Below are 57,671 nucleotides of genomic sequence, written 5' to 3' on the forward strand. Positions count from 1 at the left end.
TTTCTCCAAAGAAACACCTTAGCAAAAACTGATATCACGGAACAACTATGGGATACGCTAACCAGACTTTCAGAAAAAAAAAGCGCATTAATGTCATCCTTTGGCAAGAAACAGGAAAGTCACGCCACGCTAAAGCGATATATTCGTGGCTGATTCGTTCAGAATCCGTCACGAATAAATTATAATTCCATTTTTGGCATGCTAAAAATTTCACAGACCCTACTAGGCTTGTTTGCAATCTCCGCTTTGGTGGGTTGCAGCAAATACAAGCCCTCTCAAACTTCCGATCTCGCCGAGCTGACTGATTATTTCTCTTCAGAAGGCATCGTCTCTGACAGTATAGGAGCCGATAGCACCGAATTGCTCATTACCAATTTTGCGGGCCCGGATTTAGTTCCGAGTCCTTCTTGTCTGGCCGTAGCGGCTACAGGCGAGGTATTTGTCGGTGTCGATATGATTGGTTCGCTGGGCAAAACTCCCGGCAAAGGCAGCATCATGAAGCTCGTGGACAGCGATCACGATGGCACGATGGATTCCCACACGGAATTTGCCAAGGTGGATAACCCTCGAGGGATCATCGCGATGGGTGATCAGGTGTTTGTGCTTCACACGACTTTTGGCACAGATAGCCTCGCTACCGGCATGGACTTGGTAGTATTTGAGGACAAAAACAAAGACGGCGTTGCCGACGGCCCATCCAAACCGCTGATCACCGGGATCAGCACACAAAATCAACTCAGAAGCCGAGGTACTGACCACTCCACCAACGGCATCCGCATGGGAATCGACGGTTGGATTTATATCGCTGTCGGTGATTTCGGCTTTGTCGACGCAGAAGATCGCGAAGGCACCAAACTCACCATGCTCGGCGGCGGGATCGTGCGGGTAAGACCTGACGGCACCGAAATGGAAGTCTATACCCACGGAACGAGAAACATCTACGATGTGGCGATTGACCCCTTTATGAACGTCTACACCCGCGGCAACACCAACGACGGCGGAGGCTGGAACATCCGTTTTATCCACCACCTCCAAAGCGGTGAATATGGCTATCCAAGCCTTTTCAAGCACTTCACTGACGAAATTCTTCCGGCTTTGGTCGATGTCGGCGGGGGGTCTGGTACCGGTTCGTACTTCATGGATGACGAGCGTTGGCCGGCCAAATACAACCGTGTACCGATGATGGCTGACTGGGGTAAAAGCCAGCTGTACATTCATAGAGTAAGCATGGACGGTCCGAGTTTTACCCAACAGGATGAGAACTTTATAAAACTTTCGCAGATCACTGATGTGGATCTGGACGGCTCTGGCCAGATGTACCTCGCCGCATGGGACGGGGCCGGTTTCCGCGGAAATCCTGACAAAGGCTATGTGGTTCGGGTGGTACCCGTAGGCTACAAATACGAAGCGTATCCTGACTTGAAAGCAGCATCCGTTGCTGAGTTGGCGGAACTTCTCAAAGCCAGAAACTCCGTCACCCGACTAGATGCCCAGCAGGAAATGCTGACGAGATCAAAAGTGGAAGCTGCCGCGGCCGCATTGCTGATCGCACAGGACACTTCTCTTCCACTTGATTCCCGAGTTGCCGGGATTTTCACTTACGCGCAAGCGGCTTGCGCTTCTGGAGTTGAGGAACTGTTGAAACTAGCTGAAGAAGATAAAATCCGTGAGTTTGCCTTGCGTGCTTTGGCGGACAGAAAAGGCTGCTTGACAGGCGTGCCGGTGGATCTTTTCATCGCCGCTGCTGAGGATGCCAACCCACGGGTACAGGTTGCAGCGATTGTAGGCTTGGGAAGATTGGGCGATCCGAAAGCTGCCGAGGTGCTGCTTGAGATGGCCGTTCCCGCATCTGCTAAAATCCCTGCGAAAGACACCGAAGGCCCACATGCCACTCCAAATTCTGCAATCGTTCTTCCGCATTTGGCTGTGAAGGCGCTTGTAGACCTGAACGCCGTCGATGCAACGGTTGAGGCTATTGATTCTGACAACTACAAGTTGGCACTTTGGGCACTTCGCTACATGCACGACCCGAAAGTGGTGGATGGGTTGATTTCGGCTTTCGCAGAGACTGAAAACAACGAGAAAAAATCAGAGATCCTCACCGACCTTTCCAGACTTTATCAAAAAGAAGCCCCCTATGACGGCAGCTGGTGGTGGGGAACCCGTCCGGATACCCACGGTCCATACTACAAAGCCGAGAATTGGTCTGAGTCCGAAAAAATCAAAACCTTCCTTGTAGCAGAAGCAAACAAAGCTGATGCATCGCAAAAGGTATTTTTCGCGGCGCTCAATGACAGACACCGACTGGGTATTGTCGAACTCGGTACAGAGTCTGCCCCGCCTGCGGTAGAGGAGGCAGCAATCGATCTCGAATCCATCAAAAACAAAAAAGGCCAGGTAGGTGCAGCTTCTATCGAGGACGTAATCTTGGCCGTGGGCGATATCAAGGGCGATCCCGCACTTGGCAAAACAATCTTTACCAATCAGGGTTGCATTGCCTGCCATAGCATCGAGGCAGGTCAGGTGATGAAAGGCCCATTCATGGGTCAGATCGGTTCGATCATGAATCGTGACCAAATCGTGGAATCGATCTTGAAACCAAATGCTTCGATCTCCCAGGGCTTTGCTTCTGTACAGATCACGACTAACGACGGCAAGTTCTACATGGGCTTTGTCACTGCGGAATCTGCGCAGGAATTGACCATTCGCGACATCACTGGTACCGCTACCAAACTGGAAAAGAAGAACATCAAGGAGCGTAAGGAACTGGAAAACTCGATGATGCCCGCTGGCTTGGCCAATTCACTTTCCTACGAGGAACTCGCTTCGCTGGTAAACTTCCTTTCGCAGCAGAAGTAGGAATGTCCGATGTCCGGTGACCGATGCCATTGGAAAAATGAAAGGCCGGAAGGGACAATCCCCTCCGGCTTTTTCGATTTTTTTAAACAAGGTCAATCCAAACTCAGGATCTTGAGCGCTTCCGTTATTGAACTAATTTATATTTTCGGCTAAGGTTTTATTCTTTAATTCCAATCCCTTAAAATAATTTTATTTTTATGATTTTTCAATAAACCAATTCACCCATAAATGATTCATTTCCAATTGATTGATATAACTTCGGTTAAAAACAAACGGAAATGGGAAATTTGGTTTTTACATTAAATGTATTCTCCGAACCTATTCTTTTCGGAGGTTCTCAAGCGGGATTTTATTTTGATTTCTTTTACATCTTAGCCTTCCTTGTTGCGACAATTTGGATGATTTGCGAAGGTCGACAAATGAAAATCCCCTTGGTGAGTTGGTTGTTGGTTTTGGCAATTTCCAGATTGTTTTTCATCATAGGAACCAAGGTCATTGCCTTCTCATTCGCTGATTGGGTTACCGCTGTCTACCAATTGGAACTCCCTCAAACCACTGAAAAGGTTATTATCGGAGGATTCGCCCTAGGTTTGGCAGCGTTTTTTGTAGCGATCCGTCTTTTCAAAATCCACACTGGAAGCTTAGACGCAATGGCAATCGCAATTCCGGTTTCCATCGCTATCCAACGAATTGGATGTTTGATTCTGGGTTGCTGCTTTGGAACCTCCACCCATATGCCCTGGGGAGTCAACTATGGATTTGGATCCCCTCCTCATTTCCACCAATTCCAAGTCGGGCTAATTGAAGCTACTGCGACAAGTACCACTCCCATTCACCCATTCCAGCTTTATGAAGCGTTAAACGGTATTTTCGTCGCCGTACTTCTCCTGATTGTTAGAAAGAAAGTGAAATCACAGGGAGGGTTGTTTCTGATATCCATCGGAGTTTGGGCTGGTATCCGAACCATAATTGAGTTTTTTCGAGATCCCTATGCCCATGCTATGGGAGGCGAAATCTGGGGCGGACTAAAAGTCATGCAGTGGATATTATTTGGGGTTTCGCTATTTGCGCTGGGATATTTTTACCTAAGAGAGAAGAAATGGAGGCTTCTCCCGGCATCAAACTATTCTGATCCGCCCAAACAAGCAGCGGTTTGGCTGGTGCTAATGATAAGCGTATGCATGACCTGGTTGTTGAGAAATTGGCTAACCGGGCCGGAATTGTTTGCTATGAATTTGATGCTGATTCCTGCGTTGTTTATTTCGGCATTCTACCTATTCAAAGAAAATACAATTCCTTCCTTTCGCTGGGCGACCTTAGCGCTGATGGTATTGCCCCTCTTACTCATGAGTCAGACACTGAAAGAAAATCTCCCTTCAGACAGTACGAGAACTCGAGGGTATGATTTTTTTAATGTTGGATTTTCATCAGGTGACTATTACTCCGAGACTTCTTTTTTACTGTCCGGCCCACCCAGCGGATGTGGATCATCCCGAACTTTTGAAACCTTCAGAAATGAGTATTGGAATGCGGGTTTCGGATATGGACGAACCAAGATCTCTGAAAAAGATGCATTTAGCTACGGTGCCAATATCTCAATGGGACAGTATGGAGAAGAAAAAATAAGTACTGCAATCACCTCAGATCGGTTTTTGTTTTCCATCAATCCCTATGTTCAATATGACGTCAAATGGTTTGGAATAGGTGGTGGATTACATATTGGTAATCTGTATTGGACGAGAGCACCAGAAAATCTCGTTGACACGCCGAGTCCCGATACAGGCACACTTAAAAGCCCCATATATCCACAGGCTTATATGAGAATTGGACCAGAGCATATCCTATTTGCTGATGGCGGGCTAGCCAACAGTTTGCCATCTCCATTTCCCAGTATGCGTGCTGAAATCGCCCTAGGATCGGGTTTTGGACTGCCAAAAGGAAATAAACTGAGAGTGGGAACCAGCAATTTTGGGGAATTTATCCAGGCGCAGGCCTTAATCACGAAGAGCTGGCAAGCCAGCGCAACCTATAGCTGGAGAAATACACATTATTATATTGGTACATCCCAAGAAGCATTAAACAGACAATTTTTTGTGAACCTCCAGTATCGATTTAATTACAAGGAGTGACTTCTGGAAATTCAGTTTTTTTGGAGGTAGACTTATTTTGGTTTTACAAAGAGGAACACCGGAAAACAGCAATGCATACACCCATCTTCTCTAGGTTTTATCGGCAAGGCAGCTGCTTGGGGGCTGGCGGATATTCAACCACAATCCCTTCGACTTTTTTATTTCTTTTCTATCTTTCCACCCCACCCATCCTTGCTTTCAATGAACTCCGGATTAATCCTGGCGACGACCTTCCTTCTTGGTTTTTTATCGGCATGCTCTTCAAAAACCCCAGAGATTAGGCCATTTTCCGAGCCGGAGAAAAAGGAATTCTTCGTCGTCCCCGGCGAAGACGAAAAAGTTGATCTGGAAATCATCAAGCGAGGACAGGTTTTGGTTGCTTACTCCGATTGCTATCAATGCCACAAGGAAGCAGACAAAGCCAAAGGTCCATCCTTCTCAGACATCGCCAGGCGGTATCCCATGCGTGAGGCCATCATCGATATGCTAGCGCGAAAAGTTATCAGCGGAGGTTTCGGGGCTTGGGGCTATCCAGTGATGAGCGCCCATCCCAAGGTTTCTGTCGAAGATGCCCGAGCGATGGTGACTTATGTGTTGTCAGTGGAGGGAAAGTGAATCGATTGTAAGTGGTGAGGGACAAAAGTTTTCAGTGTTTAGTCCCAGTGATCAGAAGGGATCTATTCCACCTTCATACATGATACGATTTTTCTTTGCGGTCGACATGACAGCACTCGTACTTACGACTGTGACGAACCACCGCATTTAACAACTATTAGAAATCACATGAGTGACGACGTTCACTTGGGCGATAAACCAAATCGAGAGATAATCTTCAAATTTCTGCTTTACTTGAGATTCAATACCAACCTCCCATGACACCCATCTACACGTTCCTGTTTTCAATACTTTCATTTTTCACCGCGCAAACCGATCCGCCAGTCAAGGTGGAGATGGTCACAAATTTCGGCACGATCGTCCTTCAGCTTTCCGACGAAACACCGCTTCACCGCGACAATTTCATCAAGCTTGTGGAGGATGGCGTCTACGACAGTTTGCTTTTCCATCGGGTGATCGAGCACTTTATGATCCAAGGAGGTGATACCCAAAGCAAACACGCCGACACCCTGTCAAATCTTGGAAGTTCCGATTTACCCTATACCATTCCGGCCGAGATCACTCCGGATTTGTTTCACAAAAAAGGAGCTTTGGGCGCTGCCCGAACCGGCAATCCCGAGCGGGCATCGAGCAGTACCCAGCTTTATATCGTCCAGGGAAAAGTCCAAAACGACAGCCTCCTGGCACACAACGAAGGTCGAATCAACAAGATGCTTGCCCGCCATTATGGAATGAACGACCCGGCCAACAAGCCGCTGATCGATTCGCTGGAAGCTGCCCGAACAGAAAAGGACACCGTTTTATCCAAAGAACTGAACGGCCGTCTCAATTCGATTTTAGACAGCTACTGGAATTTTGACAAGTATCAGATTCCCGCACCGCATCGCCAAGTCTATCAAACCATCGGTGGCACGCCACATCTGGATCAGAATTACACGGTCTTTGGAGAAGTCATTTCAGGTTTGGAGGTGGTGGATGCGATCGCTGCCGTAGAGACAGACTCCCAAGACCGCCCTAGGTCTGAGGTAAGAATTCTCAGGATGCGTATCCTTTGAAAAATATCGATTTGGAAGGCAACAAAACGAGCGGCAAATGAGTATCTTCCTGAGTGTACAATTCAACTGTTAAACATCCCTACCCATGGCAAAGCAACCTGAAACCAAAAAGAGCGAAAAGAAAAAACCCGCCCTGTCTCTGAAAGAAAAAAGAGCAGTGAAGGCTGACAAGAAGAACAGCAAAAGTAAAGATTGATCCGACAGGAATAAATCTACAGCAGAAAGGACGGGCAGCACCTGTCCTTTTTGCATTTCTCAAAAGTCTGCGGTCGCAACACGTTCCTTTTTGGAAATCCCTATTTTTTATCGAATTTGAGCCAAACCTATACCTTCAGCAGTGGGACTAATTATTTTGCTATTGCTTGTGTTACTCAATGGTGTTTTCGCCATGTCTGAGATTTCACTCGTTTCCTCGCGAAAATTCAAACTCGAAAATGCGAAAAGGCATGGCAGCTCCAATGCCAAAGTTGCTTTGGAACTCGCCGAAAACCCAACCAAATTTCTCTCGACGGTCCAGATAGGAATTACCCTGATCGGGATTTTGCTCGGGATTTTTTCCGGAGAAAATGCCACCAAATATCTCTCGGATCTCATCTTGCAAGTCGAGATTCTAGCTCCCTATGCAAGTCCAATAGCCACCACCATCGTTGTGCTATTTATTACCTATCTCTCAATTGTTTTGGGGGAATTGTTTCCCAAGCGGCTGGGCATGACTTTTCCCGAACCCATCGCCATGGCAGTCGCCAAGCCAATGAGGATCATCTCGAAAGTCGCCGCACCTTTCGTCTGGCTTTTGTCCATCTCCAACGACTTTTTGCTGGCTGTCTTTGGCATCAAAAACATCGTCGAGTCCAAAGTGTCTGAGGAGGAAATCAAAGCTATCATCAAGGAAAGTGCACAGGGAGGAGAAATCATGGGCATCGAGCAGGACATCGTGGAGCGGGTTTTCGAACTCGGAGACAGACGGATCAACACGCTTTTCACCCATCGCACCGAGTTGGTTTATTTCAATCTGACGGATACCTGGGACGAAATTCGCACCAAGATCAACAACGAAAAACACTCCGCCTATCCGCTCTGCAATGCCGACGACTTGGACGATATTGTTGGGATGGTGATGGTCAAAGACCTCTTCGCACCTGGACTGGAGCAGGACTTTGATATCCGAAAAATTGCCAAAAAGCCGCTGTTTATCAACGAAAATTCTTTTGCCTATCAGGTGATCGAGCTTTTCAAAAAAGAAAAAATGCACTACGGCATCGTAGTCGACGAATACGGCAGTACCATGGGAGTGGTCTCGATGAATGACGTCATGGATGCGCTGATGGGAGACTACAGAGATATGGATCCGGAGGAATACCAGATCATACAGCGAGACGACTCGTCCTGGCTGGTGGATGGCCAATACGCCCTGATTGATTTTGTGAAATACTTCGGCCTAAGCAGTCTGCTGAAAGCGAAGGGCTTCACGACGGTCGCGGGTCTGATGATCCACAAAACAGCCAACATTCCAGAAGTTGGAGATACACTACAGGTGGAAAATCTCAAACTCGAAGTCATCGACAAGGATGGGCAGCGAATCGATAAGATTATGGTGACGAAGGTTTAGGAGTTGGAAATTCGACATTCAGAATCGAACGAACTATCCTTCACTTCGGCTTTAAACCGACCTTCAAAAATCATAGATCCCCTACCAGGAGAGTCGCTGATCTCAGTATTAAATCCCGTTCAAACTTTGCCGTACGGCAATTTTTACCCAATTTCCAGCCATGGAAAACGCTAGTCTGGAGGAACTCAAAACCCTGATCGAAGAAGAAATCTATCTTATTCCTGAAGACCGGGAGGCGATTCTAATCCAGCTGAATGCAAAAGCTGAGTTATCGACTGTTGAAAATCAAACCGATGCCATGCGCACCGTCGACACCGTTGCGGAGTCCGAAGCGTCTGCCAAGTATTCCCAAGCCAAGCCGGAACCGGAAAACGAACCCGAAGAATTGACTCCTGAGCCAATTCCCGTTCGAGGTAACTTCTCCAAAGGCGTGCTGATTCTCCACGAGGAAGACGATCTCAAGCCAGAGGTGATGGAGATGCTGATGAAGATGATCAAGGCCTGCGGTCACTCGATGAGTGAAGTCGGTATGGTTGCTTCGTCCGTTTTGGAAGACCGAACAATGGACGAACTTCAAAATCTAAATGCCCACATCCTCTTGAAATTTGGCCGCATCAAGCACCCGATTAACGGCATTTCTTCCTCCCGCTACGAAGTGTTTTCAGAAAATGAAACCGAATACCTATTTGCGGATTCACTCACCGAAATCTCCGAAGACAAAAACCTGAAAGTAAAACTCTGGACTTCCCTACAAGTCTTATTCAACCTTTCCCCCAAAAAATGAATACCGAACAAATCACCTGGGCCCGAAGATTTAAATGGATCAGCCTGCTAGAGGGGCTCTCTTTTTTGATCCTTTTAGGGATAGCGATGCCCCTCAAGTATGTATTTGATTGGCCGTTGGCAGTCAAGTATGTGGGCTGGGCGCACGGACTTCTTTTCATCCTCTACGTATACACCGTATTTCCGACCGCCCGCAAGTTGAAATGGGATTTTGCAAAAACGCTGTTTGCCCTCGTCGCTTCCATCCTGCCATTCGGACCGTTCATTTTTCACAGATATCTCAAGAAAAGTCAACAGGTACACTTATAAATCATGGCGCTGATCAGCAAGAAAAAGCTCATTTACCCCATTGGTCCGGTTCTGAGGCGCTATCTGATCAAGTATTCCCGTGAGGTGGATATTCCTATCCACTACCACGAGCTCCTACGCTACAACGGCTCGGTAGCTCTGTACGACACCAAAGACCAAGACACACTGTGGGAAACGGTTTTCTTTGCCGAAAGCGACCGGGAGGAAATCCACCATAATGTCAAGAAGATCTACGCCCTACTCAAGGCCGGCGGGGATATGAGCGTGATGGCCCACTTGTTCGTAGACCGGATTGATCTCTGCGTGTATGGCAATACGCAGCCATTTCGGGTGCGGATCGTCAACAGAATCAATGACAACTTCGATTACTTTTACATCAAAAACGCAGACGCGTCACGGGTCTATGGCCTTGAGCTGGAGGATCTCCTTTCCCCCAACCGAATCAGCTATCTCGTACATAAAAACACGCTGATTGAGGAGCACATCGCGGGGATTCCGGGTGAAAAGTTCATGAAACTCCACATGGAAGATCCACACCTCAACCCGATCCGTCTCGCCAAGGAATTTGTCAAATTCAACGAACGCTGCTTTGTCCGCCTCTTGGGAGACATGCACTCTTCCAATTTTGTGATTGACGTGACGCCTGACTTTGAGGAAACCCACTATCGCATTCGGGCGATCGACTTTGACCAGCAGAGCTACGAAAGCAAAAAATCGATCTACCTGCCCCAGTATTTCAAGGAAAATAACGCGCTGATCCAATTGGGGATGAAATACATCACGCCGGAGTCCATGCGACAATATCAGCGTGAAGAACGGGCGCTCATCACCACCAGACTGAAATCTTCCCATACAGAGATCGAGGATATTCTGCGCTGTATGGAGCACGATCATCTTGCCCCTGCGGAAAATGAAAACAGTCTAAAGGCCGAGTTGGCCCGGCATTACAAAAACCCTGAATTTCTCGGCTGCAAAAACATGGGCGAAATCCTTCGCCTCAGTCTCACCCAAGTAGTCAAGTAGTCTCAAGTGGCTGAGTTTTGGGAAAAACACCCGAATTCAAAAACAAAAACTATTATATTGACTAACACTTCCTTTCGGAAATTGGACTTCAAAAAGATCGAAAACCCATCCAAACCGGCCTTCTTCACATGACTCATTTCAAAAAAACCTTTGGAAAATTTCAATGGCTGGATATCGAAAAACCAAAGCAACGGGAGCTTATTGGTCTGACACATCCGTTTTCGATCGACATCAATCTCCTGGATGATGCATTGGAACACGGCCACCTTCCCAAGCTGGAAAAACACGGGGACTTTACCTTTATCATCTTCAGGGCGTTTTCGGTCGAACCGCATCACAATCATACCACGGTCGCCAAGCTGAGCAATAAGGTCGCTTTTCTGATCAAGGAAGACCATTTGATCACGATACACCAAAAGCCATTTGCTTTTCTGAACAAGTTGCAAGAAGAGGAATTTGATAATCCTGAGGCATTGATGCTCACCATCGTCTATGATATGTTGCAGACCTTCGCTGAGCCTGTGAACTGGCTGAGTGACAAGATGGATGAGAACGAAAAGGAGATTTTCCTTAAAAAACACGGAGAAGTCTCCATACAGCAGCTTTATTATCAGAAATCCAAAGCCAGAATATGCCGCAAACTTTTGCAGTTTTCTCACAATGTCCTCAACCAACTTGCCGTGAGACCTGAAAACATCTCCGATCTCCAAGACATCAAGGAATCCGTCGTCAACTACATGCTGCAGCTCGATGAGGTGATCGAGGATGCGCAGGCCATTCTCAACACCCACATCTCGCTTACCGCCCAAAAAAGCAATGATGTCATGAAGCTCCTGACGATTTTCTCCGCGTTCTTTCTGCCACTTACCTTCATCGTCGGGGTCTATGGGATGAACTTCACCTACATGCCGGAGCTGGATTGGCACCTTGGGTATTATGTGACTTGGGCCATCATGATCGGCATTTCGATAATTATTTTCTTCTGGTTTAAGCGAAAGAAATTCGTGTGACCAACGACTCTCCGTACCGGGGGGATTCGATCTTTTTTTCAGGTGACTGTAACGTCCCGACGACAGAATCGAAAATCAACTCAATAAAGCCGCCTACCATGACCTCAGTACTTGACAATCCCATCTGGAATGCGCTGACCTCTGGAACCGAAAAGTACTCGCAGGGAAATGATCGCGTGAGATACATGAACCGGAGTATGGGCTTGTTCGTTGGATTTCAGTCGTACAGTGAAGCAGCATGGAGTGATCTGGACAAGTGGTTTTCCCAGGGAGATTCGATCATTTTATTTACGACCGGAGAGCAGGCGATTCCCAAATCATGGATTATAAAACTCAAAAGACCGATCGCCCAGATGGTTTTTGAGGGTGACACTGCTCTCCCACCGGACGCCCACGGAAAAGCTGTGCCGCTTTCGAAGGCAAATGTTCCGGCTATGTTGGAGATCACAGCGCTCACCAACCCCGGCCCATTCTTCGCCAAAACCATCGAGTTGGGTTATTATGAGGGAATATTTGAAGGAGAAAAACTCGTCGCGATGACCGGTCAGCGCCTACACCCGGACCCCTACGTGGAGGTCAGCGCCGTCTGCACCCATCCGGATTTTGTGGGGAAAGGCTTGGCAGCCGAACTCCTCCGCAATCAGATCCGCTGCATCTTGGCTGAGTCTAAAATCCCATTCCTACACGTGAATAGAGATAATTACGGCGCGATCCGACTCTATGAGAAACTTGGTTTTAAGCGTCGTAGGGAGATGAGAGTATATTTTTTGGAGAAAGCCATTTAATAGACGATTCGTTTTCTCGAAAACTGAATCTTTAGATAAATGTTTTTTAAACCTCAATCTTTGGAATAGACACTAGGGATGAATTGCTGAATCACATAAACCTATCCCGTAGTAGACATTCCCCTTTGCACTCCCTAAGCTGACTACCGAGGTGAGTTTTCTTCTGTTTTTACTGCGTTGTCGGACTTCGGAAGTGAGCTCTCATCTGATTTTTTCTTGAATTGTAGTTGCTAGCTATCTGCGTTCATCAAGTCTCCTAAAGCAGGACCAAGGGATTTCTGACCAAAACCCAAAAAACCGTTCAAGAAATCCACCAGCCAGGCGACCGGTTTTTTGCAGCATTTTTTCTTTACCCGTGCAACCCTCCCCCGCTCCTTTCAATCATGTAAGAAAACCAAAATCCCTAGCCTATGATTTCTCCGATCACTTTCCCGATAAAATCATCCTCCTATTTCTGGATGCTGACAACTTTAATTTTCCTATCGTTCCAATCCTCCGGTTTCGCCCAATCCAACCCCGTCGTAGAGTCGCTACTTCAGGCGGATCGGGATTTTGCACAAATGGGTAAGGAAAAGGGACTCCAAACTGCCTTCACTTTCTTTGCAGATCAGCAAGCAATTCTCCTCAGAGATGGGGTGGAACCGATCAGAGGCCTGGAAGCCATCAGGGAATCTTTCGCACCGGGATCTTCTGGAATTGTCCTTGTTTGGGAGCCTGAGTTTGCAATAGTGGCGGAATCGGGAGATTTAGGCTACACGCTCGGTCATCATCAAACACTCGATCCGGATGGAAAAGTCCTGAGCAAAGGCACTTACACGACTTTCTGGAAGAAAAACCAGGCCGGAGAATGGAAGTGGACACTTGACACCGGCATTCAATACCCCTAAAAAACCCGACGCCAGGCAAACGACCAAGCCCATTTCCCAACATCCGACAAACCAACTTACTATCCATAATGAACAAGTTTATAATCACTATTGCCGCCCTGCTTGGGTTTTGTTGTTCCGTCTCTTCCCAAGAGCTGCAACAGCCGCTGGAGGAGGTTCCGATGTCCAACCGTGGATACGCCTTGCTCAAGTCAGGCGAAGTCATCGAGGGAAAGATCCTCACCACCAACAGTTCGCGGGGAATCACTCAGGTAAGTCTGGAGGATGCATCAGGTGCCCGCCACAAGATCAGCGCGGAGGACATGTACGAATTTGCCATCGCAATGAATGGAGCGGTCAGGCTCCAGTACTCCAATGAGGCGGGATCCTCTGTCAAAAAGCTCCTGTCGAAAAAGGAACCGAGCGCCAAGCCGACTGATTTTTTGATCTTTCGGAATACCAGCATCGACGGCAAAAAAGAGTTGCTTCTTCAACTGCTCAATCCGGATTTTGATGATTTCGTGGAAGTGTTTTTTGATCCGTTTGCACGTAAGACCACGGAGTTAGGCGGAGAGTACATCACTTGGACAGGAGACCGGCACCGCGCCTACTTCGTTTCGAAATCCGGCAGCCCACTGCTGAAAGTCAAAAAAGGCAACTACGGTCGTGCGTTTAGGAGGCTCTTTGGAGACTGTCCAGAGCTTTCCCAAATCAAGAATCCAAAGCTTGACGACTTAGGCCAGCACATTGCTCATTACACATCTTCCTGCCCATTTCAATATTAAGCCGTAATGAAAAAGATAAACTGGTGGATCTCACTCACTCGGGTATACATTGGATTTTCGATCCTAAGCCTGTTTTCGGTCAGTCTCCTGGCGCTTTTTGACCCGCAGTCGGTGATGGATCTGGTCGAAGTCAAGTTGGAAAATACAGACGCATTGAGTTCGATCCGGGGAGTTTACGGAGGAGTAGGGATTACGATTTGCCTGAGTTTGGTCTATCTACTCCTCTTCTATCCCGAAAAGGGCGCTGCATTCTTGAGCATTTTCTGGGGCGCTTATGCCTTTTCCCGACTGATTACCCTAATCTCGGACGGCCCATTAGGAGACTTTGGAAACCAATGGCTGCTGGTCGAAAGTTGTCTGTCTTTGATCGGATTAGGGATTTGGCAGTTTTTGGTTTCTGAAAGGAGAAATCAGAAGTTGTTCATCAACCGGAGAATTTGATTCTACGACTAAAAAATTTACCCGGTGGGCTCTGAATCGCGACATAATTTCAACCGAGCCTGCAATCTAGACAAACAGACCAGAAGGCTGTCTAACTCGTTAACCAAACATGGCACAAAATACCCCCACATAAACATGTGATTTATTCGATTCAGAAATTCAAATTAATGGCTAATGGATTATTTTTAGGAACCTTCCATGAAAAAAGTCCTTTTCGCCTTTTTGCTTGTTTTTCAGGTCACCATAGCCTCTGCGGAGACGAAGCGGTTTTTTGTAACCCGATTTGGAACTGCAGAAGGACTGGCCACCAACCAGGTACTGGCAATTCACAAAGACAGCCACAAGTATCTCTGGGTCGGTAGCGCCAACGGGTTGCAGCGCTTTGACGGCCGGGCATTCATGAGCTACGAAATCCGAACGCCCGGAGAACAACCCAGCAAACCCGTGTCAGAAATTCTGACAGATACCCGGGGAAAAATGTGGCTGCGCGTCGGAGAGGACTATGGGAGCTACGTGCCAGAAAACCAGTTGTTCACCAAGTTTTTCTTCGAGAAAAAAGAGGACCGGGCGCTGGGCGAATCGCTCTGGATGGACAGCAAGGGCAATCTCTTTGTCATTCTAAACAACAACAAGCTACTCTGGATCGATCAGGAACGGGGAATCATCACCGATCAAAACCTTCCTGTTAAGATCCCACCGGGCTGGAGACCCAGGGCGGTCTTCGAGGATAAATCCGGGCGCTATTGGGTGAGCAGTGTCGAAGGGCTCAGCGTTTTCGACCCGAAAACCCAAGTAATCTATACCCGCGAGCATAACCCACTCGGACTGGAAATACTCAAAAATCCCGATTTCGGCTACGTATTCAACTATAATGAGGATTCGCACGGTGTGGCCTGGATTAACTATTGGGCACCGGAGGAGAAGCTGGTTTCCTACGATCCCCAAACCAAGACGTGGAAAGATCACAAAGCCGAACTGTCTCCCTCCAACCCCAACTATCAAGAGGCATTCGGTCACCTTGAGCTTCCCGGTGGGGAACTCTGGCGGTATGGTGTACAGACATTGGCAGATTTTGACCCAAATACAAAAAAATTCACCCCCATTGTTCAGAGCGACCTCCGGTTTGACATAGTATCCAAGATGATCTGGGATGATACCGGAGGGCTTTGGCTTGCAACGGATTCCGGTTTGTATTTTTTGCATTTTGACATGCCCAGCATTTATTTTTTGGACGCGGATTCTAAGGCCGGAAACAACGAATACCAGGCAATCGAGGAAGTGATCTTCGGGGGCGACACCAGCTTATGGCTAGGTAGCTGGGGGAAAGGGCTCAACATTATCAAACTCGAACAGGGGAAACAAGACACGCAATGGGCTTACAGAGGCGCACCCAATCCCACGGAGTCGCTGCAGATTTGGGACATTCACCACGACAAAAAACGGAATTTGGTTTGGGTTGGCTTGCAGGGTGGTTTGCTTCAGATTGTGGATCTTCAGTCGAAAAAGGTCCGCTTTCTATATCCAGAGGCGATTGGCAAATCCACCATCCGAACCATCGCGGAGGATGGCCAGGGAAATTTATGGTTTGGCACCCAAAATGGTAGCATCATAAAGTACGAGGGTGAGGGCTTCGAAGACGGCAGTTTCCGCAGGATCCAAAAGTTTAGCGGTAGGATTCCGCAGATTCTTGTGAGCAAAGACCAACATCTCTGGGTGACGACCACCAACGAAGGCGTCTATGTATTGGATCTATCCGACGGCAAAATCCTGAGACAACTGGATGACTCGATTCTTGCCTCCAACAATATTCAACGAGTCCTCCAAGTCAATGACAGCATCTTCCTCTTTGGCCATGAGTTGCTCAATAAGTACAACTCCAAGTCCGGCAAAAACGAGGTTTTCTCCCACTCGGACGGCCTAGCCAGCAACACGATTCTGCACATGGAGTCCGAACCCAATGGACTTGCCTGGATCTATACTCCCAACGGGCTTAGTCGGTTTGACATCGCTACCAATACCTTTTACTCCTTTGGTAAAAACCACTTCTTTTCCACTATCCCTGCAGACGGACGCGGTGGTACCCGACTGTCTCACGGAGAACTAGCTTTCATCAGCAGCAATGCGATGATGGTATTTGACCCGAGTCAATTTGGGAGAAATCTGCCTCCGATCGTACCTGCGATCACCAACATCGCTCTCTTTGGAACCTATATCGGAGATGGCTCAGTACCTTCGACCAAGACTGAATTTTCCGCTCATGAAAACAGCCTCACCATCGCTTTCAACATTCTGAATTTCATCCTTCAGGATCGGTTCACGTATCACTATCGACTAGTAGGCGCCGATCCCGAATGGAGGGAAGCAAAGAAAAGCTTTGAGGCAGTGTATTCCCTCCTGCCTCCGGGAGATTATTCATTTGAAGTGAAAAGCGCCAATGAGTCGGGGCAGTTCTCAGATCCAGCGAGATATGATTTCATCATCAAGCCGAGCCTAGCGCAGACTTGGTGGTTTAAAGCCCTCCTTGCACTGATATTTTTGGCTGTCGTTTATGTGATCTACAGCCTTCATATCAACCGGATTTTGGCAGTCGCAAAGCTCCGCAATCAACTCGCCAGAGATCTGCACGACGACATGGGATCTACACTCAGCACGATCAATATCCTCAGCTCCATGGCCAAGACCAAGATCGGAATCGACCCAGCCAAATCAAGCGAATACATCTCCAAGATCTCCGAAAACAGCCAACGCATGATGGAAGCCATGGATGACATCGTCTGGAGCATCAAGCCTCAAAATGACACCATGGAAAAGCTCGTTGCACGAATGCGGGAGTTTGCAAACGAGGCGCTCGAAAGTAAAGATATCCTGCTCAGCATGGAAATTGGCGAGAAAGTCCTCGATATGAAGCTCAGCATGGATGCCAGGCGCGACTTGTTTTTGATCTTCAAGGAAGGAATTAACAACGCGGCAAAATACTCCAAAGCGGAACGGATATTTATCTCTTTTTCAGTGGAAAAAAACACCTTCACCCTCCGGATCAGGGACTACGGTATTGGCTTTGACCTCGATAAACTGGATGAGGGCAATGGGCTTGAAAACATGAAGAAAAGGGCAAAAAACCTCAACGGAATTCTTACTATCCAATCGACACCCAACGAAGGCACCACACTTAATCTGAGAATTGCACTGTGATTCCACATCAATATGTGATTGAGCGCTTCGGATTATTCTCCTACTTTTGAATTTGAGTAATATCCATGATCAAACTCCTGATATACGAAGACAATACCCAACTCCGGGAAGGACTGACCATGCTGATCGATGGCAGCGAGGGCTTTAGTGTACAGGCTGCCTTCAGAAACTGTAGCAACGTGGTGCATGAAGTCAAAACTTTTCGGCCCGAAGTGATCCTGATGGATATCGACATGCCCGGAGTGAATGGTTTGGATGGTCTCAAGCTGGTCAAAGCCACTGACCCGGCAGTGAGTGTATTGATGTTGACTGTATTTGACGATCATCAAAATATCTTCCAGGCACTTCTCAACGGGGCGAATGGATACATCTTGAAGAAAACTCCGCCTGCCAAATTGCTCGAATATATTCAGGAGGCCTCCACCGGTGGCGCTCCCATGACAGCATCGGTAGCCGCCCAGGTTTTGAAGATGTTTTCGCAAATTAATCTCCCTGCTGATAAGAGCTACGGCCTGTCGGATCGGGAAAAAGAAGTCCTCCAGTTCTTGGTCAATGGCTACTCTTACAAGATGATCGCCGCGGAGATGTTCATCGCGATGGACACGGTCAGAAGTCACATCAAGAAGATCTACGAAAAGTTGCACGTCAATTCAAAGAGCGAAGCAGTGGCAAAGGCATTCCGCGACAAGTTGCTCTAAGCGCAAATGACCCTATTTGCAAGTCTGGTACTTCATTTTTTTTCGTAGCCAATGATGCGGTTTTCGATCACATCATTACCTTATATATCACAAGTTAATCTACTATTTTTCACCAATTTATGCGATTTCAAAAGTCTGATATTCGGGACATTTTTGTGAAGTAAGCGTTCAAAGATAAATCCATGAAAATAACATCCCGAATTCTCTTAATTCTTTGGGGAATTACTTTCTCCAACAGCGAGTCCGAACACTTGATCACATCAAAATCCAATAGTTCAATCGCCGCTTTCTCTGAAAAAACCACCCAAACATGTGGTGTCCTGAAGGCAGCGAACTCGCCTACGACCACGTAAAATAATCATCAACCAAAAGCCCTTTTTTGAAATGAATACTGCTAAACCAACTTCTTTTAAATCTCATGAAAACCCCATTGATGACTTCCGGAGAAGCACCTCTCCTGCACATCAAAAGTATCGAACAGTTGTTTTTTGGTTGCCTGGAGCAAAACCCAAAATCCCAGCGCGAACTTTTTGACCGGCTTTCCTCCAAGATGCTGGCGCTTTGTTTGAAATACATCAAGGAAACTTCTGCTGCCGAGGATGTGCTGATTGTCGCTTTTCGCAAGATCTTTGACCGGATTGGACAGTTTCGCCAAAACGGAAGTTTCGAAGGCTGGATCCGACGCATCGTAATTAATGAATGCCTAATGCACTTGGAGAAGCAACGGAATCTCCATAAGGAAATAGGGCTTGATACAGTTTATCCGGCAGCCAATCAGGCCAGTCCTAGCGATGTCTTGGATTGGGAGGATCTTGCTAAAATGCTCCGTTTTCTCCCAAAAGGCTATCGGACAGTATTTGAGCTTTTTGTTCTGCAAGGCTTAAGCCATGAGGAAATTGCCAAACAACTGGTCATCTCCGAGAACACATCCAAATCCCAACTTAGCAGGGCCCGCGCTCAACTGCAGAAGAGATTCTATAATGTCGCTTACTGAGATCAAAACCTGCGCTATAGCATAGGGTTTTTCAGACTTAAATAGCATTTCAGTTTAATATCAGGGTATTAACCATGAGGAGCTTTTTATCTATTTTTTGTTCAAGATTTTGGCTTGCGGTCAAATGGTTCATCATGTCTGAAACAGAGATAATTATCAAATTTAATTGCTTGTATAACTATTGTTGTAGCGTCTTGTTAGCTTATCTTATTTAACGGATAATAGCCTATTTTATTCAATTAATATACAAATAATTGCAAGTCGCTCCAGATCAAGACAGGTTTTAACTATTTTCTACATCATTATTATATAAAATATTAAATAAGGAGTTTTAGAATTCAAGAAATATTTTTTTGGTTGATGATGACGCAACTTTGTGACGGTACGGAGATCCGGACAATGTAGACAAGATACTAATACTCCTCGCTATCAATATGCCGGTATTTGCCGCCTGGGATTTTTAGACGAATTCATCGAGGTAAGTTCGGATATAAAAAACATTTTTTCTGTTAAAAAGTACTACCCTCCAATGACACAAATGTGCGGGTTAAGGCGTTTTCCTACCCTGATGTTACGGACTAGGTTAGCAAACCCTTTCGGGCAAACATCCAACCGATTTCCTGACCAAGCATTGACTTTTTGCGGGCCTAATTTGGCACACAGCCACTCTTCGATCGGATGAGGACAAAAAAAACCTCTGTTACGGCAGAGGTTTTTATTCTGACTCTCAACTATCTACCAAATATGAAGATTGTTTCCAGGGATTCCTTCAAAGGTCAATTCGCTGGTTTTCAACGCACCATTGGAGGACTTAGCAACTGCTATTCCATGCTGACCTGATTTGCCGATTACAGTCTTTTCCACCGTCAGAGTACCCTGCGGAACATTATCGACCGTGATGGCAGCGGAGAAATTGTTAGCCATCGTTTTACCTCCATGGAAAATACGGGCATTACGGATCACGTTTTGGGCGTGGGTGGTGGAATAGGTGATACCATACCAAGAGCCGGCAGTTTCATCCGTCCCCTGGATCACAACCGGTGCGCCATTGCCGCCTTCAAGATGGAGATACCCCAGTCTTCCGTTCGCATCCTGCACGTCAATCCGTGAACCCGGCTGCATCTTGATCCTTACGCCTTGTTTGAGTCTCATCCCGGAGTGGATCAGGAGATTTTTGCCCAGCCCTTTGATCACGTAGGATGTACCTCCATAGAAGCCTTTCCAGATCACTTCTCTCCCATCAACGGCTATTGGAATAAGGCCATCCACCGCCACTTCAGGCTTCCCGTTATTTTCCATCGCCGTCGTGTAGTCCAAGCTTTCAACCAAATTAGTGGAAACTACAATAGGATGGCCGTCGTGATTTTGAATAGTATTGAGGTCAAAGACAAGGCTGATGCCATTGGAGGTCGCGTCGAGCCCGTTGCCTTTCCCTTGATCAAATAGTGTTTTACTAACGGTTAAGCTTCCGTTTGCCCCTATCTTCAAACTTGCCGCCTCTTGTCCGCTGGTCGCATTGCTTCCAGCGTGCCGGATTTCCGCTTTGAAAATGTTGCTTACCTTCCCCTTCGAGTTGTCCAGGTAGATTCCTCTCCAGGCTCCTCTCGCTTTGGTCATTCCCTCAATGATGACAGGTTTTCCGTCCAACCCAAACAAGATGATCTTGGATCCCTGAATGATCCGGATTGCTTTGTCATTCGCCATGTTGATATGCGCTCCATCCGAAGCTGCCCAGGTAGATCCGGCTGTCACCAGCAACTCTTCCAGCACGTCATATTGGGAAGTGAAATTTGGCCAGATGTGCTCCTGACCGTCGTCTATCCTTCCTGGCGAAACTTTTATGTTGCCGTCTCTGAGCGTGTTTATTGAAGAAATGGCCGAAATCTTTTCCGCAGGAATCGCCAAAGGACCATCGGTATTGTCATACACTTCATTCTGCTTGAATTCAAGGAAATTGGCGTTGTCCTCCAGGATTACTCCTAGTTTCGTATTGTGGTAGATCTTGGAGGAAAAGACCGTAGCCTTGGCATTTGGAGTCAATTTAAGTGCTGCTCCCAGCTGACCAGCATCCCTGATTTCTGTTCCCCAAAGCATATTTTTTTCGCTTCCGGATTCGATCAGGATACCTCCCCAGAAACCCCTGTCGGTGGTTTTCCCTTGGAAAATGATCGGAGTCTCCGCCAGCTTGTTGTCGGCTATCAAAGTGCCGTCGGTCGCAATTGTCAATTTGGAACCCGCCTCAAATGCAATCCTCACCCCGGGCTTCACGGTAAGCTTGGCTTCTACTTTGACATTCTTGGTCACCAGGTAGTCAAACAATTGACTTTTTTCAACATGAATGTTTTCCAAAATCCTATCGGCTAAGATATCCTCGGAAATCAAAATCGGATCCTGCGCGCCACCGGTTGGAGTATTTGCCGTGACTTCAACTAAGTCAAAAGACACACTTGACTGCGCCTTAACCGTAAGCTTGATCAAATATTTACCGGCTTTGTCGGGCTGAAAGTTAGCCACTGCATCATCAGTAAATCGAATCTCCGCGATGCTCCCCTCTGGTTTTTGAAGTATTTCCCAAGTGAACTGCATCGCACCACCCAGTTCGTTGACGGATTCAGAACCGTCCAATTGAACCTTATTTCCCAGGGCAACTTCCTTGTCATTGCCTGCCTTGGCTTCAAGTTTGGATGCCCCGCCGGCGATGACTTTCAGCTTTACCGTATCTGTAGCTGTCCAGCTTTGATAAGTCACTGTTAATTTGAACACGTATTCGCCTATCTTATTTGCCGAAAACTCCACAGCAACTTTGTCCATTGATGAAGTTTCCACTTCCGCTCCCTCTGGTTTTTCCATCAGCTCCCATTTATAGGAGACCGGTTTTCCAGTCGCATTGACCGATTGACTTCCGTCCAAAAGTGTGACGGAGTTCATCGTAAGTTCCTGTTCCGCACCTGCATCTGCGACCAGGGGATTTTTGGGTTCTGGTATTTTGTCATCGCAGGCGCCAAGCAGTCCCGCCGTAAACAGCAAAATCAGTCCAAGTGATTTCAAGTTTTTCATTTTTTAATTGGTTTAGTTTTTTTTTTAAAAATTCTATTCATTTCCCAGATTGAATAAGTGCGCAGCGGGTTGCACACGGTCTTGAATTTTTAAAAAATCACCAGCCGAAAAAAAAATCCCGGATAATTTAGCCGGGAGATAATTACTACTAATGAAACGAGGATTTATTTAAGGTTAGACCAGTCGAAAAAAAATACCGAAGCTCTCATTCTAATTTGACCACCTCATTTATCAAATTGAAATACATATTAATGCTATTGGTCTTGCTTCAAAAATCACATAAGATTAATGTTTATAAATCACTCTACTAATTCTATTTTGAACCCTATATATTTACAAATCAATTACAGGAGTAGCGTAAATTCTAAAAATTAAAATGGCAAATTTTCACTTTCGAGAAGTAATATTAGTTGATGATGACCTGATCGTAAGGATGGTAGCGACGAAAATTTTAAAAAGTATTGACTTCAACGGGACTATCTCAGCGTTTGAAAATGGGGCGCTGGCTATTGAAGAAATACGAAGGAGGTTCAGTTCGGAAAAAATAGATTCAAATGGCCCACCTATTCTTTTGCTCTTAGACATCAATATGCCTGTCTTGGATGCCTGGGGATTTCTCGATCAATTTTCGACGCTTGATCAGGAGTTTAAAAAGAACTTTTACATCTCAATCATAACCAGTTCAATAGATACCAACGACCGGATTAAAGCATTTTCTTGTTCGGACGTCGTGGACTACATATCCAAGCCTCTTTCAGCTAAACACCTGACAGATTTTCTCTCTAAACACAGTCTAATTGAAGTATAACCGGGTTTAAAAACCCTTTCTACAAGTTTAAAAATCGGGTAGAGGCAGGTTTGGACTCTGCTTCTCTACCCGGTTTTAGAGGTTCGATCTATTTGATCAATCTCCTCAAATATTCGCCATAGCCACTTTTACCAAGCTTCTCTGCGGTTTTCAGCAGTTGTTCCTGGCTTATATAGCCATTGCGATAGGCGATCTCTTCGATACATCCGATCTTCAATCCCTGTCGCTCTTCGATCACTTCTACAAACTGAGCGGCCTGCAAGAGCGACTGATGAGTTCCGGTATCCAGCCAGGCTGTTCCACGATTTAGGATCGCAACCTGGAGTTTTCCTCTTTTCAGGTATTCGTTGTTGATGTCCGTGATCTCCAGTTCGCCTCGTGGACTAGGCTTGATGTTTTTTGCGATTTCTACGACTTCGTTGTCGTAAAAATAAAGACCGGGCACCGCAAAATTTGACTTCGGCTCAGCAGGCTTTTCTTCAATGGAAATCGCCAGCTGATTTTCGTCAAACTCCACCACCCCATAGCGCTCAGGATCATTGACGTGGTATGCAAATACAACTCCACCTTCAGGATCTGTATTGGCAAGGAGAGTTTTGTGAAGGCCCGAACCGTAGAAAATATTATCTCCGAGCACCAGCGCAACTTTGTCGTCTCCAATGAATTCCTCACCGATAATGAAGGCCTGTGCCAATCCATCCGGACTTGGCTGCACCGCATACTCAAACCGGCAACCAAGCTGCGAACCGTCTCCCAGCAGCTTTTGGAACGCCACCGAATCCTCCGGTGTAGTAATGATCAAAATCTCGTTGATTTGGGCCATCATCAAAACCGAAAGCGGATAGTAGATCATAGGCTTGTCGTAGACCGGCATCAGTTGCTTACTGACGGCAATGGTCAACGGATAAAGTCGGGTACCGGAGCCTCCAGCTAAAATAATTCCTTTCATGTGTGTAAGATTAGGTTTTTAACGGCCAAATGGAATCTAGCATGGCAAATAATCACCCTTTTGTGTGCCATTTGCGACATGCTCGATCTCACATTTTATTTAGTTTTAAAAAAGGTCAGACAAAACTAACTGTTAAATGTTTATTTTGACATTAAATTGCATTTTCCCATCTCAGGATTTCTGAACTTTATCACGACTGTATTTCTCAAGATGCTCGCAAAAGCCAGAGAAACCCTACCCCATAGTCCATGAAAATTCTTCTTGTAGCGATCGGAACCCGTGGCGACATCGAGCCATTTCTGGCGCAGGCGGAAATGTTGAATAACGACGGCCATGTCGTTTATTGCCTTTTTCCGGAGCAGTTTCGGGAAACGGTCGAAAAGTTGGGGTACGGTTTCTTGGGTCTGGATCGGCGTTTTTTAGAAATGCTCGACTCGAAAATTGGAAAATCGGTAATGGGTGGTGCTGGAAGTGTGTTTGAGATGATCAAAAATTTCTATCAGCTGATGCGTAACTCGCTAAGCCTTCAGAAAGTCTTGATTCAGCAGCAAAAAGACGCGATCGATTCGGTGCGGCCAGATCGGGTAATCTATCATCCTAAAGCGCTCTATTGCACGCTTCCGGCGATGGCTGAACCCAAAAAGTATTTTCAGCTTTCCCCCATCCCCAACCTACTCCATCCTCATGCCGAGTATCCCCATCTGAGTCTGTCCAAATGGAAGCCGTTCTCAGCCAAGTGGAACCTCCGAACCTACGATCTGGTCAACAAAGCGAGATATATCGCATTCAATAAATTCGTAAAACCTTATTTCGGAGATTTTCAGGGGGTAGACTTTTCGACAAAATCAATCAAAAACTTTGAGCTCAATCAGCTTCAAGTCCTCTATCAGATCTCTCCGACACTGTATCCAAAACCAGCAAATTGGCCGGCTGTCGCCCATATCACCGGCTTTTTTGCCAGAAATCAAAACCAGAACTACCAGCCGGACGCTGAGCTTGAAGCGTGGCTTGCCAAATATCCCAAAGCGATCTTGCTCACCTTTGGCTCCATGTCCAATCCCAAGCCGTTGCAGATTTCTACGCAAATCATTCAAACGTTGGAAAAGCACCGAATTCCGGCGATCGTCAATCTATCCTGGGGTGGCTTGCAAAAAATTGACTCCAGCGGGAATTCCATATTTTACGTCAACCAGATTCCATACGATTGGATCTTGCCGAAGCTTTACGGAATCATCCACCACGGAGGCTCAGGCACAAGCCATTTTGCGGCCAAATCCGGAGCCGTCCAGTTGATTGTTCCGCATATCATGGATCAGTACTTTTGGAACCGATTGATTCATGCGCATGGCCTTGGCCCGAATGGCACCAGTATCCATAACTTTGACGCCAACAGGTTTGAATCTGCGCTGGGAGATTTTTGGAACAATCCAGAATACAAAATCAACGCAAAGTCCATAGCCCAAAAAATGATTCCTGAAGCGGATCGTCAACATCTCATCCAACTCATAACCCAAGTTTAACATGAAACCGATTTTGAGCATTTTGCTTTTTTTATTGTTGCCGCTTCTATTCTCCTGCGAATCAAATCCCGAGGTGAAATTTATTGCTTCGGAAAATGAGCAATACCGCCCGGACTATCATTTCACTCCTGCTAAGGGATGGATGAACGATCCGAACGGGATGTTTTACCTCGACGGGGAATATCACCTGTTTTACCAACACTATCCAGATTCGACCGTTTGGGGCCCGATGCATTGGGGACATGCCGTTTCCAGTGACCTGGTCGCTTGGGAAGAGTTGCCGATTGCGATCTATCCGGATAGTCTGGGGTATATCTTTTCGGGAAGCGCAGTAGTTGATCTCGAAAACACTTCTGGTTTGGGGTCGCCCGAAAACCCTCCCATCGTCGCCATTTACACCTATCACGACATGGCTGGAGAAAAGTCCGGAGCCACGGACTTCCAATCACAGGGCATCGCCTACTCCACCGACAAAGGACGAACTTGGACAAAATTTGACGGCAATCCCGTCCTGCCCAATCAAGGCATTCGGGACTTTCGCGACCCAAAAGTCTCTCAAATCGTCGATGCGGATGGCAAAAAAGAATGGGTGATGACGCTGGCCGTACAGGATCGTGTTCAGTTTTTCAGCTCGCCGGATTTGAAATCCTGGACTCTAAGGAGTGAATTTGGACAGGATACGGGGGCTCATGGTGGAGTCTGGGAGTGTCCCGACTTGATCAAGCTTCAGACTCCCGATGGAAAAGACAAGTGGGTATTACTGCTAAGTATCAATCCAGGTGGTCCACAGAAAGGGTCAGCTACCCAGTATTTTATCGGAGACTTCCAAGATGGGACTTTCACACCTGACGACACCATGATCCGCTGGATTGACTATGGCCCGGACAACTACGCTGGAGTGACATGGGCCAATCTTCCCCCGACAGACCATCGAACCCTGTTCATTGGTTGGATGAGCAATTGGCTTTACGGTCAGGTCGTGCCCACTGAATCCTGGAGATCGGCGATGACCGTCGCGAGGGAATTAAGTCTTATCGACGTGAACGGAGTTTTGCTCCTAAAATCTGCTCCTGCGAAGGAACTGGAAAGTCTGCGACAAGAAGGGATTGAAATCACGGCTGCCTCCAATCTCCCTTCCCAAGCGGTGGAAATTGACGCTGAGCTGGACGGATCAGATGCCTTTTCGTTGACTCTTTCCAACGAATTGGGAGAAAAACTCACGATTACGAAAGAAACCGGCTTGGTATCTATTGACAGATCCCAGGCAGGCAAAGCAGATTTTCATCCAGATTTTGCCGCCATCCATTCCGCTCCTATGAGTTGGAAAGCAGAAAACCTGCGGATATTCCTCGATGCAAGTTCTGTAGAGCTATTCGTCAATGAAGGAGAACTTGTCATGACATCTCTCCTGTTTCCAAACTCTCCTTGGAAGCAAATTGAGTTTCATCAGGGCATCGGCGGCGGTCAATTGTACGAATTAAAATAATAGCCGTCTTGAGCTTGATTTATCAGAATAATCAAGCTTAAATTTGGTCTTTATTCGAAAGTAGAAGAAATGAAAAAACAAAAAATAGCCGTTCTCCTAAGCCTAGCTTGGCTGATTGGTATGGTTGCTGTTTTTTCATTTCCTCCTTCAATTAAGAAGGAGTCACATCGCCAATCTCATCATTCCGAACTAAGCGAGATCACGGCTGTTGAGTTGGTCTTCAGATCTGCTGGTCAGTCGCCGGAAGTTCCTGCTTTCAAAGCCGAATTGAACTTCGCGGACCTGGTCTCATCGCAATCCAGCATCTCTTTTGCATCCCTTGGTTCACATTATTTCTCGCCTTCATTTTTCACTAAATCAAGGCCCCTTTTCGATGTACTGATCACATTTTTCTATTTTTTCCATACTTGGTAGCGTCCGCTTTTTTTCATTTCTGCCCATAGGCAGTCAGTCCCATTCTTAATTTTATCTACCAAATCACATGTTGTACATCGATATGCCCACTCTTGTGGTGGTCATTATATTGCTTGGCGCTCTAGCCGCCGTTTTCGTTTACCATTCTCTCAAAGGCAAGAAAGCTCAAAAGCAATTTCTTGACAAATTCAATCAATTCGTTTCAGGCTTGCAGCTTAACCCGCAAGTAAAAGAGGATTGGAGGCGCCGATTTGTATTGGGCATAGACCAGCAAAAAAACACACTCGTCTACTGCAATTTTGGAGAATCAGAGCAAAAAATCGCCGTACCTCTCGCTGAGGTAAGCAAGGTAACGGTCTTGGAGACCTTTCAAGAGAACGCTCCGACAACCAACACCAGAAAATTGATTGATCACCTCGCGTTAAACATACACTTTAAGAAACCCGGAAAAGAGGCGCTGAGTCTGTTGATATATTCGGCAGAAGAGTATTCAGATTTGCTTGGAGAGACTGTTCTCGCTGCGAACTGGGCAAATACGATTAATGAACAGTTAACTAAATAGCGAATAGGGCTCTCCTACATTGGGGGAGCCTTTTATCTTTTCTTCTACTCAATATGGACGCATCGAAAGAAACCTGGGGATCTCGAACAGGATTGATTCTCGCCATGGCTGGAAATGCCGTAGGGCTAGGCAATTTCCTCCGATTTCCTGTACAAGCCGTGCAAAATGGCGGCGGCGCTTTCATCATTCCCTACTTGATCTGCTTTCTTCTGATGGGGATTCCACTCCTGTTTACCGAGTGGTCTATCGGACGCTTCGGAGGGAAACTAGGAAACCACAGTACCCCATACATCCTGGATTCGATGAGCAAAAAGTCGATCTGGAAGTACATCGGTGTGTTCGGGATTTTCACCAATATCGCTGTGGTCGCCTACTACACGTACATCGAATCCTGGACTTTCATCTATGTTCTACACACGGTTTTTGGTACGTTCAACGGAATGGGTAAGGAGGAAGTCAGCCTATTCTTCGACAATTATGTAAATCTGACAGGCTCTGATCTGGGGATCCGCTATCTCCCTGCGATTGTATACCTACTGGTCTTGGGAGTCAATGTGTACATCCTTTCTACGGGACTCGGTGGCATCGAGAAAGTAGCCAAAATCGGCATGCCGCTCCTGATTCTATTCGGATGCGTGCTAGCCTATCAAGGTTGGACAATGGGCGCTGATTTTGCATCCAGGGAATTTCCTGATGCAAATGCCTGGGATGGGATCAACTTCCTCTGGACACCTCAGTATTCCTCATTGGCGGATCCCAAGGTTTGGTTAGCCGCTGCAGGACAGATTTTCTTTACGCTCTCAGTAGGCATGGGCTCTATCCAATGCTATGCCTCCTATGTCAAAGAGAATGAAGATATTGCGCTCAATTCAGTCACAGCGGGTTTTACTAACGAATTTGTAGAAGTACTGCTGGGGAGTGCCATTGTGATACCCATTGCAGCGGGATTTTTGGGACTAGATTGGGTCATCGAAAACGCCGGCTTTGGAATGGCGTTTCAGACCATGCCCTATCTATTCCAGCAGTGGGGAGTGGTATTTGGAGCAGTGGCAGGCGTGTGCTGGTTCGGCCTCTTGTTCTTCGCAGGGATCACCTCCTCCTTAGCTATGGGCACCCCTTGGATGGGCTTCATGCAGGATGAATTTGGTTGGGGCAAGGTCAAAGGAGCAGTCTCTTTTGGTCTGATCGCATTGATCATGGGATTGCCTACTGTGCTATTCTATCGCTACGGGTATTTTGACGAGTATGACTATTGGGGTGGCACTGTTAGCTTGGTGATCTTTGCCCTGCTAGAGACAATTCTTTTCGCTTGGGTTTTTGGGATAGACAAGGGCTGGCAAGAGCTAAACCGAGGAGCAGATATCCGTATCCCGAACATTTACAAATGGATCATGAAATATGTGACCCCAACATTGCTCCTTTTAGTGTTGATTGGAGCCATGTTCACTCCGGCAGGAAACGATTGGGCTGCTGCGGTTTCCGGTTTGCTAGATGGACAAGGATACGCGCTGGAGTCCAGCTCGCTGATCTCAAAATTGTCTCATGCGGATCTCAAAGCTCAACTGCTAGTAAACCCCGAGAAGGCCGACCTGATTGAAAAGAAAATGCGCTATTCCAGTTTGGCTCGAACTCAGCTTATACTCCTGTTTTTGGGTATCACTCTAATCGTCTGGTATTCTCACAAAAAACGAAAAACTGCTCTATCATGAACACTTCCGCGCTCATTCTTTCTATTGCAACTCAAGGCTTGATTTTGGTGGTGACGGCCTATTGTTTCTATTTGGTTTTGAAAAAGCCCGAGGCTGATAAGTAAAAACATGTATCTCCGTTTTTGTACTAGTGGTTGGCTCGTAAGCAAAACAACGCTAAACTCTGAAATTGGCGATACTTCGGTCTTCCAGCCAGAATGATGGAGGAAATTCGATTGCTGGCAAGATTGCGGATAATCATTAGTAGAAAAATACAACAGCCTGCTTCGGAAACAAGGCAGGTTTTTTCTTTTTTACCCGGTGGGGCAAAGAACTAATGGCCAGTTTTTGGTATTATTAGCTTATCCAAAACGACGTTTCTATGAGCTCCATACCCTCTAAAGAATATGACAACGGGGAAGTTGTCATCACTTGGCAACCCGAAAAATGTGCCCATTCAGGCAATTGCGTCCGAGGGCTTCCAAAAGTTTTCAATCCCAGAAAAAAGCCTTGGATAGAAATCGACAACGCGAGCTCAGAGCAGCTGGTCGAGCAAGTCAAAAAATGTCCTTCTGGTGCGCTGGGCTATTATTTCAAAGATCAATCCTCTATCTGAAAAGGCTTAGCAATACCATGCGCAAAATCCTCGTCCTCTTTGCCCACCCCAAATTCGAGCATTCTGACGCAAATCAGGCCTTGGTCGATGCTGTAAGCGGCTTGGAAAACGTTCAAATCCGGGATCTCTATGAGCTTTATCCCGACTTCAACATCAACATTCAGGCGGAACAAGAAGCGCTCTTCGAACACGAAGTGATCATCTGGCAGCACCCATTCTACTGGTATTCCTGCCCGCCGCTGCTGAAGCAATGGATAGACTTGGTTTTGGAGCATGGGTGGGCCTACGGCAAGGGCGGAATTTTCCTCAAAAACAAATACATCTTCAACACGATCACATCAGGAGGATCCAAAGACGTCTATTCTTCACTCGGACGAAATCGGTTTACGATCGAAGAATTCCTTCGACCTTTTGAGCAGACGGCGTACCTCTGCAACATGCGCTACCTGCCGCCATTTCACCTAAGTGGGACGCATAGGATTACCGACTATCAGCTCAGGGAAAAAGCCAAGGAGTACCAGGAGCTGATTTTGAGCTTACGTGACTCAGCCGAGATTTCCCTGCCCTATACCCAAAAAACCTAAGCCATGGACGGTTTTCTATTCAATGCAATTGTTTACATCCTGGCAGCGATCGTCTGCGTCCCGATTGCCAAACGCTTGGGAATGGGCTCAGTCTTGGGCTACCTGATTGCCGGAATCCTCGTCGGACCCTACGGCTTTGAGTTTATCCAAGATGAATCTCAGGGACAGGACATCATGCACAGCACGGAATTTGGCGTGGTGATGATGCTGTTTTTGATTGGACTTGAGCTAGAACCTAAAAACCTTTGGAAGATGCGCGACCTGATCTTGAAGGTTGGACTTTCTCAGGTGCTGGTGACGTCCGGGTTGATTTTTGGACTGGGATTGATGCTGGGCATTGATTGGAGAATCAGTCTTGCGGCCGCACTTTCGATGGCCCTTTCCTCGACGGCGATTGTGCTCCAATCATTGAAAGAAAAAAATCAGATGGACTCGCCTACCGGCAAGATGTCATTTGGCGTCTTGCTCCTGCAGGATATCGCGGTTATTCCCATATTGGCTATACTACCCCTACTGGCAGTAGTGAGCTCAGAGGCTTCGGGTGCCGGCCACGACAGTTTTCTGGGAAATCAGCCGGGCTGGATGCAGACCGTCCTGATCTTCGCAGCGATTGGACTTGTCGTCTTGTTGGGACGTTTTGGTTTTGGCCCGCTGTTGAATTGGGTGTCTAAGACCAAACTTCGAGAACTGTTCACCGCATCGGCGCTATTGATTGTGGTCGGAATTGCTTTCCTGATGGAATTAGTCGGCCTTAGCCCCGCTTTGGGGACCTTTCTTGCAGGGGTGATATTGGCCAACTCTCCCTACAAACATGCGCTGGAATCTGATCTCGATCCCTTCAAAGGATTGCTTTTGGGCTTGTTTTTCATGGCGGTGGGTGCCACCATCAATTTCGATTTGATCTTCTCGGACGCCCTAAGCGTTTTTTCGCTCACTCTTGGCGTGATCCTGATCAAAGCCCTCGTCCTTGGCATAATCGGCAAAACCAGGAAACTGAGTCTCGGTGATAATCTAAGGTTTTCAATCGGACTGGCCCAGGTCTCCGAATTTTCGTTTGTCACCTATGCCTTTGCGCTTCAGCTGGGAATCCTAGAGACTACTAACTCGGGGATTTTGATGGCAATTACAGCACTCAGTATGACTTTCACACCCATCTTCAGCCTCATTTTGGACAAGATCATCTTTCCTATATTGGAAAAGAAAAGCGCCAAACCGAAGCGTGAAGCCGATGAAATCGAGGAAAAAAATTCGGTAATCCTAGTGGGATTTTCTCATTTTGGCTCGACAATGGGGAGATTTTTGCGCGCAAATGGTATCGAAGCTACCGTATTGGACTACGACCCGGATCGGGTGGATTTTTTGAGAAAGATGGGATTCAAAGTCTACTTCGGAGATGCGACACGCTTAGACTTGCTGCATTCGGCCGGAGCCGATCACGCCAAAATCTTGATATCCGCAATCAGGTCAACCGAAACAAACAAAAAACTCGTGGAGCTCTGCCAGGAGAATTTCCCCCATCTGGAAGTCATGATCCGAGCCAAAAATCGATATGAAGCCTTTGAATTAATGGAAATGGGGGTGGAAAATATCTTCAGAGAACATTTGGACACCTCGATACGCATGGGACAAGAAGCCCTTCAAAAACTTGGATTCCGGGCGCATACCGTCCAAAGGCTGGCTGCGCAGTTTCGAAAATATGATGAAGATTCACTCAAAGTTCTCGTCAAATTCCGGAGCAATGAAACCGAATACATCTCCAAAATCCGAAAGCAAATCGAAATCCAGGAAAGCCTTCTCTCCGGTGAACTCTCCCGCAAATTTTCCATGAACGATTCTGCTTGGGACAGTGAGCAGTTGAAAGAGGAAAGCCAATAGCAGTCTAGAATAGTGTTCAGTCGCAGCGCTCAGTTCCCCGGACGACGATTGCATATCTTTTTCACAAGATCCGAGCAAATCATTTGGAATATTAAACAGTGTTTAACTACATTTAACCGTTCAATAGAAAAGTAATGGGAATCGCAGATCGAAAAGAGAGAGACAAAGAGGAATTGAAAGAAAGAATATTGGTCGCGGCCAAATCACTATTTCTGGAGAGAGGGATCGAAAAGACTTCCATCCGAAATATCGCGGATCAGATCGAATATAGCCCTGGAATAATCTACCACTATTTCAAGGATAAAAACGAGATTTTTCACGCACTCCACCAAGTTGGTTTCCAACAGCTGATCGAAAAAATGCAGGTATTAGGCTCCGTGAGAAATCCAATGGAGCGACTGAAAGCAATGGGAAGCATCTATGTAAATTTTGCTACAGAAAACCCTGACATGTACGACCTTATGTTCATCAAAGAGGCTCCCATTGAGCATGTTTGCAGCACGGACGATGACTGTTGGAAAGAAGGAGGAGGTACGTTTAATTTCCTGAGATTGACCATCAACGACTGTATTAGCGCAGGGCATTTCCAGGGCCATGAAGCGGAGGCCTTGTCTTTTATGATTTGGTCGATTGTCCATGGCATGGTTTCCCTCCACATCAGAAAGCGCTGCGACGTAATACTCCCAAACCGTAAGGATAAAATCGTAACAGAAGGATTGGAGGAGTTTTTCAAGATTCTAGATAGGATCTAAAAAAATTTACCTGTCCATTAAACACTGTTTAAATAATTAACATCGAATAATGAAATGAAAAAGACTACACTTATTTTTCTGGTCTATCTGTTGTTAAGCTACCCTCCGATTGCGAAAGGACAAGGCATCCTGGATCAATATGTCCTGGACGGATTGCAAAACAACCTGGTTTTGAAAGAAAAAAATATCGAGCTGGAGCGAAGCTTACTTGCACTCAAAGATGCTAAGAGTTTTTTCCTCCCTGCCCTTGATTTTGGAGCGAGCTACACACTGGCGAGCGGCGGTCGGACAATTGGCTTTCCCGTCGGCGATCTGTTAAACCCAGTCTATTCTACGCTCAACCAATTGACGGGAACGACTACTTTCCCCCAGCTAGAAAACGTCTCGGAGCAACTCTTGCCGGACAATTTCTACGATGCCCGCTTCCGCGCTTCGATGCCGATTGTCAATACCGACCTGATCTATCAGAAGCAAATCAGAGAAAAGCAGGTTTTGCTCTCGGAGTATGAGCTAAAGATCTATCAAGCGAATCTGATCCAAGACATTAAGTTGGCTTATTACAATTTCTGCACAGCTTATACCGCCATCGAAGTCATCAAAAGCAGCAAGGGCCTCGTGGAGCAAAATCTGAGAGACAACCAATCCCTTTTGAAAAATGGAAAAGGCCTTCCCTCCGCTGTGCTCCGGGCTGAAAGCGAAGTGGAAAACATCAATGCGCTGATGATAGAGGCGGAAAGCAGGAAGCAAAATGCAATTCACTACGTCAATTTTCTGCTCAACCGACCGATTTATAGCGAGGTGGTTTTTGAAGAGCACCTCGCGAATCAGACAGAACTCGCCCTACTAATGGGCGAGGAGGACCTCAGCACCCGTCCGGAGCTCCTGCAGGTCCAAACCGCCGAACTCATCCAAGAAACAGCGATCAAAGCCAGTAAGAATTTTTGGGTACCCAGAATAAGTACCTATGCCGATTTAGGTTCCCAGAGCTTTGATTGGGCCTTTGACCAAGACTCAAGGTATGCGCTTTTGGGTGTCAATTTCAATATGTCCGTATTTCAAGGTGGAAGAAACAGAACCCAGATCTACCGAAGCGAATTGGGGCTGAAGTCCGTGCAGAACCAAAAAGACCTCCTTACCGAGAAGCTTGAGCTCGATCTGCAACTCACCAAAAACGAGGTTATCGCTAATCAGGCGGCTCTACAGTCCGCTGTTAAAAAGCTCGAATCCGCTGCCGCCTATTTTCGCTTGGTGGATCGGGGTTTTCGAGAAGGAGCCAATTCACTGATCGAATTCATCGACGCAAGAAGCCAGCTGACCCAGGCCTCGCTTCAAAAAACCATCAATTCCTACAACCTCCTCAAGTCCATGGCGCAGCTTGAGCGTCAACTCATTTCACAAACCTATTAAGCTATGAGAATTCTTTCCAACCCATTCCTCTTTCTGCTCGCAGCGTTATTTTTTGCCTGCAGCAAAACAGAAACCACCACCCAGCTAGTCAGCAAAGGTGATAGGATACCGGTCAAGGTAGTCGAGCTCAAGCAGGGAAGTTTTTCGTCTTCCATCCCTGCAAGTGGAAGTTTCTCCACCAACGATGAGACACTTCTTTCCTTCAAAGTCGGCGGTATTGTGTCTCAAATCCTCGTGCAGGAGGGTGACGAAGTCAAGAAAGGTCAACTACTTGCAAGCCTCGATCTGACCGAAATTCAGGCTGGCCTAAACCAGTCAAAACTAGCGTTCGAAAAAGCACTTCGAGACCATCAGCGGGCCGAGCGACTTTACCGCGACAGCGTCGCTACTTTGGAACAATTTCAAAACAGCAAAACCGCCCTTGACATCGCTGAGCAGCAGCTTAAAACTGCCGAGTTCAACCTCTCCTTTTCCCAGATCCGCGCGACGCAAAATGGATTTGTCTTGCGCAAGTTCGTAAATGCTGGTCAACAAGTCGCCTCCGGCGCTCAAGTGTTGCAGATCAATGGAGCCAATCAAGGCCATTGGCTGCTCAAGGCTACCGTCAATGATTTGAATTGGAGCGTGATCAGTATCGGCAACCCGGCGATAATTTTCCCGTCAACCTCCGATAGCATTCCCGGCGAAGTCATTCGCAAGAGCCAGGCCGCCGATCCTGTCACGGGCGCTTACTGGGTGGAGATTTCTCCCGACGAAAGTCTGGGATTAAAGCTGGCCTCCGGCATGTTTGGCAAAGTGCTGATATATCCGACCGAAGAGACTGAAGGTTGGGAGATCCCCTATGAGGCCCTGTTGGATGCCAGCGGAGGCGAGGGGTTTGTATTTGTCACCGACGACAACCAACAGGCAAAAAAGATCAAAGTCAGCCTGGGTAAGATCTCCCCAAATACTGTTCAGGTACTTTCCGGACTGGAAAAACACGCCACACTGATCGTCTCAGGGAGCGCATACCTTACTGATGGTTCCACCATAGAAGTTAAGAATCAATGAAAATCTCTGATTTTGCAGTTAAAAACTACCAGTTCACGCTGGTGATTTTCCTCATGACGGTGGCTGTCGGCGTGACGACTTTTTTCAGCATGCCCCGAAGTGAAGATCCGGTGATCGAAGCGCCGCAATTTCCCGTGATCGTCATCTATCCAGGGGCAAGTCCCGAGGATATGGAAGAATTGGTCGTTGATCCACTGGAGGAAGTGATTTATGGGCTGGAAAACATCAAGCGGATCAAAACGGAAATCAAGGACGGCGTCGCGGTACTATTCGTGGAGTACAACTACAATGAAGACGTCAATGAAAAATACCAGGAGCTGGTGCGCGAGGTGAATACACTCCGACCCGAGCTGCCTGAGGACATTTTTTCCATCAAGATCAACAAAGTCCGGCCTTCCGATGTGAATATCCTGCAAATCGCTCTGATAAGCGAAAACGCCTCCAGGGATAACCTAAAGAAATATAGTGAGCGACTACAAGATGAACTGGAGAAAATCACCGAACTGAAGAAAGTCGAGCTGTTTGGACTGCCGGAGCAGGTCGTCCGGATAGATCTCAAGCTGGACAAGATCGCGGAAATGAACATTCCCTTGTCTGCCATTATCGGAAGCATCCAAAGCGAACTGAGCAACATTCCCGGCGGCCAAGTGGAGGCGGGAAGCAAAAGCTTTAATATCAAAACCAGCGGAAATTACACTTCTGCCGAGGAGATCGGTGAGACGATCGTCTATTCTGTTCAGGGAAAGACCATTCAGCTCAAGGACGTGGCTACTATCAGGAATGACTTCGAAGAAACCAAACACATCACCCGGTTGAATGGCTACCGATCGATCTTTGTCACGGCGGCGCTGAAGGAAGGCAACAACATCTCCAATGTCCAGGAAAAATATGTCGCTGTCCTTGAAAAAGTCAAAACCGAGCTCCCGGACAACATCGATCTCATTGTCTCTTTTGACCAGGCAAACTATGTGAATCAGCGCCTCAGCGGCTTGGGCTTTGACTTCCTGATCGCGATCTCATTGGTTTTCATCACCCTCCTTCCTCTGGGCAACCGGGCTTCAATCATCGTGATGGTCTCTATTCCGCTTTCGCTTGCGATTGGTTTGGTGCTATTGAACGCGTTGGGGTATGGTCTTAACCAGCTGAGTATTGTTGGCTTGGTAGTCGCTTTGGGGCTATTGGTGGATGATAGTATCGTAGTAGTAGAGAACATTGAGCGCTGGATCAGAGAAGGCTTTTCCAGAAAAGAGGCCGCACTCAAAGCCACGAAGCAGATTTCACTTTCGGTCGTTGGCTGCACGGTGACCTTGGTTATTGCATTTTTGCCTTTGGTTTTTCTACCGGAAGGCTCTGGCGATTTCGTGCGAAGTCTGCCGATGGCCGTCATCATGAGCGTGTTGGCGTCCATGCTCGTTTCACTCACCATCATCCCCTTCCTATCTACTTGGTTTCTCAAAGACAAAGGCACGGATCATACTAACCGTATTTTTGACCTATTTCAAAAAGGGATTCACCGAACCTACGCGCCATTGTTAGAAAAGGCTCTTGGAAAGCCGGTGCAGACGCTCCTGATCGCTGGAGTCATTTTCATCGCTGCTATGGGGCTCTTTCCTGTGATTGGATTCAGCCTTTTTCCCCCTTCTGAAAAACCCCAGTTTCTCATCAACATCACCACACCGCTTCAGTCCAATCTGACTACGACAGATGAAGTTGCCAAAAAGGTAGAAGCCGAGCTTAGCCTGATTCCAGAATTGATGAACTTTGCAACGAATGTAGGCAAGGGAAACCCGAGGATCTACTACAACGAAATCCCAGAAAACGAACGGACGGACTATTCCCAGATCTTTGTCCAGCTTGATCCAACTACATCACCACCGCGAAAGATGGAAGTCATCGAAGACCTCAAGGCAAGATTCGACGACTTTGCGGGAGCAAAAGTTGAAGTGAAAAACTTTGAGCAAGGCCCACCGGTAACCGCTCCCGTCGAAGTGAGGATTTCCGGAGAAAATCTGGATACACTCCGTAACCTGGCAGCGAAGGTGGAGCTGCTACTCAAAGAAACCGAGGGAACAATCTACATCAACAATCCGGTGGCCCACCTGAAAACCGATATCCGCGTCGCCATCCAAAAGAATAAAGCCCGGACACTCGGCGTCAATATCGCAGAAGTCGATCGAACAGTCAGATTGGCATTTGCAGGATTAAACCTGGGTACTTTCACAGACATTCAGGGATCAGAACGATCGATCCACATTACCGCACCAAGACCGGAAAAAGCGACTTTGACAAGTTTCGAGGGGCTATACATCAACAACCAACAAGGTGCTGGGATTCCCATATCCCAGATCGCCAATCTCGAATTGGAAAGCAGCACGCTCACCATCGACCACTACAACAAGATCCGTTCGGTGTCTATTTCGGCATTTGTCGACCAGAATTTCCTGACTGACCGAGTGATCTCGGATGTGATTCAAAAAATGGATCAGGTAAAGCTTCCCGAGGGGTACTCTTTTAAGATGGCCGGAGAATACGAAACCCGCCAAGAGTCTTTTGCAGGATTTAACACCGTGATAATTGTCACCGTTTTTCTCTTTGTTGCAGTTTTAATTTTGCTTTTCAAAACCTTTAAGAGCACTATCATCGTACTTTCTGTCATTCCACTTGGAATGGTCGGAGCCTTGATTGCGTTGTGGATGACGGGAAATTCGCTGTCGTTTGTAGCAATCATCGGTTTGATTGCGTTAGCGGGAATAGAAGTAAAAACATCCATCCTGCTCGTGGATTTTACCAACCAATTGAGACTGGAAGGAAAACCTTTGGAGGCTGCAATCCGTGAAGCAGGAGAAATTCGATTTTTACCGATTGTGCTGACCACGATTACAGCCATTGGAGGTTTGATCCCAATTGCACTGAGTACGAATCCGCTGATTTCGCCTTTGGCTATTGTTTTGATAGGAGGTCTGATTAGTTCCACATTGCTGTCTAGAATCGTCACTCCGGTGATGTATAAGTTATTGCCACCTAAAATTTGACCCTATGAACCAACACTACTCAATGCTGAAAAAAGCCGCCGGAGTTTTTCATTCCTATGGAATAGATCTGACTGGCCCCCGAAAAAATGCCCACCTAATCCTGCAACTGGACATGCATCCGGTTTTTATCAACGGGTTGATCTTCGAATTGGAGTATCAGCTCCAGGTGATCATCCAGGAAGAAAAACTCAGGAACGCCTCAACACCAAGGGAGATCATCGAACTACTCCTGCAGATTCCTCAGGACAATTGACAGAAAAGCGAAGGAAGGCCTTCGCTTTTTACTTTTCTGCCTATTCAATTGTTAGCGATTTTTACTTGGTCAGAGAAATCGAAGAAACGCTTCAGGGTTGTTGAGGAAGTTTTTCATAATCATAAAATGCTCCGTCTCTTCGACGCTGACGGAATGAACTTGCTCATCGAATTGAAGGATTTGGGCATCCGGCAGACTCATCAGAATCGGGGAATGAGTGGCGATGATAAACTGGCAATTTTGGTGCGTAGCTAGATTTTTGATCAGTGAAAAAAGTGCCAGTTGTCGCTGGGGTGAAAGTGCTGCTTCCGGTTCATCGATGAGGTATATACCTTCGGGCTGGATGCGGCTTTCGAGGACTTTTAGGAAACCCTCACCATGAGAAACCTGCGTCAGATCACCGTATTTCCGCTGCAAAGCCTCCTTTTGACCGAGAATTGCACCAACGGCTACTTTGAGGCCATAGCCGCTCAGATTTTTCTCAAAATCCACAATGTCACCTTTCAGTTCCTGATCGATCGTTCTAAGTCTTTTGACAAATCCAAAGTAGTCCTCTGCCCTAAAAAAGAATCCCCGATATGTTCGTGTACGACCCCACTGGGTGACGATTCCTTCACTGAAACTGCGAAAACCGGCAAGTGTATCGTCCTGCTCCAGGTCCGAGCTTCCAATGGCCGGCAGATTGAGTTTCAAGGCCAAGGCTTTGAGCAAGGTGGATTTTCCAGAGCCATTTTCTCCCACAAACACCGTAATTGGTTGGTGTAGGTCCAAAGATTTCAGCCCTTTAAACGAAGGAATGCTAAAAGGAAATTCTTCTGGACTACCGGAAGGAAGAGTGAAGCGCTGAAGGAAAATCATATCGCAAAACTTGGGGGTCAAGCTTTTTGATTCATATTAACACGACTTGTCTACGTTAATGCAGTCTTTGTACTGCTATTTTCAAAGAAAGAAAAATCGAACGGCGATTTTCGAACATAGACGATCATCAACCAGATCCGAACATTGATCCTACCATTTTTTCAGCTGCTCGTAAACCAAATGCTGCGGAAAACCCATAACCGTGAAATAGGAACCTTCGATGCTGCTCACCCCGATGAAACCTATCCATTCTTGAATTCCGTAAGCTCCGGCCTTGTCAAATGGCTTATATTTTCGGACGTAGTGCCAGATTTCTTCTTCGTCTAAAAATCGGAAGGTTACCTTGGTTTCATCCTCCAGCGTCACACTTTTTTTATAACCCCTCATAGTCACCGCTGTCATCACCCTATGGGTAGTCCCGGACAGCTTTTTGATCATATCAAAGGCTTCATGCTCCGAATTTGGCTTGCCCAAAATTTGATTTTTCAAAATCACCACCGTGTCGGCGGTGATCAGAATCTCATTTTCAGCCAGCATATCCGGATAGTTTTCGGCCTTGAGTTTGGATAGATAGGCCGCTGCATACTCCACCGGAAGATCTGTCGGCAGGGTCTCATCGACCGGATTGACATTCACTTCAAACTCCACTTCCAATCCCCTCAGGAGTTCCTGCCGCCTCGGAGAACTTGAAGCCAGTATGATGCGTTTATCTTTAAGTTTGCTCAAAAAAGGCTCCATATTCGTAATCAAATTCATCTTGTTTTATGCTTCCAAAAAGCAAACCACCGAGTGCTTTTGGATAAAAGTAAGTAGATTTTTGAGGCATCAAAGCCCCCGAACCACAAACGTCCAAAACCTGCTCCAACTCAATTTCCCGCGTGATCACGGCAAAACTAGCTTCCCCTCTCCGCACCTCTCGTACGCACCTGGAGAAGTTACGCTCAAATGCCAACTGATCTGATTGTCGCTGCTGTTCGGAATTCAAACCCAGGATTTTTTCAAATAAAACATCATGCAAAACTACCAAATCGAGATTTCGAACCGTCTCGGGTAGTTCTGGTCGAACTTCTGAAAACCGTTCTTGCTTGAATTTAATGACATAGGATTCGTCCGACAGAATCAATCCAAAAGTCCATTTCCGCTGAAAGACATAAGTTTCCAACTCCTCGGCGTCTTCAAACGGCCTCACGTCAAACCAGCTACTGATCTTATTCATCAGTTCTGATTCCGAGATCTGCAATCCAAAAAATAACCGATGTGTAGGGAGGATCTTCAGATGATTGCCGTGCGCATTGGTCAGGTACATCAGGTGGTAGTCCGAACCTTTCCACTTGGCATTTGGAAAGGCATCCTGACGCAGCTTTCGGAATTCAATCGCACTTTCCAGACGATGATGTCCATCCGCCAGGATCACTTTTTTATCCTTTAACACCGCTAAAAATCTGGATATAATAGACGCATCGTTGATGACAGCGAGCACTTCTCTCACCCCCTGATAGTCTTCCAACTCGTACATCGGCGTTGCCATAGCTGCATCCATATACGTTTCTAGTTCCTTGCTTTCGTCGGAATACAAACCATGGGTAGGGCTGGCTTGAATCTCAGTCGAACGGAGCAAATCTATCCGGTCGTTAACTGCTGAGACGATCGTACTTTCATGTCTCAGGATTTCTCTTTCGTCCCAATCATAAGCCTTGATCTGCGCGACAAAGCCCTTGCGACAACGCTCCTCGTGCTCGCCTGGCAGACGGAAATACTGGTAATAGACATAAATCCCCGGAAATAAGTCTTGTTCGATAATCCCCTCCGACTTCCATTTTTGAAGTATTTGACTGGCATTTTCTGAGGGATTTTCTCCTTGGGGAACCGACAGGTGAATGCTGTTCAGAGGATTCGCATAGAGCCGCTCCCGTTGCTTAGCTGACACCACGTCAAAAAGTGGCGCGGTCAGGTCTTCCAGGTTTTTACTCAATTGCTCGTTGTATCGCCAGGCTCTGAGCGGTAGGATCTCTGCCATCAAATCAGGCGGTTGGTCCAGTTTGTGGTCGGAGCCTTTTTCATCGGCTGAGTCGGGCTGAGTCGACTTTCTTCCTTTTGAAAAAACTCCACAGCCAGCGCCGCCAGCAGCTCTTGCTCTTCAGGACTGAAAATGGGTTCGAGTTTTTCGGGAGAAAAATGAAGCTCGACAAACTTGGTATTGAAGTCCCCAGAAACAAAAGCCTGATGCCCCAGCGCAAAGCGGCAAAAGTCCAAAGTCGTCTGAATACCGGTAATTCGATAGTCATCGATTGCCCGGATCATCCGGTTTATCGCATCCTGACGATTTTCCCCGTGAGTGATCAGCTTGGCAATCATCGGATCGTAATAGATCGGGATGTCCATTCCCTCTTCAAAGCCATCATCTACCCTTACCCCCGGTCCCTGAGGTCTTCGGTAGGTTTCCAATCTTCCGATATCGGGTAAGAAATTGTTTTTTGGATCTTCGGCGTAGACACGGATCTCAACCGAGTGTCCGTTTATTCTAAGGTCTTCTTGGGAAAAAGAAAGTGGATTTCCCTCCGCAATCAGGATTTGCTCCCGCACCAGATCTTTCCCAGTGATCATCTCTGTGACGGGATGCTCAACTTGAAGTCTTGTATTCATTTCCAAAAAATAAAAGTCCAGCTTCTCATCTACGATAAATTCGACCGTGCCTGCTCCGTAGTAATTGCAGGCTTTGGCCACTCCGACCGCTGCTTCGCCCATCGCTTTGCGCATCGTTGGGCTTACTACCGCAGAAGGCGCCTCCTCGATCACCTTTTGATGGCGCCGCTGTATAGAGCATTCCCGCTCAAAAAGGTACACGGTATTACCATGCTGATCGCCCAGCACCTGTATCTCTATATGTCGCGGTGAACCAATGTACTTTTCTATAAATACCGCTCCGTCCCCAAACGCCGATTGCGCCTCTGATACCGCACGCTGCATCTGCTCTTCAAACTCTTCCTCCGAATCTACGATGCGCATCCCCTTGCCACCTCCACCGGCCGAAGCTTTGATCAGGATGGGATAGCCGATCTCTACTGCTCTGGATTTTGCGATAGAAATATCAGAAATAGCTTCTTCAGTACCGGGAACCAAAGGAATATCGTAGGCAGCGACCGCTTGCTTGGCAGCCAATTTTGACCCCATAACTTCGATGGATTCAGGCGACGGTCCGACAAAGATCAGCCCAGCCTCTCCTACCATTCTGGCAAAATTCGCATTCTCAGACAGGAAGCCATAACCTGGGTGGATCGCATCCACACCAAGTTCTTTGCAAACATTAACGATTTTCTCTCCCAATAAATAGGACTGTTTGGACGGTGGAGGACCAAGACACACGGCTTCATCTGCATAGTTCACATGAGGAGAAAGACGATCTGCTTCGGAATATACCGCTACTGTCTCGATCCCCATCTCACGCGCTGTCCTCATGATTCTCAAGGCAATCTCTCCACGGTTGGCAACCAATAGCTTCTTAATTTTCGGCATGCGGGTGTTAGTTTCTTAATTCAGGATTTTGGGTTCCAGCGAAATAAGGAAATTATTCTGAGGTTTTGGGACTAGGTTTTTGATAAAAAGTGTTTTTTGCATCCAAGGCATAATAATCTTATTTTTGGCGGATTTTAGAGAAAAATCAACAATTCGCCTAAACACTAAATTCAAACTGCTTTGGATCTATTTGCAAAATTAAAAACGAATATGGGCCCTCTGGGCAAACACTCTGAGTTTGCGGATGGTTATTGGTCATTTCCAAAACTCGAAGGAGAGATCGCTCCCCGGATGAAATTCAAAGGAAAGGACGTTCTGACCTGGAGTCTAAACAACTACCTGGGACTTGCAAACCATCCCGAAGTAAGAAAAGCTGATGCGGACGGAGCTGCCAAGTGGGGTGCTGCTTACCCGATGGGTGCCCGGATGATGTCTGGACAGACTGACCTTCACGAACAATTGGAAGATGAACTGGCGGCGTTCGTCGGCAAGGAAAAATCCTTTTTGTTGAACTTCGGCTACCAGGGCATCATGTCGGTGATCGATGCGATTCTGGATCGTAAAGACGTCGTTGTCTATGATTCCGAGTGTCACGCCTGCATCATCGATGCGTTGAGAATGCATCTGGGCAAACGTTACGTATTCCCGCACAACGACATCGAAAACTGCGAGAAACAACTGGAAAGAGCGACCAAACTCGCTGCCGAAACTGGCGGAGGAATTCTTGTAATCACCGAGGGTGTATTCGGAATGACTGGAGACCAGGGCAAGTTGAAAGAAATAGTCGAACTCAAAAAGAAATTTGATTTCAGAATTCTGGTGGACGACGCACACGGCTTTGGTACCATGGGAAAAACCGGAGCTGGCACGGATGAAGAACAGGGCGTACAAGATCAGATTGACCTTTACTTCTCCACTTTTGCAAAATCAATGGCTTCCATCGGAGCTTTTATCGCAGGTGATGCAGATGTCATCCTGTTCCTGAGATACAATATGAGATCCCAGATTTTCGCAAAATCACTACCAATGCTGTTGGTGGAAGGTGCACTAAAAAGACTGGAATTGCTCAGAACAAAGCCAGAGTTGAAAGATAATCTATGGAAGATCGTACACGCGCTGCGCAAAGGACTCCATGAACATGGATTCAGCACCGGAAAGGCAAATTCTCCTGTGACTCCTGTAGTCCTCAACGGGACTGTAGGCGAGGCGGCAGCGCTTTCCATGGATCTGCGTGAAAATTACGGAATTTTCTGTTCAGTGGTCATTTACCCGGTAATACCTAAAGGAATGATAATCTTGCGATTAATTCCTACGGCGGTTCACACGTTGGAAGATGTCGAAGAAACAGTCACCGCATTTGCTGCTGTGAAGGACAAGTTGGCTTCTGGGATTTACAAAAATTCGGAACTCGCACTTTCATTTGGGGAGTAAAAAAAAAATCAAAAAAAAAGGCCTCTGGATTGAATTGGTAAGTATTTGGGCTATATTGGATCAAAATAAACTTATCATCAACCTATAAAATAAACTTTTACTATGAGCAGATTTAGTGAAGTCAAAAATCTTGTAATGAGCCTTGAAGGTGATTTCGAAAAGTTCTATGACAAGGGAAATCAGGCAGCTGGTACTCGGGTGCGAAAAGGTATGCAGGATTTGAAAAATCTTGCACAAGAAATTCGCACTGAAGTTCAAGACAAGAAGAACGCTGAGTGATCTTAAAAACAAAAAGGTGGTCAAAGGCCACCTTTTTGTTTTTGTATACTGTTTAAAGTGGAGCCTAAAACTCCACTTTATTTTTATCCTGCTCTATATCCGCCATTCTTTTGCTCGGATCTATTTCCACAGATTTGATAGTCTTGAAGTCCCTGGTGAGCACCAGCGTTTTGGATACATTTGTCCATGGCCATGCTTCGGTATGAATACGTGTTGGCATGTCAGTTTGCGCTTCCTTTTCCCCTCTCATGATTACCAAGGGCAGATAAATCGACTCGGCAGTACCATCTTTATAGGTAATTACCAGATCTATAGGCATCGGCATCAGTCCGATCCGCTCCAGCGTAATTTCGGTATTCTCCCCGCTTGATCTTACTTCTTTGATACTGTAGTTGATTGTCTTGGTAGTATTTGCAAAATACTCCTTATACCAATCCAGCTCCATGCCGCTTTCCATTTCCATAACTCGGATAAAATCGTTCACATTTGGATGGCGAAATTTCCAAGTACGGAAATAGCGCAACATTGCTCTATCCCTTACGTCCTCACCCATAATATAGCCCAATTGGGCCAGGAATACAGCTCCTTTGGAGTAGGATGAAGTACTGTAGGAAGAGTTGAGTTGAAAGTGATCTGCGTGAGTCGACAGGGGTTCTTCCGTACCCGATTTCGCCAGCTTATAATATCCGGCATAGGCAGCGCGTAGAGGATCTTTGCTTGGCTGGAATATTGCTGACATCGTCAGTGCACTGGCGTAGCTGGTAAACCCCTCATCCATCCAGGGATAAAGTGCTTCATTCGATGCCAATACACCATGAAACCAGCTGTGTGCCAGTTCGTGAACCATCACTCCTACCAAGCTGTTCAGGGAACGCTCACCGGTGATCAAGGTGGCCATCGCGTACTCCATTCCTCCGTCTCCTCCTTGGATTACCGAGAATTGCTTATAAGGATATTGACCGAAGTTTTTGGAAAGAAACTCAATCGCCTTTGGAGTGTATTCCTTTAGCTTCTCCCAGGATTCAGAGGTCTTTTCACCGGGAATATACAGATGATGAACCGTGATACCATTCGACATTTTAATCTTGTCATGCTTGTAGTTGGGATCTGCAGCCCACATAAAGTCATGGACCTTGGGCGCAACAAAATGCCAGGTTAGTGTATTTCCTTTTTGTTCTGCAACCTTATCCCCCCCTTCTTCATAGCCATAGCCGATCTCATTAGGATTCTTCAGATAGCCAGTACCTCCTAAAACATAGCTTTTGTCGATGGTAATTTTGACATCAAAATCTCCGAAAATTCCATAGAACTCCCGCCCGATATAGGGATTTGCATGCCAGCCCTGTTCGTCGTAATTGGCCATCTTTGGATACCATTGAGACATAGAGAGTCGCACACCTTCGGAATTGTCTCTTCCTGATCTACGTATTTGTTGCGGCACCTGACCTTCGAATTCCATCTCAAAGGTCACTGTAGCGCTTGGTAAAATCGGCTCTGCCAAATCGACCTCAAGAATGGTTTCCACTTCCTTGAACCTGACAGACTTACCGTTCATTTTCAAGTTTTTAGCGTGGATAAATCCAATCTCGTCGGGCTGCAATTTGGAAATCCGATCTCCTACTCTCCGATCAGGATCAGAAATGGTGCGTGACCTTACATCCATCATGCTGCCCGGTTGGAAGGCATTGTAATACATATGATAAAAAACCCGAGTCAGCGTATCCGGTGAGTTGTTGGTGTACTCCAGTTTTTGAGTCCCTTTGTATTGGTTAGTTTGGACATCCATCTGGACGTCTATCTTGTAGTCAACAGCCTGCTGGAAACGTCCAGTCTGTGCGGAAACCGCAAAAGTTGTCGCAAAAAGAAAAAGCCCCAGAAAAGGCTTTATCGTATTGATGAGCATAGGAATGGTTGATTTTTCTGCAAAGAAAACCAATAGCCCAACTTCGCCCAAACCAGCGGTATAAAAATCAACTGCGGATGTTTTAAAAACGGCCGCTTACCAAACTAATCCTAGCTGCGTAAAAACGAAAGAGGCCGTCCCCAGTAAAGGCAGCCTCTCTGTTATACTTTAACCCTTAATTTGATCTATCTTATAATTATGCAATATCTACTGTAATTGAACCAGCTCCTTTTTAATTCTGTAGGTAAGCCAAGGACCGAGGGCGCTGTTGGCAGGCGATCATCTTCGCTTCGCTCGCCAGATCTGCAAGCCAGCTATAGGTAAATTGCTCTGAAGTCACCCTGCAAACCATCGCATCTCTGGTCAGGCCCCAAAGCTTCTCGGCGACCTCAATGGAAGATTCCAAATAGTCACTCCAGCACGGAATCGCCGCAGCGGCAATCCGTGAATTGAAATAGTTTAAAGTCTCGTGGAATAGCTCGGTCTCTCTATTTTTCGCCAATTGAATCTGAAAAAAAAACGACTCCTTATGTTCAATCAAAAATTCAAAGTATTCGGGGTTGAAATTTCGAATTTCTCGAATCTGTTGGGTTAAGGAATCCAATCTTCCCCGGTGCTCGTTCATCAGGCATTCGACAAAACTTTCTCGGTCTTTAAAGAAGTAGTAGAAACCTGATTTGTTTTTGCCGAGGTTTCTGGCGACCCGTTCAATCTGAATGGAAGACGGACCCTCTGCAGAAAATATCGTGTATCCTTCATCCAACCAAGTCTGCATACTCCCCTTTTTTCCGTGCTCCTTTGATCTACCAATCCTTCCAAAATCTCTATTCATAATATCCTGATAGTGAACTTTAAAAATGAAAATGAAAAATTAAATGTATTTCATACATTTATAAAGCTAGCAAAAGAGATCAGAATGTCAAATCGCAACGATCGATTTTCTGTAAACCAGGAAAATTCAATTTTGAGAATGATTTTTCTTTGTTTTTTCAGGCGAAAAATTGGCCGAAACGAAGATTCACGCCATTCAATCCCAGCAATTCTTAGATCTTAAAAAGCATCGGTGCTTTTTTCCTCCGAAAAAACAGAAAAGGATAAGCAGACTTTTAAAAACCAAAGCTATACCCCTCCTGAGAGAGTTTTTGGTAGGTTTCCTGATTGAACTTATACAGGAACGAGCCCTTTTTGGAAGTTGACTTGTCTTTTTTAGTGAGAGGAATCAAGAGACCGGAGTTGAGTAGTTTTTTCCTGAAGTTCCGACTATCGATCGGATGATCAAGAATAGCCTCGTACACCATAAGTAATTGGCGAAGTGTAAATTCCTCCGGCAAAAGCTCAAAACCGATCGGCCTAAATCTTGCCTTTTCCCGCAAATTGGCAATTGCCAGTTCTGCCATTTCACCGTGATCCAAAACCAGTTCGGAAATTCGATCAATGGAAATCCACTTGGTTTCGTGAGACCTGACATTGAATTCCAGGTGGTTTTGGTCAACGCGTATCAAGCTCCAATATGCAATCGCAACGACTCGGCCTCCAGGATCCCTATCAAACCGACCAAAGCAATGAAGTTGCTCCATGTAGATGTTTTCCAGCCCTGTCAACTCAAAAAGAATTCGCTCGGCGGCTTCGCTTACGGACTCCTCTACTTTCACAAAGCGGCCCAGCAGAGACAGACATCCTGCGAACGGCTCCACCTCTCGCTTAAAAACCAGCAACTTAAGCTTGGTCTCCTGGATACCAAAAATAATGCAATCCACTGCTGTCAGCATGGGCTTAACATCTTCATATTGAGGAGAAAGATACTTCGTCATAGAAGTTAGATTTCTAGTCTGTTAGTTTAACTGTATACCTAAAATACAATCATTAAATATAGGACGTGAATCTTTTGATCCCAATCGAAAAAACACCCAATGGCAGAAACAGGGCCTAATCACCGTCATTTATAGGTTTTTTAACTTAAAATAATTTAGACATACGGTACTTTGCCAGTATCCGCATAAACTATTCATCGCAACTTTCAACAACAGCAAAACGCAAAATTGGTCAACGGTCTTCGAGCCCCATTGACCAAGAAAATTCGTAAACTGGCAGATTCGCGTAAATGCAGAAAAATAATTTATCGATGTGGCCAGTTACGTTGAAAATCAACTTAGTCTCCTGTCCAAAAAATTTCTATCCAGCCTAAATTGCCTGTAAACCGCACATGCACTATTTTGATGAAGTGCTTGCCAGCCGTTCATAAATCTATTAACCGCACCTTGTCATTTCTTACTGTTTTCGCTAAAACCGGCCGTCATTGAGCACTTCGTCCAAAATTTCCTGGAAGTCTGCTGCGGCTTTGGTCGTGGCTAATATGATCGGAACTGGAGTTTTCACCAGTTTGGGATTCCAATTGGCAGAAATACAAAACACTTGGTCTATACTGTTGCTATGGACACTTGGTGGTATGTTGTCCTTGATCGGAGCACTTGTCTATGCAGAGTTGGGCACTCACTTCCGGAAAACCGGAGGCGATTATGTCTTTCTTTCCGAGACTATCCATCCGGCTGTTGGTTACTGCTATGCGTGGGTGTCACTGACTGTGGGCTTTTCCGCACCCATTGCTATCGCCGCTATGGCCATTAACGGCTACTTGAGTCCTATACTCGGGGACAGCATTTTGCCGGGACTCTTTTTGCTTCTTTTTGTTCCTATAGCACATGTCTTTTCAATTCGGCGATCTGCCGGTGTACAAAACTTTTTCACCCTGATCAAAATCACTTTCATTGTGATCTTGATTGGACTCGGCTTTTCGCTTCCATCCACCGTGGAATTTTCCGCTGTTGATTTTTCTTCTACTTGGCAAAAGGAAGTATTGGTGCCGGGATTTGCGGTGTCTTTAATCTATGTGTTCTACGCCTACACCGGTTGGAATTCCGCAGCGTACATCATCGAGGAAATCGATCAGCCCGAAAAAAACCTGCCCAAAGCGTTGATTTGGGCGACGGTCTCAGTAATGATCTTGTATATCCTGCTGCAGCTTGCCTTGCTCAAGCATGCGACGGTCCAGCAACTTGCCGGGGAGGTCGAGGTCGCCGACATTGCTTTTGGCAACCTGCTCGGGAGCAATGGAGCACTGTGGGTTAGTCTATTCATCGGTATTCAACTGATCGCGACGATCTCCGGCTACGCATGGGTGGGCCCCAGAATTACCTATGCCATGGCTAGGGATTTTCGACTTTGGAGGCCTCTCGCAGCAGTCAACTCCCAGGGAGTGCCAGTGAGGGCCATATTTCTCAATACCGCTCTGAGTCTTATCCTCTTTCTTTCGGGATCTTTTGAGCAGATCATGCTCTACGCCGGATTTGTACTCCAACTGATGGGGACGATCACAGTCTATTCCTCCCTAAGGATCTCAAAAGAAAGCGGATTTAGGAGTCCATTGAAACCCTGGCTGCAATACCTCTACCTGAGTTTCAGCAGCAGTGTGCTGGTTTATCTTTTTTGGGATCGACCGGGGGAAAGTTTCGCGGGACTGGGGATCGTGCTCTTGGGCGCAATTATTTATTGTTTCGACAAAAAGGTACCTCATCACTAAACTTTCGATCTCTCTCACCTTAGCGTTGCCAAAGTCTAATTCAGCACGCCTAGCCCAGCAGTCTCCGATGATAGTTAACCTGCCCCAGGTGGTAATTGAAATGTCCATAAAGATGAATCAGAAAAAAGCCTATGGTCATCTGATAGCCGAAAAAAGTCTGCACGGACATATCGCGAATTCTATCCGGTGCCAACCCTAAAAGAGAACTTTCCACAATCGATTTTACTTCCTCCAGTTCCCTCAACAACTCCTCGCGCGACACCCCCTTGCCGCCAAATTCATGATCTCTGTTTCTCACATAGGGAATATTGCCGAGATCCAATCCGATGAATGTCCGAAGATTTCCCAGCAGATGCAGCGCCAAATTGCCAGCAGAATTCGCGATTTCCCGATCGACGATCCAAAGTTTAGTCTCGTCGGTATAGGCAGATAGCTCCGCACCCAGCTTTTCTAAATCTCTCTGAAAAAGCTGATTTAGTTCTTTTGTGTTCATTAAGAATGACTTAGGAATTTTTTGTAGGCGTTGGCCATTTTAATATCGTATTTGTTTTGCGCATAGGCAGGCCCATTATAGCATTTTGCAAACGCAGCCCAGTTTTTTTGTCTAAGATGGTTGATGCATCCAAATGCCGTGATATATCTTCCGAATGCATCGAGGTGATTTCGCTCATGAACTTCCATCTGATCGACAAAATCCTGCACTGAGCTATAACCGAGTTTGGAAGCGTGATAACCCATGATTTGATAGCTGCCCCAAGATGCCGAACCCAAGGCCGCGGCTCTCACTTTAGGATTGGTGTGAATACCGGCAGCTTTCTCCATGCGGTCATATTCTTTCGGGCCACCTACATAGTGTGCTCTGGTCCAGCGGGAGTAAAGCACATCTGCGTTGGATGCATTGGCAAGAGTAGACGGATTGATTCCGGCTTTCTCCAACAGTCCCCAAAAAACATGGCCTTCGAAAAGGATCTTTGTCCTGCCGTCTACAAAAAAGCCTTTGCCGCTGCTCTCTACTTCATTGACAGCCTTAACCGCAGCGAGTTCAAGATTGTTTTTACTTGCAAAATTCTTTAAATCCTGCTCCGACAAAAATTTATCTCCAAGCACTTGGGCAGGTTTGGCTTTATCAATGAGGATGGTCCAGGTTTTCACTCCCACTTCCCCGTCAGATACCAGGCCGTTTTTCAACTGGAAATCCTTGACCGCCACAGCAGTCAAATCTCCAAAATAGCCTGTGGCCGGATTCTGGTATCCTAGATTTATGAGAAGTTCCTGAAGGTAAGAGACCGATGGTCCTCTTGATTTCAATTTGATGGTTTGCATGGAGTGCTGGGGTTTGGGTTTAAAAATAAAAAGTACTTCAAGATACCTGAAGTACTATATAAACCAAAACAAACCTCTGAATATCAAGATTCAATTACATTCTTTCGTTGTCCGAATTTGCTGAATGTCTCGGTTGTTTCATTTGCAACTGGAGCAGATTTAGGAGTTTCTGGCCTCGGAGCTGCCTGAGGCTTTGGAGCATTTGAACGTGGCTTGGAATCATGCGCAGGACTTCTACCTTCTCCTGCTTGCTTATTATTTGGTTTCTTCTTTTTCTTGTTTTTAGGTTTAGATCCCGATGAAAGTGCACCCGATGGTTTTGACTTTTCTCCCGCATATTCAGGACCGCTTTCAAAACCCTCTGGAAGAGAATTTTGAGTGATATTCATCCCGATCAACTTTTCAATTCTGACGAACTTGTATTGATCTTTTGGATTGACAAAAGTGATCGCTTCGCCTTCTTTATCTGCTCTGGCCGTTCGTCCTACGCGATGTACATAGTCTTCGGGATCACTTGGTGTATCAAAATTGATAATCAATTCAATACCAACCACGTCGATCCCACGCGAAATGATGTCGGTTCCAATCAAGATCTTGACTGCTTTATTTTTGAAATTAGACATGATCTTTTCCCGCTCGACCTGCTCCAGGTCAGAATGGAAAGCCTCAATATCAAACTGTTTTCTGAGCACTTTGTACAACGCTTTCACTTTGTCTTTGGTCGACGCAAAGATGATCACCGCTTCGTAGGCTTTCTTAGAAAGAATATATCGAACCAAATCCTCCTTTTGGGTATCGTAAACCGAGTACATGGATTGCGTCACGCCCTCGGCAGTCTTACCGATCGCCAAGGAGATTTCCTCCGGTCTATTCAGAAATTTCATACTGAACTGACGGATCTTTGGAGGCATAGTCGCCGAAAATAGAATTGTTTGGCGGTTTTGAGGGAGGTAGTTGACAATTTTCAAAATGTCATCCGAAAACCCCATGTCCATCATTCGGTCGGCTTCATCTAGGATCAGATGTTCCAAAGAGCTAAGGTCAATTTTGCCGCCAGCAAGCAATGCGATCAAGCGACCAGGCGTGGCAACGACGATTTCAGCGCCGGTTTCAAGTGCTTTCTTCTGTTGCTCCCACACGATACCGTCTCCACCTCCATAGATCGGAACAGAACTGATTCCGAGGAAATAGGAAAATCCCTGAATCTGCTGGTCAATCTGAATCGCCAATTCGCGAGTTGGTGCCAAAATCAGGGTGTTAAGTGTACCGGATCCTGATTTCGAAATTTTATTGAGAATAGGTAGTACAAAAGCGGCAGTTTTTCCTGTTCCGGTCTGTGCGCAGGCGATCAAATCCCTCCCTTCTAAAATAACCGGAATTGCCATCTCCTGGATAGGTGTAGGGCGATCAAAGCCCATGGCGTCGAGCCCTTCCTGTAGCGAGGGCTCAAAATTGAATGCTGTAAAACTCAAACTAGTGATGATTTATTGGGGAAAATTGGCCTCCAAAACTTAAGACCCTCTCAAATATAAGCCCTTAATGCATAGAAAGCCAATCGATAGCCGTCTGATGACGTTCTCCTAAGCCCAAATCAATTCATTTAGCAACATTCCAAGGTTTGCCCTATATTAGTTTACCGTCCAATGTGTATCCAAATGATCTTTCAAATAAGACTATTCGGTTTTTTCTCCAGCCTTTTCCTCGGATTTTCGTTGATTTCCCCAGCGCAGAATTTTAGCCTGCAAGGCCGGATCATGGACTTTGATTCCAAGGAACATATCGAGGGAGCCGCTGTCACGCTACACAACACCGCTTTTGGTACTTTCAGCAATGGTGCCGGAAATTTCCAAATCGATAATATCCTTTCAGAAAAATACACCCTAGCGATCACTGCCCCTGGATATAATAGGCATGAAAAAGTAATCCGACTCGAAGCAGATCTTGAGCTGGGTACCATCTACCTGGTTAAATACGGAAGTGAGGGAACAGGTGCCGCATTGCAGAAAACAATTCGGGCAACCAACGTCAGCCGGCAGTTAGTTGAACGGCCCAACCTGATGGGTAACACAATCTATGGGATTTCTCCCGAGCCAAAAAAAGTAGAAGGCAACTTCTACTTGGACAATCAGTGGAATGTCGCCTCGATCCTACTCTATCGCGAGCAGACGGTATTGGAAGGATTCCGGGTCCGCTATAACATCAACTCCAATATGTTTGAACTCATGGAACCCGAAAAACAGCTCGTCTCAGTAATGCCGGGCTTGCGGATTCAAAACATCGTCTGGATGGACAGCGCATACAATGTTCCCCGTTATTTCGTCAATGGCATGGATTTCAAAGAGGATGGTGTACCGATATCAGGCTTCTTCGAAGTGATTGTCGAAGGAGAGCTTCCATTGATGCGAAGGACGATAGCCGTATTCAAAGAGTCCAACTACAACACCGCCCTGATGGTCGGCAACCGAAATGATCAGATCATCAAGCGGAATGTCTATTACTATCTGCGAGGAAAAGACCTTTTTGAGGTACCTAAGCGCCGGAAAAAGCTGTTTCCGATCTTTGACGAAAAAGCGGAAGAGATGAAGGCCTTCGCCCACGAAAATGAAATTGATCTAAAAGAAACAGGCGCAATCTTCCAGCTTTTCACCTACTATAATTCCCAATTCCCAGGCTTTGTCCCCATTATGGAGCAGCTGCTTGATGACAACAACTAATTGACCGACTACCTTACTATGAGAAATCTCTACTTCATCGTTTTCCTTTTTAGCGCTCTGGAATCAGTGGCACAAGGCCTTCCCGGTCTTGGAGCAGGCACCATCGGCACCAACAAGCCCATCCTTCACGGCAAAAACTGGGTCGCCATCACCGGCAAACCCCTCGGAGCCACTGCTGGAGCTCAGATCTTCCAGCAGGGAGGGAACGCCGTCGACGCCGCCTGTGCGATGATTGCGGCCACTTCCACCATGTGGGACGTACTCTCCTGGGGTGGTGAAACCCAAGCCCTGATCTACCACCCGGTAGAAAAAAAAGTCATTGCAATCAACGCCCTGGGATATGCACCCAGCGGTGCGACAGTGGACTTTTACAAAGGTCAGGGCATGCCTTATCCTCCCGAATATGGCCCCTTGGCGGCCACCACTCCCGGAACACCAGGAGGTATCATGACCATGCTGGCCGAATACGGGACCATGAGTCTGGAAGAAATTTTGCAGCCTGCCATGGAGCTCGCCAAAGGCTACCCAATCGAGGCACAAACCGCCAATGCGATCGAAGCACAAAAGGACAGGATCAAGCAATGGCCGTATTCCAAAAAGGTTTTCCTGACTCACCTGGGTGAAAAAAGGGAAGCGCCCGAGCCGGGTGAAATCTTCGTGCAGGACGATCTTTTCCAAATGTTATCCAAACTAGTAGCTACCGAGCAAGAGGCGCTCAAAGCGGGAAAAAGCCGAAAGGAAGCCATCTACGCTGCCTATGACCGCTTCTACAAGGGTGACATCGCCAAGGAGATCGTTCGGGGAACAAGAGAACAAGGTGGGCTTTTCACCGAAGCAGACCTAGCTAATTGGAAGGTGAAAATCGAGGAACCGCTTCACGTGAACTACAAAGGGGTCGACGTCTATAAGCTGCAGGAATGGACGCAGGGCCCGGCGTTGCTCCAGTCTCTGAACATCCTCGAGAACTTTGACCTAAAAAGCATGGGCTACAACTCCGCCAACTACATCCACACGGTCTATCAGGCGATGAACCTGGCCTTTGCCGACCGGGATTTCTACTATGGTGATCCGGCTTTTGTCAAGTCTCCGATGGAGGGGCTACTGTCCAAAGACTACGCAAAAGAACGCGCCAAGCTGATCGGTGCCCAAAATGATCCCAAGATAAGCGCAGGCGACCCCTACCCTTTCCAAGGGGAAACCAACCCCCATCTGGATCTTTTGAAAAAGCAACAACTCGCCCTCGCCTCGTTGGATCCCGCTGAAATAGACTCGCATGCCGATGAGAAATTCATCAGCGAATTCCAAAGTGGGACCACCTCTGTACAGACAGCCGATGCCGAGGGTTGGGTCGTCTCTGTGACACCCAGCGGCGGATGGATTCCAGCCGTCATCGCCGGCAATACCGGGGTGGGGCTTTCCCAGCGCATGCAGAGCTTTGTCCTGGACGAAAACCTCAATCCCTACAATCTACCCGAACCCGGCAAGCGACCAAGGGTAACCTTGACCCCAAGCTTGGCTCTGAAGGACGGCAAGCCGCTCTTGGCATTTTCCGTACAGGGAGGAGATTCCCAAGACCAAAACCTGTTGCAGTTTTTCCTCAACATCGTCGAGTTTGACATGAATGTACAGGAGGCCGTCGAGGCCGCCAACTTCAATTCCTATCAGATGCAGAGTTCCTTTGGTGCCCACGAGATTAAGCCGGGCGGGATCACCCTGCGGCTGGACACACCGGACTGGGTACGGAGAGACCTGCTCAAGCGGGGTTATAACATGGATTTTTGGACGAAAACCTCCGGACCGATCACCGCGATCGGGCTGGATTGGAAGCATAGCACGCTCTGGGGCGGCGCCAGCAACTACGGAGACGACTATGGCATTGCCTGGTAAGTGGGGCATCGCTATTTAAGATACAATCGCCGATAGGAACTGCCTCAAACGCTTTAGCTTCTCGGCGCTAGACAATTCCGCCTAGTATTTCGGAGCACAAGGTTAGAGATGGCTTTGGAAAAATAGCGGATTATCGTAACACGTTTATCTAATTTCAAAAATGAAAATCTCTTCAGTCTCAGAACTGATTTTGAACCGCGTTCACCTTGAAGATCAGCCCACTTTGTTTCAGATGATGGACGAAATCTATCGAGCTGGCTACCGGGACTTTTGGTTGGATCAGGGTGATTGGTATGTGGATCTGAGCTACAATCCGCTGACCCTGGAAAAGGAACTCAATCGGGCACGGAGCCACTATTTTTTTGTAGAGCTTGCGGGCCGAAAAATTGGAATCCTCAAGTACGAATACCCTTTTTCACCCCGGCAGATAGAGATTCCGGAGGCAATGAAACTGCATCGGCTCTACCTTCACCCAGAATTCCACGGAAAGGGCATCGCTCCCACCCTCCTACAACACTGTGAATCCATAGCGCGTGAAAATGGGCTCAAGACGATCTGGCTGGAAGTCATGGCCTCACAGCCCCAAGCCAAGAAATTCTACCAAAAGATGGGATTTGGGCATTTGTTGAGTTATAGACTGGACTTTGAACTACTCTTGCCATCGTATCGTGGAATCGAAATTTGGCAGAAGAACCTCTAAACAGAGTTCTCCGTGGGCAAGCTCCCAGCCTGAGGTCGAGAAAGACTTTTACATGCGATTTTCTTGGTTTTTAATTTTGATAGTCAAAGTACGGTTGCTAAGTCCTATTTTTGCGTTCCAAATTCTTTTGACCCCAGGGTCGGACAAACCAGAAATTTTAAACTGATGAAAACTGCAGAAATTATTACTGTAAAAGGAACCATGAAAGTGGAGTTCTATGAAAAAGACGCTCCCATTGCTGTTCAAAATTTTATTGACCTTTCAAAGAAAGGCTTTTACG

49 protein-coding genes (1 of these 49 running past the window's edge) are annotated in these 57,671 nt (G+C 46.6%); 37 read left to right on the top strand and 12 right to left on the bottom strand.

The window, feature by feature from the left end; translation table 11 throughout:
* Positions 1-198 precede the first annotated feature (198 nt).
* From ABD031_RS12910 to ABD031_RS12985, 16 genes are all read left to right on the top strand, one after another.
* On the top strand, positions 199-2,859 hold the full coding sequence (locus ABD031_RS12910; protein WP_343852094.1) for a DUF7133 domain-containing protein: 2,661 nt from the start codon (positions 199-201) through the stop codon (positions 2,857-2,859).
* A gap of 278 nt (positions 2,860-3,137) precedes the next feature.
* Complete coding sequence (locus ABD031_RS12915) at positions 3,138-4,988, top strand: prolipoprotein diacylglyceryl transferase (protein ID WP_343852096.1); 1,851 nt, start codon at positions 3,138-3,140, stop codon at positions 4,986-4,988.
* Positions 4,989-5,189: 201 nt separating this feature from the next.
* Positions 5,190-5,603 (top strand): c-type cytochrome, encoded by a 414-nt coding sequence (locus tag ABD031_RS12920; RefSeq protein WP_343852098.1) that lies wholly within the window; start codon positions 5,190-5,192, stop codon positions 5,601-5,603.
* 257 nt (positions 5,604-5,860) lie between these two features.
* The gene (locus ABD031_RS12925) at positions 5,861-6,658 is read left to right on the top strand and encodes a peptidylprolyl isomerase (RefSeq protein WP_343852100.1); all 798 of its coding nucleotides are present in this window, start codon (positions 5,861-5,863) and stop codon (positions 6,656-6,658) included.
* 337 nt (positions 6,659-6,995) lie between these two features.
* Positions 6,996-8,267, top strand: a complete 1,272-nt coding sequence (locus ABD031_RS12930; RefSeq protein ID WP_343852102.1) for a hemolysin family protein — start codon at positions 6,996-6,998, stop codon at positions 8,265-8,267.
* A 160-nt stretch (positions 8,268-8,427) separates the two neighbouring features.
* The gene (locus tag ABD031_RS12935; RefSeq protein ID WP_343852104.1) at positions 8,428-9,051 is read left to right on the top strand and encodes a hypothetical protein; all 624 of its coding nucleotides are present in this window, start codon (positions 8,428-8,430) and stop codon (positions 9,049-9,051) included.
* The gene (locus ABD031_RS12940) at positions 9,048-9,359 is read left to right on the top strand and encodes a DUF3817 domain-containing protein (RefSeq protein WP_343852106.1); all 312 of its coding nucleotides are present in this window, start codon (positions 9,048-9,050) and stop codon (positions 9,357-9,359) included. Before ABD031_RS12935 ends, ABD031_RS12940 begins: the two co-directional genes overlap by 4 nt.
* 3 nt (positions 9,360-9,362) lie before the next feature.
* Positions 9,363-10,382, top strand: coding sequence for a hypothetical protein (locus ABD031_RS12945; RefSeq protein WP_343852108.1), 1,020 nt, complete (start codon positions 9,363-9,365; stop codon positions 10,380-10,382).
* A 128-nt stretch (positions 10,383-10,510) separates the two neighbouring features.
* Complete coding sequence (locus tag ABD031_RS12950; protein ID WP_343852110.1) at positions 10,511-11,392, top strand: CorA family divalent cation transporter; 882 nt, start codon at positions 10,511-10,513, stop codon at positions 11,390-11,392.
* Positions 11,393-11,490: 98 nt separating this feature from the next.
* Complete coding sequence (locus ABD031_RS12955) at positions 11,491-12,177, top strand: GNAT family N-acetyltransferase (RefSeq protein WP_343852112.1); 687 nt, start codon at positions 11,491-11,493, stop codon at positions 12,175-12,177.
* Between the two features lie 410 nt (positions 12,178-12,587).
* Positions 12,588-13,064: a YybH family protein gene (locus ABD031_RS12960; RefSeq protein ID WP_343852114.1), complete on the top strand. Its 477-nt coding sequence runs from the start codon at positions 12,588-12,590 to the stop codon at positions 13,062-13,064.
* Between the two features lie 68 nt (positions 13,065-13,132).
* Positions 13,133-13,828, top strand: a complete 696-nt coding sequence (locus ABD031_RS12965) for a hypothetical protein (RefSeq protein WP_343852116.1) — start codon at positions 13,133-13,135, stop codon at positions 13,826-13,828.
* A 6-nt stretch (positions 13,829-13,834) separates the two neighbouring features.
* Positions 13,835-14,269, top strand: coding sequence for a DUF4345 domain-containing protein (locus tag ABD031_RS12970; RefSeq protein WP_343852118.1), 435 nt, complete (start codon positions 13,835-13,837; stop codon positions 14,267-14,269).
* A gap of 198 nt (positions 14,270-14,467) precedes the next feature.
* Positions 14,468-17,461, top strand: coding sequence for a sensor histidine kinase (locus ABD031_RS12975; protein WP_343852120.1), 2,994 nt, complete (start codon positions 14,468-14,470; stop codon positions 17,459-17,461).
* Between the two features lie 65 nt (positions 17,462-17,526).
* Positions 17,527-18,159 (top strand): response regulator, encoded by a 633-nt coding sequence (locus ABD031_RS12980; protein ID WP_343852122.1) that lies wholly within the window; start codon positions 17,527-17,529, stop codon positions 18,157-18,159.
* A gap of 418 nt (positions 18,160-18,577) precedes the next feature.
* Positions 18,578-19,153, top strand: a complete 576-nt coding sequence (locus ABD031_RS12985) for an RNA polymerase sigma factor (RefSeq protein ID WP_343852124.1) — start codon at positions 18,578-18,580, stop codon at positions 19,151-19,153.
* Positions 19,154-19,888: 735 nt separating this feature from the next.
* Here the strand turns inward: ABD031_RS12985 and ABD031_RS12990 are convergent.
* Positions 19,889-22,210, bottom strand: coding sequence for a PKD domain-containing protein (locus ABD031_RS12990; RefSeq protein WP_343852126.1), 2,322 nt, complete (start codon positions 22,208-22,210; stop codon positions 19,889-19,891).
* A 376-nt stretch (positions 22,211-22,586) separates the two neighbouring features.
* Here ABD031_RS12990 and ABD031_RS12995 point away from each other — a divergent pair, with 376 nt between their 5' ends.
* A complete protein-coding gene (locus ABD031_RS12995) occupies positions 22,587-23,018 on the top strand; it encodes a response regulator (RefSeq protein ID WP_343852128.1) in 432 nt (143 codons plus the stop codon).
* Positions 23,019-23,106: 88 nt separating this feature from the next.
* On the opposite strand, the gene rfbA is transcribed toward ABD031_RS12995, so the two are convergent.
* Positions 23,107-23,967, bottom strand: coding sequence for a glucose-1-phosphate thymidylyltransferase RfbA (gene rfbA / locus ABD031_RS13000; RefSeq protein WP_343852130.1), 861 nt, complete (start codon positions 23,965-23,967; stop codon positions 23,107-23,109).
* Between the two features lie 248 nt (positions 23,968-24,215).
* On the opposite strand from rfbA, the gene ABD031_RS13005 reads away from it, so the two are divergent.
* From ABD031_RS13005 to ABD031_RS13065, 13 genes are all read left to right on the top strand, one after another.
* The gene (locus ABD031_RS13005; RefSeq protein WP_343852132.1) at positions 24,216-25,487 is read left to right on the top strand and encodes a glycosyltransferase; all 1,272 of its coding nucleotides are present in this window, start codon (positions 24,216-24,218) and stop codon (positions 25,485-25,487) included.
* A gap of 1 nt (position 25,488) precedes the next feature.
* The gene (locus ABD031_RS13010) at positions 25,489-26,973 is read left to right on the top strand and encodes a glycoside hydrolase family 32 protein (RefSeq protein WP_343852134.1); all 1,485 of its coding nucleotides are present in this window, start codon (positions 25,489-25,491) and stop codon (positions 26,971-26,973) included.
* 69 nt (positions 26,974-27,042) lie between these two features.
* Positions 27,043-27,387 (top strand): hypothetical protein, encoded by a 345-nt coding sequence (locus ABD031_RS13015; RefSeq protein ID WP_343852136.1) that lies wholly within the window; start codon positions 27,043-27,045, stop codon positions 27,385-27,387.
* A gap of 70 nt (positions 27,388-27,457) precedes the next feature.
* The gene (locus tag ABD031_RS13020) at positions 27,458-27,949 is read left to right on the top strand and encodes a hypothetical protein (protein WP_343852138.1); all 492 of its coding nucleotides are present in this window, start codon (positions 27,458-27,460) and stop codon (positions 27,947-27,949) included.
* 53 nt (positions 27,950-28,002) lie between these two features.
* Positions 28,003-29,658 (top strand): sodium-dependent transporter, encoded by a 1,656-nt coding sequence (locus ABD031_RS13025; RefSeq protein ID WP_343852140.1) that lies wholly within the window; start codon positions 28,003-28,005, stop codon positions 29,656-29,658.
* 361 nt (positions 29,659-30,019) lie between these two features.
* Positions 30,020-30,253 carry a (4Fe-4S)-binding protein gene (locus ABD031_RS13030; RefSeq protein ID WP_343852143.1) on the top strand — a complete coding sequence of 78 codons (234 nt, stop codon included), beginning with the start codon at positions 30,020-30,022 and terminating at the stop codon, positions 30,251-30,253.
* Positions 30,254-30,270: 17 nt separating this feature from the next.
* Positions 30,271-30,837, top strand: coding sequence for a glutathione-regulated potassium-efflux system oxidoreductase KefF (kefF, locus tag ABD031_RS13035; RefSeq protein WP_343852145.1), 567 nt, complete (start codon positions 30,271-30,273; stop codon positions 30,835-30,837).
* A 3-nt stretch (positions 30,838-30,840) separates the two neighbouring features.
* Positions 30,841-32,712, top strand: a complete 1,872-nt coding sequence (locus tag ABD031_RS13040; RefSeq protein ID WP_343852147.1) for a monovalent cation:proton antiporter-2 (CPA2) family protein — start codon at positions 30,841-30,843, stop codon at positions 32,710-32,712.
* Positions 32,713-32,846: 134 nt separating this feature from the next.
* Positions 32,847-33,464 carry a TetR/AcrR family transcriptional regulator gene (locus ABD031_RS13045; protein WP_343852149.1) on the top strand — a complete coding sequence of 206 codons (618 nt, stop codon included), beginning with the start codon at positions 32,847-32,849 and terminating at the stop codon, positions 33,462-33,464.
* Between the two features lie 54 nt (positions 33,465-33,518).
* Positions 33,519-34,871: a TolC family protein gene (locus ABD031_RS13050; RefSeq protein ID WP_343852151.1), complete on the top strand. Its 1,353-nt coding sequence runs from the start codon at positions 33,519-33,521 to the stop codon at positions 34,869-34,871.
* 3 nt (positions 34,872-34,874) lie between these two features.
* Positions 34,875-35,921, top strand: coding sequence for an efflux RND transporter periplasmic adaptor subunit (locus tag ABD031_RS13055; RefSeq protein WP_343852153.1), 1,047 nt, complete (start codon positions 34,875-34,877; stop codon positions 35,919-35,921).
* On the top strand, positions 35,918-38,953 hold the full coding sequence (locus ABD031_RS13060) for an efflux RND transporter permease subunit (RefSeq protein ID WP_343852155.1): 3,036 nt from the start codon (positions 35,918-35,920) through the stop codon (positions 38,951-38,953). Before ABD031_RS13055 ends, ABD031_RS13060 begins: the two co-directional genes overlap by 4 nt.
* Before the next feature lie 4 nt (positions 38,954-38,957).
* On the top strand, positions 38,958-39,206 hold the full coding sequence (locus tag ABD031_RS13065; protein WP_343852157.1) for an acyl carrier protein: 249 nt from the start codon (positions 38,958-38,960) through the stop codon (positions 39,204-39,206).
* A gap of 69 nt (positions 39,207-39,275) precedes the next feature.
* Here ABD031_RS13065 and ABD031_RS13070 read toward each other — a convergent pair whose 3' ends face one another.
* The 4 genes from ABD031_RS13070 to ABD031_RS13085 all read right to left on the bottom strand — a co-directional run bounded on the left by ABD031_RS13070 (position 39,276) and on the right by ABD031_RS13085 (position 43,577).
* Entirely contained in the window at positions 39,276-40,064 is a 789-nt protein-coding gene (locus ABD031_RS13070; protein WP_343852159.1) for an AAA family ATPase, read from the bottom strand.
* Between the two features lie 150 nt (positions 40,065-40,214).
* Positions 40,215-40,820, bottom strand: a complete 606-nt coding sequence (locus tag ABD031_RS13075; RefSeq protein WP_343852161.1) for a Maf family nucleotide pyrophosphatase — start codon at positions 40,818-40,820, stop codon at positions 40,215-40,217.
* A complete protein-coding gene (locus ABD031_RS13080; RefSeq protein ID WP_343852163.1) occupies positions 40,777-42,081 on the bottom strand; it encodes a DUF1015 domain-containing protein in 1,305 nt (434 codons plus the stop codon). Before ABD031_RS13080 ends, ABD031_RS13075 begins: the two co-directional genes overlap by 44 nt.
* The gene (locus ABD031_RS13085; RefSeq protein WP_343852165.1) at positions 42,081-43,577 is read right to left on the bottom strand and encodes an acetyl-CoA carboxylase biotin carboxylase subunit; all 1,497 of its coding nucleotides are present in this window, start codon (positions 43,575-43,577) and stop codon (positions 42,081-42,083) included. Before ABD031_RS13085 ends, ABD031_RS13080 begins: the two co-directional genes overlap by 1 nt.
* Positions 43,578-43,757: 180 nt before the next feature.
* Between ABD031_RS13085 and ABD031_RS13090 the strand changes: the two genes are divergently transcribed.
* Together ABD031_RS13090 and ABD031_RS13095 are read left to right on the top strand one after the other, a co-directional pair.
* Entirely contained in the window at positions 43,758-45,008 is a 1,251-nt protein-coding gene (locus tag ABD031_RS13090; RefSeq protein ID WP_343852167.1) for an aminotransferase class I/II-fold pyridoxal phosphate-dependent enzyme, read from the top strand.
* Between the two features lie 102 nt (positions 45,009-45,110).
* A complete protein-coding gene (locus ABD031_RS13095; RefSeq protein ID WP_343852170.1) occupies positions 45,111-45,287 on the top strand; it encodes a histone H1 in 177 nt (58 codons plus the stop codon).
* Positions 45,288-45,351: 64 nt separating this feature from the next.
* On the opposite strand, the gene ABD031_RS13100 is transcribed toward ABD031_RS13095, so the two are convergent.
* The 3 genes from ABD031_RS13100 to ABD031_RS13110 form a co-directional block, all read right to left on the bottom strand.
* Entirely contained in the window at positions 45,352-47,190 is a 1,839-nt protein-coding gene (locus ABD031_RS13100; protein WP_343852172.1) for a M1 family metallopeptidase, read from the bottom strand.
* Between the two features lie 232 nt (positions 47,191-47,422).
* A complete protein-coding gene (locus ABD031_RS13105; RefSeq protein ID WP_343852174.1) occupies positions 47,423-48,022 on the bottom strand; it encodes a TetR/AcrR family transcriptional regulator in 600 nt (199 codons plus the stop codon).
* Between the two features lie 274 nt (positions 48,023-48,296).
* Positions 48,297-49,001 (bottom strand): NUDIX hydrolase, encoded by a 705-nt coding sequence (locus ABD031_RS13110; RefSeq protein ID WP_343852176.1) that lies wholly within the window; start codon positions 48,999-49,001, stop codon positions 48,297-48,299.
* 485 nt (positions 49,002-49,486) lie between these two features.
* Between ABD031_RS13110 and ABD031_RS13115 the strand changes: the two genes are divergently transcribed.
* Positions 49,487-50,767, top strand: a complete 1,281-nt coding sequence (locus ABD031_RS13115) for an APC family permease (RefSeq protein WP_343852178.1) — start codon at positions 49,487-49,489, stop codon at positions 50,765-50,767.
* A gap of 49 nt (positions 50,768-50,816) precedes the next feature.
* On the opposite strand, the gene ABD031_RS13120 is transcribed toward ABD031_RS13115, so the two are convergent.
* The 3 genes from ABD031_RS13120 to ABD031_RS13130 all read right to left on the bottom strand — a co-directional run bounded on the left by ABD031_RS13120 (position 50,817) and on the right by ABD031_RS13130 (position 53,562).
* On the bottom strand, positions 50,817-51,260 hold the full coding sequence (locus tag ABD031_RS13120) for a DUF1572 family protein (RefSeq protein WP_343852180.1): 444 nt from the start codon (positions 51,258-51,260) through the stop codon (positions 50,817-50,819).
* Entirely contained in the window at positions 51,260-52,090 is an 831-nt protein-coding gene (locus tag ABD031_RS13125) for an N-acetylmuramidase domain-containing protein (RefSeq protein WP_343852182.1), read from the bottom strand. Before ABD031_RS13125 ends, ABD031_RS13120 begins: the two co-directional genes overlap by 1 nt.
* An 83-nt stretch (positions 52,091-52,173) precedes the next feature.
* Positions 52,174-53,562, bottom strand: a complete 1,389-nt coding sequence (locus tag ABD031_RS13130) for a DEAD/DEAH box helicase (protein WP_343852184.1) — start codon at positions 53,560-53,562, stop codon at positions 52,174-52,176.
* A 183-nt stretch (positions 53,563-53,745) separates the two neighbouring features.
* Here ABD031_RS13130 and ABD031_RS13135 point away from each other — a divergent pair, with 183 nt between their 5' ends.
* From ABD031_RS13135 to ABD031_RS13150, 4 genes are all read left to right on the top strand, one after another.
* A complete protein-coding gene (locus ABD031_RS13135; RefSeq protein ID WP_343852186.1) occupies positions 53,746-54,804 on the top strand; it encodes a carboxypeptidase-like regulatory domain-containing protein in 1,059 nt (352 codons plus the stop codon).
* An 18-nt stretch (positions 54,805-54,822) separates the two neighbouring features.
* Positions 54,823-56,691, top strand: coding sequence for a gamma-glutamyltransferase family protein (locus tag ABD031_RS13140; RefSeq protein WP_343852188.1), 1,869 nt, complete (start codon positions 54,823-54,825; stop codon positions 56,689-56,691).
* 160 nt (positions 56,692-56,851) lie between these two features.
* On the top strand, positions 56,852-57,391 hold the full coding sequence (locus ABD031_RS13145; RefSeq protein ID WP_343852190.1) for a GNAT family N-acetyltransferase: 540 nt from the start codon (positions 56,852-56,854) through the stop codon (positions 57,389-57,391).
* 165 nt (positions 57,392-57,556) lie between these two features.
* On the top strand, positions 57,557-57,671 hold the 5' end (the start) of the coding sequence (locus ABD031_RS13150; protein WP_343852192.1) for a peptidylprolyl isomerase. Its footprint extends 329 nt past the window's final position; the window shows 115 of its 444 coding nt (coding positions 1-115); its start codon is at positions 57,557-57,559; the stop codon falls past the right edge of the window.

It is taken from the genome of Algoriphagus jejuensis, assembly GCF_039523455.1.
Lineage (GTDB): Bacteria > Bacteroidota > Bacteroidia > Cytophagales > Cyclobacteriaceae > Algoriphagus > Algoriphagus jejuensis.

Bases quoted from the DNA above. Each gene is read 5' to 3' on its own strand.
- ABD031_RS13010 (WP_343852134.1), top strand. From the start codon at position 25,489: ATGAAACCGATTTTGAGCATTTTGCTTTTTTTATTGTTGCCGCTTCTA.
- ABD031_RS13110 (WP_343852176.1), bottom strand. From the start codon at position 49,001: ATGACGAAGTATCTTTCTCCTCAATATGAAGATGTTAAGCCCATGCTG.
- ABD031_RS12950 (WP_343852110.1), top strand. From the start codon at position 10,511: ATGACTCATTTCAAAAAAACCTTTGGAAAATTTCAATGGCTGGATATC.
- ABD031_RS13120 (WP_343852180.1), bottom strand. From the start codon at position 51,260: ATGAACACAAAAGAACTAAATCAGCTTTTTCAGAGAGATTTAGAAAAG.
- ABD031_RS12965 (WP_343852116.1), top strand. From the start codon at position 13,133: ATGAACAAGTTTATAATCACTATTGCCGCCCTGCTTGGGTTTTGTTGT.
- ABD031_RS12970 (WP_343852118.1), top strand. From the start codon at position 13,835: ATGAAAAAGATAAACTGGTGGATCTCACTCACTCGGGTATACATTGGA.
- ABD031_RS12910 (WP_343852094.1), top strand. From the start codon at position 199: ATGCTAAAAATTTCACAGACCCTACTAGGCTTGTTTGCAATCTCCGCT.
- ABD031_RS12960 (WP_343852114.1), top strand. From the start codon at position 12,588: ATGATTTCTCCGATCACTTTCCCGATAAAATCATCCTCCTATTTCTGG.
- ABD031_RS13105 (WP_343852174.1), bottom strand. From the start codon at position 48,022: ATGAATAGAGATTTTGGAAGGATTGGTAGATCAAAGGAGCACGGAAAA.
- ABD031_RS12955 (WP_343852112.1), top strand. From the start codon at position 11,491: ATGACCTCAGTACTTGACAATCCCATCTGGAATGCGCTGACCTCTGGA.
- ABD031_RS13055 (WP_343852153.1), top strand. From the start codon at position 34,875: ATGAGAATTCTTTCCAACCCATTCCTCTTTCTGCTCGCAGCGTTATTT.
- ABD031_RS12975 (WP_343852120.1), top strand. From the start codon at position 14,468: ATGAAAAAAGTCCTTTTCGCCTTTTTGCTTGTTTTTCAGGTCACCATA.
- kefF (WP_343852145.1), top strand. From the start codon at position 30,271: ATGCGCAAAATCCTCGTCCTCTTTGCCCACCCCAAATTCGAGCATTCT.
- ABD031_RS13015 (WP_343852136.1), top strand. From the start codon at position 27,043: ATGAAAAAACAAAAAATAGCCGTTCTCCTAAGCCTAGCTTGGCTGATT.
- ABD031_RS12915 (WP_343852096.1), top strand. From the start codon at position 3,138: ATGGGAAATTTGGTTTTTACATTAAATGTATTCTCCGAACCTATTCTT.
- ABD031_RS13145 (WP_343852190.1), top strand. From the start codon at position 56,852: ATGAAAATCTCTTCAGTCTCAGAACTGATTTTGAACCGCGTTCACCTT.
- ABD031_RS13140 (WP_343852188.1), top strand. From the start codon at position 54,823: ATGAGAAATCTCTACTTCATCGTTTTCCTTTTTAGCGCTCTGGAATCA.
- ABD031_RS13045 (WP_343852149.1), top strand. From the start codon at position 32,847: ATGGGAATCGCAGATCGAAAAGAGAGAGACAAAGAGGAATTGAAAGAA.
- ABD031_RS13070 (WP_343852159.1), bottom strand. From the start codon at position 40,064: ATGATTTTCCTTCAGCGCTTCACTCTTCCTTCCGGTAGTCCAGAAGAA.
- ABD031_RS12980 (WP_343852122.1), top strand. From the start codon at position 17,527: ATGATCAAACTCCTGATATACGAAGACAATACCCAACTCCGGGAAGGA.
- ABD031_RS13080 (WP_343852163.1), bottom strand. From the start codon at position 42,081: ATGGCAGAGATCCTACCGCTCAGAGCCTGGCGATACAACGAGCAATTG.
- ABD031_RS13125 (WP_343852182.1), bottom strand. From the start codon at position 52,090: ATGCAAACCATCAAATTGAAATCAAGAGGACCATCGGTCTCTTACCTT.
- ABD031_RS13050 (WP_343852151.1), top strand. From the start codon at position 33,519: ATGAAAAAGACTACACTTATTTTTCTGGTCTATCTGTTGTTAAGCTAC.
- ABD031_RS13095 (WP_343852170.1), top strand. From the start codon at position 45,111: ATGAGCAGATTTAGTGAAGTCAAAAATCTTGTAATGAGCCTTGAAGGT.
- rfbA (WP_343852130.1), bottom strand. From the start codon at position 23,967: ATGAAAGGAATTATTTTAGCTGGAGGCTCCGGTACCCGACTTTATCCG.
- ABD031_RS13100 (WP_343852172.1), bottom strand. From the start codon at position 47,190: ATGCTCATCAATACGATAAAGCCTTTTCTGGGGCTTTTTCTTTTTGCG.
- ABD031_RS12945 (WP_343852108.1), top strand. From the start codon at position 9,363: ATGGCGCTGATCAGCAAGAAAAAGCTCATTTACCCCATTGGTCCGGTT.
- ABD031_RS13025 (WP_343852140.1), top strand. From the start codon at position 28,003: ATGGACGCATCGAAAGAAACCTGGGGATCTCGAACAGGATTGATTCTC.
- ABD031_RS13075 (WP_343852161.1), bottom strand. From the start codon at position 40,820: ATGAATTTGATTACGAATATGGAGCCTTTTTTGAGCAAACTTAAAGAT.
- ABD031_RS13065 (WP_343852157.1), top strand. From the start codon at position 38,958: ATGAACCAACACTACTCAATGCTGAAAAAAGCCGCCGGAGTTTTTCAT.
- ABD031_RS12985 (WP_343852124.1), top strand. From the start codon at position 18,578: ATGAAAACCCCATTGATGACTTCCGGAGAAGCACCTCTCCTGCACATC.
- ABD031_RS13085 (WP_343852165.1), bottom strand. From the start codon at position 43,577: ATGCCGAAAATTAAGAAGCTATTGGTTGCCAACCGTGGAGAGATTGCC.
- ABD031_RS13005 (WP_343852132.1), top strand. From the start codon at position 24,216: ATGAAAATTCTTCTTGTAGCGATCGGAACCCGTGGCGACATCGAGCCA.
- ABD031_RS13040 (WP_343852147.1), top strand. From the start codon at position 30,841: ATGGACGGTTTTCTATTCAATGCAATTGTTTACATCCTGGCAGCGATC.
- ABD031_RS13135 (WP_343852186.1), top strand. From the start codon at position 53,746: ATGATCTTTCAAATAAGACTATTCGGTTTTTTCTCCAGCCTTTTCCTC.
- ABD031_RS12920 (WP_343852098.1), top strand. From the start codon at position 5,190: ATGAACTCCGGATTAATCCTGGCGACGACCTTCCTTCTTGGTTTTTTA.
- ABD031_RS13060 (WP_343852155.1), top strand. From the start codon at position 35,918: ATGAAAATCTCTGATTTTGCAGTTAAAAACTACCAGTTCACGCTGGTG.
- ABD031_RS13030 (WP_343852143.1), top strand. From the start codon at position 30,020: ATGAGCTCCATACCCTCTAAAGAATATGACAACGGGGAAGTTGTCATC.
- ABD031_RS12935 (WP_343852104.1), top strand. From the start codon at position 8,428: ATGGAAAACGCTAGTCTGGAGGAACTCAAAACCCTGATCGAAGAAGAA.
- ABD031_RS12925 (WP_343852100.1), top strand. From the start codon at position 5,861: ATGACACCCATCTACACGTTCCTGTTTTCAATACTTTCATTTTTCACC.
- ABD031_RS12995 (WP_343852128.1), top strand. From the start codon at position 22,587: ATGGCAAATTTTCACTTTCGAGAAGTAATATTAGTTGATGATGACCTG.
- ABD031_RS12990 (WP_343852126.1), bottom strand. From the start codon at position 22,210: ATGAAAAACTTGAAATCACTTGGACTGATTTTGCTGTTTACGGCGGGA.
- ABD031_RS12940 (WP_343852106.1), top strand. From the start codon at position 9,048: ATGAATACCGAACAAATCACCTGGGCCCGAAGATTTAAATGGATCAGC.